Origin of the sequence: Pseudomonas sp. OTU5201 (genome assembly GCF_038440135.1) — a bacterium.
GTDB lineage: Bacteria > Pseudomonadota > Gammaproteobacteria > Pseudomonadales > Pseudomonadaceae > Metapseudomonas > Metapseudomonas resinovorans.
On the sequence record NZ_JASATC010000003.1, the window covers coordinates 167,778 to 221,485 of the forward strand.

General features: G+C 63.7%; 51 protein-coding genes and 2 tRNA genes (1 of these 53 only partly in view). 18 read left to right on the forward strand and 35 right to left on the reverse strand.

Annotated elements, in window-relative coordinates; genetic code table 11:
• Positions 1-127 carry the 5' end (the start) of a LysR family transcriptional regulator gene (locus AAHM40_RS03210; RefSeq protein WP_342243424.1) on the reverse strand. Its footprint begins 773 nt before the window's first position, so 127 of the gene's 900 nt are visible here — the first part of the coding sequence; the start codon lies at positions 125-127; its stop codon lies beyond the left edge, outside the window.
• A 105-nt stretch (positions 128-232) separates the two neighbouring features.
• Between AAHM40_RS03210 and AAHM40_RS03215 the strand changes: the two genes are divergently transcribed.
• The 5 genes from AAHM40_RS03215 (at position 233) to sstT (ending at position 6,614) form a co-directional block, all read left to right on the forward strand.
• Complete coding sequence (locus AAHM40_RS03215) at positions 233-1,471, forward strand: 3-hydroxyacyl-CoA dehydrogenase (protein WP_342243379.1); 1,239 nt, start codon at positions 233-235, stop codon at positions 1,469-1,471.
• Position 1,472: 1 nt separating this feature from the next.
• Positions 1,473-3,263 (forward strand): acyl-CoA dehydrogenase C-terminal domain-containing protein, encoded by a 1,791-nt coding sequence (locus AAHM40_RS03220; protein WP_342243380.1) that lies wholly within the window; start codon positions 1,473-1,475, stop codon positions 3,261-3,263.
• 60 nt (positions 3,264-3,323) lie between these two features.
• Positions 3,324-4,487: an iron-containing alcohol dehydrogenase gene (locus tag AAHM40_RS03225; RefSeq protein WP_342243381.1), complete on the forward strand. Its 1,164-nt coding sequence runs from the start codon at positions 3,324-3,326 to the stop codon at positions 4,485-4,487.
• Between the two features lie 93 nt (positions 4,488-4,580).
• On the forward strand, positions 4,581-5,018 hold the full coding sequence (locus AAHM40_RS03230) for an acyl-CoA thioesterase (RefSeq protein WP_342243382.1): 438 nt from the start codon (positions 4,581-4,583) through the stop codon (positions 5,016-5,018).
• Between the two features lie 351 nt (positions 5,019-5,369).
• Positions 5,370-6,614, forward strand: a complete 1,245-nt coding sequence (gene sstT / locus AAHM40_RS03235) for a serine/threonine transporter SstT (protein ID WP_342243383.1) — start codon at positions 5,370-5,372, stop codon at positions 6,612-6,614.
• A 59-nt stretch (positions 6,615-6,673) separates the two neighbouring features.
• Here the strand turns inward: sstT and AAHM40_RS03240 are convergent, their stop codons facing one another.
• From AAHM40_RS03240 to AAHM40_RS03260, 5 genes are all read right to left on the reverse strand, one after another.
• A complete protein-coding gene (locus AAHM40_RS03240; protein WP_028626779.1) occupies positions 6,674-7,072 on the reverse strand; it encodes a glycine zipper domain-containing protein in 399 nt (132 codons plus the stop codon).
• Between the two features lie 171 nt (positions 7,073-7,243).
• On the reverse strand, positions 7,244-7,732 hold the full coding sequence (locus tag AAHM40_RS03245; protein WP_342243384.1) for a hypothetical protein: 489 nt from the start codon (positions 7,730-7,732) through the stop codon (positions 7,244-7,246).
• A gap of 449 nt (positions 7,733-8,181) precedes the next feature.
• Complete coding sequence (locus AAHM40_RS03250; RefSeq protein WP_342243385.1) at positions 8,182-10,503, reverse strand: FdhF/YdeP family oxidoreductase; 2,322 nt, start codon at positions 10,501-10,503, stop codon at positions 8,182-8,184.
• Positions 10,500-11,345, reverse strand: coding sequence for a formate dehydrogenase accessory sulfurtransferase FdhD (gene fdhD / locus AAHM40_RS03255; protein ID WP_342243386.1), 846 nt, complete (start codon positions 11,343-11,345; stop codon positions 10,500-10,502). Before fdhD ends, AAHM40_RS03250 begins: the two co-directional genes overlap by 4 nt.
• 96 nt (positions 11,346-11,441) lie before the next feature.
• Entirely contained in the window at positions 11,442-12,338 is an 897-nt protein-coding gene (locus AAHM40_RS03260; RefSeq protein ID WP_028626775.1) for a LysR family transcriptional regulator, read from the reverse strand.
• Between the two features lie 129 nt (positions 12,339-12,467).
• Here AAHM40_RS03260 and lysM point away from each other — a divergent pair, with 129 nt between their 5' ends.
• Positions 12,468-12,908, forward strand: coding sequence for a peptidoglycan-binding protein LysM (lysM, locus tag AAHM40_RS03265; protein WP_028626774.1), 441 nt, complete (start codon positions 12,468-12,470; stop codon positions 12,906-12,908).
• Positions 12,909-12,930: 22 nt separating this feature from the next.
• Here lysM and yrfG read toward each other — a convergent pair whose 3' ends face one another.
• The gene (gene yrfG, locus AAHM40_RS03270) at positions 12,931-13,596 is read right to left on the reverse strand and encodes a GMP/IMP nucleotidase (protein WP_342243387.1); all 666 of its coding nucleotides are present in this window, start codon (positions 13,594-13,596) and stop codon (positions 12,931-12,933) included.
• A 129-nt stretch (positions 13,597-13,725) separates the two neighbouring features.
• Between yrfG and nudE the strand changes: the two genes are divergently transcribed.
• A complete protein-coding gene (gene nudE / locus AAHM40_RS03275; protein WP_342243388.1) occupies positions 13,726-14,292 on the forward strand; it encodes an ADP compounds hydrolase NudE in 567 nt (188 codons plus the stop codon).
• The gene (cysQ, locus tag AAHM40_RS03280) at positions 14,289-15,110 is read left to right on the forward strand and encodes a 3'(2'),5'-bisphosphate nucleotidase CysQ (protein ID WP_342243389.1); all 822 of its coding nucleotides are present in this window, start codon (positions 14,289-14,291) and stop codon (positions 15,108-15,110) included. The genes nudE and cysQ overlap by 4 nt, the downstream gene beginning before the upstream one ends.
• 237 nt (positions 15,111-15,347) lie before the next feature.
• On the opposite strand, the gene AAHM40_RS03285 is transcribed toward cysQ, so the two are convergent.
• The 24 genes from AAHM40_RS03285 to AAHM40_RS03400 all read right to left on the reverse strand — a co-directional run bounded on the left by AAHM40_RS03285 (position 15,348) and on the right by AAHM40_RS03400 (position 42,059).
• Complete coding sequence (locus AAHM40_RS03285; protein WP_342243390.1) at positions 15,348-17,255, reverse strand: beta-ketoacyl synthase; 1,908 nt, start codon at positions 17,253-17,255, stop codon at positions 15,348-15,350.
• A 357-nt stretch (positions 17,256-17,612) separates the two neighbouring features.
• Positions 17,613-18,545, reverse strand: coding sequence for a carbamate kinase (arcC, locus tag AAHM40_RS03290; protein WP_342243391.1), 933 nt, complete (start codon positions 18,543-18,545; stop codon positions 17,613-17,615).
• Positions 18,546-18,617: 72 nt separating this feature from the next.
• The gene (locus AAHM40_RS03295; protein ID WP_342243392.1) at positions 18,618-19,628 is read right to left on the reverse strand and encodes an ornithine carbamoyltransferase; all 1,011 of its coding nucleotides are present in this window, start codon (positions 19,626-19,628) and stop codon (positions 18,618-18,620) included.
• Between the two features lie 103 nt (positions 19,629-19,731).
• Positions 19,732-20,982, reverse strand: coding sequence for an arginine deiminase (gene arcA, locus AAHM40_RS03300; protein ID WP_028626767.1), 1,251 nt, complete (start codon positions 20,980-20,982; stop codon positions 19,732-19,734).
• Positions 20,983-21,001: 19 nt separating this feature from the next.
• The gene (gene arcD, locus AAHM40_RS03305; RefSeq protein ID WP_342243393.1) at positions 21,002-22,429 is read right to left on the reverse strand and encodes an arginine-ornithine antiporter; all 1,428 of its coding nucleotides are present in this window, start codon (positions 22,427-22,429) and stop codon (positions 21,002-21,004) included.
• Positions 22,430-23,308: 879 nt separating this feature from the next.
• A complete protein-coding gene (locus tag AAHM40_RS03310) occupies positions 23,309-24,682 on the reverse strand; it encodes a sigma-54-dependent transcriptional regulator (RefSeq protein WP_342243394.1) in 1,374 nt (457 codons plus the stop codon).
• The gene (locus tag AAHM40_RS03315; RefSeq protein ID WP_342243395.1) at positions 24,679-26,490 is read right to left on the reverse strand and encodes a sensor histidine kinase; all 1,812 of its coding nucleotides are present in this window, start codon (positions 26,488-26,490) and stop codon (positions 24,679-24,681) included. The genes AAHM40_RS03310 and AAHM40_RS03315 overlap by 4 nt, the downstream gene beginning before the upstream one ends.
• 137 nt (positions 26,491-26,627) lie before the next feature.
• Positions 26,628-27,491, reverse strand: coding sequence for a dTDP-4-dehydrorhamnose reductase (gene rfbD / locus AAHM40_RS03320; protein WP_342243396.1), 864 nt, complete (start codon positions 27,489-27,491; stop codon positions 26,628-26,630).
• Positions 27,488-28,033, reverse strand: a complete 546-nt coding sequence (gene rfbC, locus AAHM40_RS03325) for a dTDP-4-dehydrorhamnose 3,5-epimerase (RefSeq protein ID WP_342243397.1) — start codon at positions 28,031-28,033, stop codon at positions 27,488-27,490. The genes rfbD and rfbC overlap by 4 nt, the downstream gene beginning before the upstream one ends.
• The gene (gene rfbA, locus AAHM40_RS03330) at positions 28,030-28,902 is read right to left on the reverse strand and encodes a glucose-1-phosphate thymidylyltransferase RfbA (protein ID WP_342243398.1); all 873 of its coding nucleotides are present in this window, start codon (positions 28,900-28,902) and stop codon (positions 28,030-28,032) included. Before rfbA ends, rfbC begins: the two co-directional genes overlap by 4 nt.
• Positions 28,899-29,963 carry a dTDP-glucose 4,6-dehydratase gene (gene rfbB / locus AAHM40_RS03335; protein WP_342243399.1) on the reverse strand — a complete coding sequence of 355 codons (1,065 nt, stop codon included), beginning with the start codon at positions 29,961-29,963 and terminating at the stop codon, positions 28,899-28,901. Before rfbB ends, rfbA begins: the two co-directional genes overlap by 4 nt.
• 225 nt (positions 29,964-30,188) lie before the next feature.
• A tRNA-Thr gene (locus AAHM40_RS03340) sits at positions 30,189-30,264 on the reverse strand.
• Positions 30,265-30,556: 292 nt separating this feature from the next.
• A complete protein-coding gene (locus AAHM40_RS03345) occupies positions 30,557-31,771 on the reverse strand; it encodes a methyltransferase (RefSeq protein ID WP_342243400.1) in 1,215 nt (404 codons plus the stop codon).
• 87 nt (positions 31,772-31,858) lie between these two features.
• Positions 31,859-32,548, reverse strand: a complete 690-nt coding sequence (locus AAHM40_RS03350; protein ID WP_028629891.1) for an ABC transporter permease — start codon at positions 32,546-32,548, stop codon at positions 31,859-31,861.
• On the reverse strand, positions 32,545-33,240 hold the full coding sequence (locus AAHM40_RS03355) for an ABC transporter permease (RefSeq protein ID WP_342243401.1): 696 nt from the start codon (positions 33,238-33,240) through the stop codon (positions 32,545-32,547). The genes AAHM40_RS03350 and AAHM40_RS03355 overlap by 4 nt, the downstream gene beginning before the upstream one ends.
• 47 nt (positions 33,241-33,287) lie before the next feature.
• Complete coding sequence (locus AAHM40_RS03360; protein ID WP_028629889.1) at positions 33,288-34,040, reverse strand: ABC transporter substrate-binding protein; 753 nt, start codon at positions 34,038-34,040, stop codon at positions 33,288-33,290.
• A gap of 19 nt (positions 34,041-34,059) precedes the next feature.
• Positions 34,060-34,833, reverse strand: a complete 774-nt coding sequence (locus tag AAHM40_RS03365; protein WP_342243402.1) for an ABC transporter ATP-binding protein — start codon at positions 34,831-34,833, stop codon at positions 34,060-34,062.
• 245 nt (positions 34,834-35,078) lie between these two features.
• Positions 35,079-37,079, reverse strand: a complete 2,001-nt coding sequence (locus AAHM40_RS03370) for a putative bifunctional diguanylate cyclase/phosphodiesterase (RefSeq protein WP_342243403.1) — start codon at positions 37,077-37,079, stop codon at positions 35,079-35,081.
• Positions 37,080-37,085: 6 nt separating this feature from the next.
• A complete protein-coding gene (locus AAHM40_RS03375; RefSeq protein WP_342243404.1) occupies positions 37,086-37,637 on the reverse strand; it encodes a heme NO-binding domain-containing protein in 552 nt (183 codons plus the stop codon).
• Positions 37,638-37,798: 161 nt separating this feature from the next.
• Positions 37,799-37,874: transfer RNA gene (locus tag AAHM40_RS03380), tRNA-Phe, on the reverse strand.
• 76 nt (positions 37,875-37,950) lie between these two features.
• On the reverse strand, positions 37,951-38,223 hold the full coding sequence (locus AAHM40_RS03385) for an oxidative damage protection protein (RefSeq protein WP_342243405.1): 273 nt from the start codon (positions 38,221-38,223) through the stop codon (positions 37,951-37,953).
• A complete protein-coding gene (gene mutY / locus AAHM40_RS03390) occupies positions 38,220-39,287 on the reverse strand; it encodes an A/G-specific adenine glycosylase (protein WP_342243406.1) in 1,068 nt (355 codons plus the stop codon). The genes AAHM40_RS03385 and mutY overlap by 4 nt, the downstream gene beginning before the upstream one ends.
• Entirely contained in the window at positions 39,284-41,515 is a 2,232-nt protein-coding gene (locus AAHM40_RS03395; protein ID WP_342243407.1) for an AsmA family protein, read from the reverse strand. Before AAHM40_RS03395 ends, mutY begins: the two co-directional genes overlap by 4 nt.
• Before the next feature lie 145 nt (positions 41,516-41,660).
• Positions 41,661-42,059, reverse strand: coding sequence for an acetyl-CoA sensor PanZ family protein (locus AAHM40_RS03400; RefSeq protein WP_342243408.1), 399 nt, complete (start codon positions 42,057-42,059; stop codon positions 41,661-41,663).
• 129 nt (positions 42,060-42,188) lie between these two features.
• On the opposite strand from AAHM40_RS03400, the gene hisB reads away from it, so the two are divergent.
• The 7 genes from hisB (at position 42,189) to AAHM40_RS03435 (ending at position 47,054) form a co-directional block, all read left to right on the forward strand.
• A complete protein-coding gene (hisB, locus tag AAHM40_RS03405) occupies positions 42,189-42,782 on the forward strand; it encodes an imidazoleglycerol-phosphate dehydratase HisB (RefSeq protein ID WP_028629882.1) in 594 nt (197 codons plus the stop codon).
• Positions 42,782-43,420, forward strand: a complete 639-nt coding sequence (gene hisH, locus AAHM40_RS03410) for an imidazole glycerol phosphate synthase subunit HisH (protein ID WP_342243409.1) — start codon at positions 42,782-42,784, stop codon at positions 43,418-43,420. Before hisB ends, hisH begins: the two co-directional genes overlap by 1 nt.
• Before the next feature lie 4 nt (positions 43,421-43,424).
• Complete coding sequence (locus tag AAHM40_RS03415) at positions 43,425-43,682, forward strand: DUF2164 domain-containing protein (protein WP_342243410.1); 258 nt, start codon at positions 43,425-43,427, stop codon at positions 43,680-43,682.
• Positions 43,683-43,722: 40 nt separating this feature from the next.
• Complete coding sequence (hisA, locus tag AAHM40_RS03420; protein WP_342243411.1) at positions 43,723-44,460, forward strand: 1-(5-phosphoribosyl)-5-[(5-phosphoribosylamino)methylideneamino]imidazole-4-carboxamide isomerase; 738 nt, start codon at positions 43,723-43,725, stop codon at positions 44,458-44,460.
• A gap of 45 nt (positions 44,461-44,505) precedes the next feature.
• Positions 44,506-45,276 (forward strand): imidazole glycerol phosphate synthase subunit HisF, encoded by a 771-nt coding sequence (gene hisF / locus AAHM40_RS03425; RefSeq protein WP_028629879.1) that lies wholly within the window; start codon positions 44,506-44,508, stop codon positions 45,274-45,276.
• Positions 45,277-45,410: 134 nt separating this feature from the next.
• Complete coding sequence (locus AAHM40_RS03430; protein WP_342243412.1) at positions 45,411-46,166, forward strand: substrate-binding periplasmic protein; 756 nt, start codon at positions 45,411-45,413, stop codon at positions 46,164-46,166.
• Positions 46,167-46,298: 132 nt separating this feature from the next.
• Positions 46,299-47,054, forward strand: a complete 756-nt coding sequence (locus AAHM40_RS03435; protein WP_342243413.1) for a substrate-binding periplasmic protein — start codon at positions 46,299-46,301, stop codon at positions 47,052-47,054.
• 95 nt (positions 47,055-47,149) lie between these two features.
• Here AAHM40_RS03435 and AAHM40_RS03440 read toward each other — a convergent pair whose 3' ends face one another.
• From AAHM40_RS03440 to gpmI, 4 genes are all read right to left on the reverse strand, one after another.
• On the reverse strand, positions 47,150-47,914 hold the full coding sequence (locus AAHM40_RS03440) for a divergent polysaccharide deacetylase family protein (RefSeq protein ID WP_342243414.1): 765 nt from the start codon (positions 47,912-47,914) through the stop codon (positions 47,150-47,152).
• A 1-nt stretch (position 47,915) separates the two neighbouring features.
• Complete coding sequence (locus tag AAHM40_RS03445) at positions 47,916-49,229, reverse strand: S41 family peptidase (RefSeq protein ID WP_280285402.1); 1,314 nt, start codon at positions 49,227-49,229, stop codon at positions 47,916-47,918.
• Between the two features lie 26 nt (positions 49,230-49,255).
• Entirely contained in the window at positions 49,256-50,521 is a 1,266-nt protein-coding gene (locus AAHM40_RS03450) for a murein hydrolase activator EnvC family protein (protein WP_342243415.1), read from the reverse strand.
• Between the two features lie 148 nt (positions 50,522-50,669).
• Complete coding sequence (gpmI, locus tag AAHM40_RS03455) at positions 50,670-52,205, reverse strand: 2,3-bisphosphoglycerate-independent phosphoglycerate mutase (RefSeq protein WP_342243416.1); 1,536 nt, start codon at positions 52,203-52,205, stop codon at positions 50,670-50,672.
• 167 nt (positions 52,206-52,372) lie between these two features.
• On the opposite strand from gpmI, the gene AAHM40_RS03460 reads away from it, so the two are divergent.
• The 3 genes from AAHM40_RS03460 to secB are packed head-to-tail and all read left to right on the forward strand — an operon-like array spanning position 52,373 to position 53,548.
• Entirely contained in the window at positions 52,373-52,786 is a 414-nt protein-coding gene (locus tag AAHM40_RS03460) for a rhodanese-like domain-containing protein (RefSeq protein ID WP_280285405.1), read from the forward strand.
• Between the two features lies 1 nt (position 52,787).
• On the forward strand, positions 52,788-53,063 hold the full coding sequence (grxC, locus tag AAHM40_RS03465; protein ID WP_028629871.1) for a glutaredoxin 3: 276 nt from the start codon (positions 52,788-52,790) through the stop codon (positions 53,061-53,063).
• Between the two features lie 14 nt (positions 53,064-53,077).
• Complete coding sequence (gene secB / locus AAHM40_RS03470) at positions 53,078-53,548, forward strand: protein-export chaperone SecB (protein ID WP_342243417.1); 471 nt, start codon at positions 53,078-53,080, stop codon at positions 53,546-53,548.
• Positions 53,549-53,708: the final 160 nt, after the last annotated feature.

Here is a 53,708-nt window from a genome sequence, read left to right on the forward strand (position 1 = left end):
GGTTGAGTGCATTGCTCACCGCCGGCTGGCTGAGGGACAGGCGCTCCGCCGCGCGGGAGACGTTGCGCTCGCGCAGCAGGGCGTCCAGCACCCGCAGGAGGTTGAGATCGAAGTTGGAGATATTCACCAGGGGAATGCCACGTATCACAAGACTAAATTTCAAAAATAGTACCGGCTTCCTTAAGGTGATTGGCGATTTTGTCTCCCCATCAGAACAACAAGAGGGCCACCCATGACCCAGAGCGTATTCAACATCCAGCGGGCCGCCGTGATCGGCGCCGGCACCATGGGCCGCGGTATCGTCATGAGCCTGGCCAGCGCCGGCCTTGATGTCCGCTGGCTGGACAACAACCCGCAGATGCTCGAACAGGCACAAGGGGCGGTTGCCGACACCTACGCCCACAACGTACGCCAGGGGCGCATCAGCGAGGCCCAGGCTGCCGAGCGTGTGGCGCGCATCCAGGCGGTGGGCAGCTACGACGACCTGGCGGAGGTCGACCTGGTGATCGAGGCGGTGTTTGAAAACCTCGAACTCAAGCAAGCCATCTTCCGTGAGCTGGATGCCCGCCTGAAGCCGGACGCCATCCTCGCCAGCAACACCTCGGCCCTGGACATCGACGCCATTGCCGCCATCACCCAGCGCCCGCAACAGGTTCTCGGCCTGCACTTCTTCAGCCCGGCGCACATCATGAAGCTGCTGGAAATCGTCCGTGGCGCGCGCACCGCCCCAGACGTTCTCGACGCCGCCCAGGAACTGGGCAAGCGCATGGGCAAGGTCAGTGTGGTGGCGGGGAACTGCAAGGGTTTCATCGGCAACCGCATGCTTCACACCTATGTGCGCGAGGCGCGGATGCTGCTGCTGGAGGGTGCCTTCCCGCACCAGGTGGATAGCACCCTGCAAGGCTTCGGATTCGCCATGGGTCCGTTCCGCATGTACGACGTGGTGGGCATCGACCTGGAGTGGCGCGCCCGCGAATTGGCCGGCAAAGGCCAGGACGACCCGGCGGTACAGGTGGACAACCGCCTCTGCGGCCTCGGTCGCTTCGGCCAGAAGGCGCGCATGGGCTACTACCGCTACGCCGAAGGCAGCCGTCAGGCCGAACACGACCCTGAGGTTGATGCGCTGGTGCTGCAGGTTTCCGAGCAACTCGGCTTTTTGCGCCGCGATATCGGCCCGGAGGAAATCCTCGAGCGTTGCCTGCTGGCCCTGGTCAATGAAGGGGCGAAGATTCTCGAAGAAGGCATCGCCACTTCCAGCGCCGATATCGACACCGTTTACCTCAATGGCTACGGCTTCCCGGCGGACAAGGGCGGGCCAATGGCCTGGGCCGACAACCAGGGTCTGCCTGCCATTCGCGGGCGCCTGGATGCCCTGGCCGAACGCTTCGGCACCCACTGGCAACCGGCCAACTTGATCTGCCGGCTGGCTGAATCCGATGGCCGCTTTGCCGATTTCCAAGAGGAGGCCTGACATGGCTTACAAGGCACCCCTGCGTGATATGCGCTTTGTGCTTCACGAACTCTTCGATGTTTCCAGCCACTGCGAGCTGCTGGCCAACGGCCTGGACCGCGAGCTGATTGACGGCGTGCTGGAAGAGGGCGCGCGTTATGCCAGCGAAGTGGTTTCGCCGCTCAACCGTAACAGCGACGAGGAAGGCGTGACCCTGGCACAGGGCGCGGTGACCACACCTCGGGGCTTCCGCGAAGCCTATCGGCAGTATTGCGACAACGGCTGGGCGAGCATGACCGGGCCGCAGGAGTTTGGTGGCCAGGGATTCCCGCAGATGGTCGCCTGCAACTTCCACGAGATGCTGATGGGCGCCAGTCTGTCCTTCCGTGTCTATTCCGGCCTCACTGAAGGCGCTGTGGTAGCGCTGCACAAGCACGGCAGCGACGCACTCAAGCAGGCCTACCTGGAAAAACTGGTGAGCGGTCAGTGGGCCGGCACCATGTGCCTGACCGAGCCTCAGGCCGGCACCGACCTGGCCCTGCTGCGCACCCGCGCCGAGCCTCAGGCCGATGGCAGCTACAAGGTCAGCGGCAGCAAGATCTTCATCAGCGGCGGTGAGCAGGACCTTTCCGAGAACATCGTCCACCTGGTGCTGGCGCGCCTGCCGGATGCCCCTGCCGGAGTGAAGGGCATCAGCCTGCTGCTGGTGCCCAAGTTCATCGCCAACCCCGACGGTACGCCTGGGACGAAGAACGCCCTGGGTTGCGGCGCCATCGAGCACAAGATGGGCATCAAGGGCGCGGCCACCTGCGTCATGAACTTCGACGGTGCTACTGGCTGGCTGATCGGCGAAGCCAACCAGGGCCTGGCCTGCATGTTCACCATGATGAACGACGCGCGCTTCCAGGTTGGCCTGCAAGGGCTCGGCATTGGCGAGCAGGCCTTCCAGGGGGCTCTGGCCTATGCCCGTGAACGCCTGCAGTCACGCGCCCTCAGCGGCCCGGCGGCGCCGGACAAGCCCGCTGACCCGATCATCCACCACCCCGACGTGCGGCGCATGCTGCTGACCCAGAAGACCCTGGTGGAAGGCAGCCGCATGCTGGCCGCCTATTGCGGACGCCAACTGGACCTGGAGCACGGGCACCCGGACGTCGGCCAGCGCAAGACGGCCGGCCGCCGCGCGGCACTGCTGATCCCCATCGTCAAAGCCTTCCTCACCGACATGGGGCAGGAGGTGGCCAGTCTGGGTGTGCAGATCTATGGAGGTCACGGCTTCATCCGCGAGTGGGGCATGGAACAGCTGATGCGCGACAGCCGCATTACGCAAATCTACGAAGGCACCAACGGCATCCAGGCGCTCGACCTGATCCGCCGCAAGCTGATGGGTGATGGCGGTGCTGAACTGACCGCATTGCAGGATGAGTTCGCTGCCCTGGCCGATGCCCAGGCCAGCCGTGGGGAGCTGGCCGAGCTGGCCGGCGCGGTACTGGCACGCCTGCAGGAGTGGCGTGCCCTGACCGTCACCTTGCTGGATCGGGTACGGGAGGACCCGGAGGAAATCGGCGCCGCCTCGGTGGACTTCCTCCAATACTCCGCCTATGTGCTATTGGCAGGGTTCTGGTTGCAGGCTGCGGCCCGCGCCCAGGACGCACTGGGCGCGGGCACGTCGGACGTGGACTTCTACCAGGCCAAACTGCACAGCGCGCGCTTCTACATGCGCCGCGTGCTGCCGCGTGCCAGCGGTCACCGTGAAGCCCTGTTGGGTGGCGCGGATTGCCTGATGGCCTTGCCCGAGGCGCATTTCGCGTTCTGAGCCTGCCCACTCTGCGTGCCGCGCCATCGCGGCGCACACACAACAAAGGAGGACGCCAAGATGCAGCCCTTCAGTTTTGCCACCACCGCGCAGATTCTCTGCGAATCCGGTTCGGCCGTACGCCTGGCCGAGCTGTGCCGCGAGCGCGGCGCCCAGCGTGTGCTGCTGGTCACCGACCCGGGTATTACGCATTTCGGCCTGCTCGATGAGGTCCTTCCCGGCTTCGCCGCCGCCGGCCTGACCGTTGCCGTCTACGATCGCGTCCAGGCCGATCCGCCGGAAGCCATCGTGCTGGAGGCGGTGGCTCTGGCGCGGACCCTCGATGCGGAACTGGTGGTGGGCTTCGGCGGTGGCAGCTCCATGGATGTGGCCAAGCTGGTGGCCCTGCTGGCGCACCCGGATTGTCGCCAGGGGCTGGCGGATATTTATGGCGTGGGCAACGCGCGGGGTCGGCGCCTGCCGTTGATGCAAGTGCCGACCACTGCCGGAACCGGCTCCGAGGTAACCCCCATCGCCATCGTCACCACCGGCGAAACCACCAAGATGGGCGTGGTGTCGCCGCTGCTGTTGCCGGACCTGGCATTGCTGGACGCGGACCTGACGCTTGGGCTGCCGGCGGCGGTGACTGCGGCCACCGGTATCGACGCGATGGTTCATGCCATCGAGGCCTACACCAGCAAGTTGAAGAAGAACCCGCTGTCCGACCTGCTTGCCCGCGAGGCCCTGCGCCTGCTGGCCGGTAATCTCGATACGGTGGTACACAACGGTCGCAACCGCGAGGCTCGCCAGGCCATGTTGCTGGGTGCCTGTCTCGCCGGCCAGGCATTCGCCAACGCCCCGGTCGCGGCTGTGCATGCCCTGGCGTATCCCCTGGGCGGGCACTTCCATATTCCCCACGGGCTATCCAACGCGCTGGTGCTGCCCCATGTGCTGGGTTTCAACGCCGAGGCGGCCGCGCCTCTCTATGCGTCGCTGGCACCGCTGGTGCTTGGGAGCAAGCTCAAACCCGGTAGCGACACCCAACTCACCGAACAGTTGATCCTCGAACTGGCCGATTTCAGCGCCCGCAGTGGCCTGCCGACACGCTTGCGAGAAGCCGGCGTGCCGCAGGACATGCTGGGCAAGCTGGCCAGCGACGCCATGTTGCAACAGCGGCTGCTGGTGAATAATCCGCGCGAGGTCAGTGAGGCCCAGGCCCTGGCCATTTACCAGGCGGCCTACTGAGCCTCCTGTAGGCGCCTGCTTGCTGGCGAATGCATCCGTTCGCGAGCAAGCTCGCTCCTACATGAATCGATCCAACCGAATCCAGGGAACCCCATGAGCCAACCCCAGCACCTGCGTGGCGACTACCGCCACTTTCAGCCCATCACCACGCGCTGGCACGACAACGACATCTACGGCCATGTGAACAACGTGGTGTATTACGGCTACTTCGACAGCGCGGTGAACACCTATCTGATCGAGCAGGGCGGCCTGGATATTCACGACGGCAACGTGGTGGGCTTCGTGGTCAGTTCCTCTTGCGATTACTTCGCCTCCATTGCCTTTCCCGACCGCATCGAGGTCGGGCTAAGGGTGGGCAAGCTGGGCAACAGCTCGGTGCAATATGAACTGGCGATCTTCAAGCAGGACGAAGACGAAGCCTGCGCGGCCGGGCGCTTCGTGCATGTGTTCGTCGACCGCGAGAGCAATCGACCGGTGCCGATCCCCGAGCGACTGCGCAGGGCGCTGGCGGAGCTGGTGGTGGAGGGCTGATCCCGGTCACCCCGGGGAAGAGCAACTGCCCCTGGATAGGTTCAGGGGCAGACCTGCGGTTTGCATGGCGAATGAATTCACCCCTACAGCCAACTTTCACCCAGTCGACCCGAAACGGCTGAAATAGCGACATCCAGCTGCCCGACCGTCTGTCCGCTCTACCCATCCGCAGTGCGAATCCGCACAATGCGCGCCAAACTCGAAACGACCCGTCCGGCTGCGAGGTGATTCACCACGCGGCGCGGCGCTTTCTTTTTCGCTGATCTGCGGCAGTGAAGGCGAGGTCTCATCGGGGTTCAATGTCCACTCTGGGCCAGCCAGTGCACGGCCCGACGTTCAGCGGTACCTGCCATGACTCACGCAAACGGCTCCATCCTGCAACGCTTGAAACGCACCAGCCTGGTCACTCGGATCATCATCGGCCTGATCGCCGGCATCGCCCTCGCCCTGACTTCTCCCGAGTACGCCAGCGCCGTTGGCCTGCTGGGCACGCTCTTCGTGATGGCCCTGAAGGCTGTGGCGCCCGTGCTGGTGTTCATCCTGGTGACGGCAGCCATCGCCAACCACAAACCGGGTGAGCGCACCCATATCCGCCCGATTCTCGTGCTCTACCTGATCGGCACCTTCTCCGCTGCCGTGGTGGCGGTAATGGCCTCGAGCCTTTTTCCATCGACCATCACCCTGACCAGCGGGGCCGCTGACCTGGCCCCGCCCGGAAACATCTCCGAGGTGCTGTTGAGCCTGCTGTCCAGCGCTGTGGCCAACCCGGTCACGGCCCTGATGGAGGCCAACTTCATTGGCATCCTGGTTTGGGCCGTGGGTCTGGGAATTGCCATTCGCCAGGGCAGCGAAACCACCCGCAACGTGTTCAGCGACCTGTCCCACGGTGTGTCGTTGATCGTCCGTGTGGTGATCAGCTTGGCGCCGCTGGGGATTTTCGGTCTGGTGGCTTCGACCCTGGCGGAGAACGGTGTTGGCGTGCTGGCCGACTACGCTCACCTGCTGGCGGTGCTGCTGGGTTGCATGCTCTTTGTGGCCTTTGTGGTGAACCCGCTGATCGTGTTCGCGAAGATCCGCCGCAACCCCTACCCGCTGGTGCTGACCTGCCTGCGTGAAAGCGGCATCACCGCCTTCTTCACCCGCAGTTCGGCAGCCAACATTCCGGTGAACCTGCAGCTGGCGGAGAAGCTCGGACTGCACGAGGACACCTACTCGGTATCCATTCCGCTCGGCGCCACGATCAACATGGCAGGTGCGGCCATCACCATCACCGTGCTGACCTTGGCAGCGGTGACCACGCTCGGTATCCAGGTGGACATCCCCACCGCCATCCTGCTCAGCGTTGTGGCTTCCATCTGCGCCTGCGGCGCTTCAGGCGTTGCTGGCGGCTCGCTGCTGCTGATCCCGCTGGCGTGCAGCCTGTTCGGCATCCCCAGCGAAGTGGCGATGCAGGTGGTGGCTGTGGGCTTCATCATCGGCATCCTGCAGGACGCCGCCGAAACGGCACTGAACTCCTCCACTGACGTGCTCTTCACTGCGGCTGCCTGCATGACCAGCGGTGATGTGGACGAGGCGCGCGCCGAGCAGATCGGTTGATACCCGGCTGAAACGAAAAAGCCCGGCACGAGTGCCGGGCTTTTTCATGGGGGCATCGATCAGTGGCGATGCTTGCGGTGCTTGCGGTGACCGTCGTGATCGTCCTTGGTCAGTTCGGTGGCGATGGCACCGCCTGCCGCGCCGCCGAGGCCCGCGCCGATGGCGGAACCGGTGGAACCGCCCAGCGCGCGACCGGCTACCGAGCCGCCCGCTGCGCCCAAGCCGCCGCCGATGGCGGCTTCGGTCTTCTTGCCGCTCTTGGCGGTCATGGCGCTACCGGCTGCACCACCCAGGCCGGCGCCAATTGCCGCGCCGGTGCTGCCGCCGACGGCATTGCCGACAACGTTGCCCAGGGCGCCGCCGAGGCCGCCACCGATGGCGTTGTTGGTGGTCTCGCCGGCTACAACCACCTGGGTTGCCAATAGGCTGAGGGCGAGGGCGGTTACTGCTTTGCGCATCGTGCTGTTTCTCCGTTTCGAAAGGGGGTGTTCATGGTTCCGCGGCAACGCGGAGTACCTCATGACACAGGTCAGATTATGGATTCTGAAGGGGGCCGGTCGTCGCTCGACCAGGCCTCAGGTCAGGAAAAAAGCCCGCTGGAAGCGGGCTTTTTTGATTGCTGGTGTTGATCAGTCATCCCAGTCGCGGTGCTTGTGCTTGTGCTTGCGATGGCCCCAGGCGTGGCCACGACCAGGGTGATCGCGGTAGGCGCGGCGGTAATGGCGATGGTCATCATCGTAGTCGTCATCGTCGTAGCGGTTCCTGTCGCCGTATTCATTGCCCAGGGCGCCGCCAGCGCCGCCACCCAGGGCTGCGCCGATCAGGCCGCCGGTGGTTCCGCCCATCTGCCGGCCGACGACTTGACCACCGGCGGCGCCGAGGCCACCGCCAATGGCGGCTTCAGTACGGTTGCGGCGCGGGGCAGCGACTGCGCCACCCGCGGCACCACCTACGCCAGCGCCGATGGCTGCGCCGGTGCTGCCGCCCACGGCATTGCCGACCACGGAACCCAGGACCCCGCCCAGCGCACCACCAATACCGGCATCGGTATTGCCGCCTGCGAAGACGCTGCCGCTGGCCAGGCCAAGAGACAGGAGAAGGATCGAGGTGTACTTCATGGTGAGGATCGCCTCAGTGGTTTTGGTGAGGCGATATTTGCTGTGGGAATTAACTTACGCAAGTGCTGGACGACGAAAAGCACTAACTTTTCTTATTTTTTTAATTGCTTGATTTGCCGGTAGAACTTTTCCCGAGTCGGGCTGTCTGAGACCTATTCCCGCCCGCGCCATTCCTGCTTTTTACGCCATCTGCAATGCTGGCAAAGTGCCCAATAACATAAAGTTCCGTCGGGACTTTATATAGGCATTAATTCCCTATTTCAAATTGTTTCTACCGGAAACAAGTTAGAGAAACAAACTTCCCTTACTGCAGTTAAAGACTGGCTTGCGGCTCATTGTTGCGCGTCGGCAGGGTCGCGCGCGCGGAAATTTCGAGTGGATGCCTTGGTGAATATCGTGCGCCGGCCAGGGGCTCCGGAACCGGCAGGTGCCGATCCGGACCCGCATCCTCAGAGGATGCGGCCGCTGTCCCGGGAGGCTTCGAGGCGGATGGCCACAAACTTGGAGGTGGGGGTGTAGCTGCCCTCGCCGTAGCTTTCCAGCGGGACCAGTGGGTTGGTTTCCGGGTAGTAGGCGGCGGCCTGCCCGGTTGGAATGTCAAAAGCCAACAGGCTGAAGCCGGATACCCGGCGCTCCACGCCGTCGTCCCACAAGGTCACCATGTCCACCTTCTGCCCCGGCTCGAAGCCCAGGCGGCGGATGTCTGCCTCGTTGGCGAAGACCACCTCGCGTTGGCCACGTACGCCGCGGTAGCGGTCGTCCAGGCCGTAGATGGTGGTGTTGTACTGGTCGTGCGAGCGCAGGGTCTGGAGGATCAGGTGCGGCTTCTCGCCGGTGCTGCGTACCTTCTCATGGAGCAGGTCAGCCGGCAGTGGAGCGGCCCTGAAGTTGGCGCGGCCGTTCTGCGTGCTCCATTGCCGCGCATTGGCGGTGTTACCCAGATAGAAGCCGCCCGGGTGCTGCACGCGACGGTTGAAGTCCTCGAAGCCGGGAATCGTGTCGGCGATCAGCTCGCGGATGCGGTCGTAGTGGGCGACCAGGGCGTCCCAGTCCACCGGGTGGTTGCCTAGGGTGGCCTTGGCGATACCGGCGATGATGGCCGGTTCCGAGCGCATCTCGCGGGAGGAGGGCTCCAGTTGACCGTAGGACGCATGGATCATGCTGAAGGAGTCTTCCACCGTCACTGCTTGTGGGCCTTCGGCCTGCCGGTCGATATCGGTGCGACCGAGGCAGGGGAGGATCAGCGCTTCCTGGCCGACGGTCAGGTGGCTGCGGTTGAGCTTGGTGCTGATCTGCACCGTCAAATCGCATTTCTGCAGCGCGGCATGGGTGCGCGGGCTGTCCGGTGTGGCCTGGGCGAAGTTGCCGCCGAGGCCAATGAACACCTTTGCGTGGCCATCGAGCATGGCGTTGATCGCTTCCACCGTGTTGTGGCCATTGTCCCGAGGGACCTGGAAGCCGAAGCGTTTCTCCAGGGCATCGAGCAGCGCTGCCGGCGGCCGGTCGTTGATGCCCATGGTGCGGTCGCCCTGTACGTTGCTGTGGCCGCGCACCGGGCAGAGGCCAGCGCCGGGGCGGCCGACATTGCCGCGCAGCAGTTGCAGGTTGACGATTTCCTGGATGGTCGCCACCGAGTGGCGATGCTGGGTGATGCCCATGGCCCAGCAGATGATCACGCTGCCGGCGTCGCGATAGATGCGCGCGGCCATCTCGATCTCATCCAGGGTCAGGCCGGATTGTTGTTCGATCTGCGTCCAGGGCGTGGCGTCCAGCTCACTCAGGTAGGCGTCGACGCCGTCGGTGTGCTCGGTGATGAACGCGTGGTCAAACACCGGCGCCTCGCCGTTCGCCTGGGCCTCGCGTTCCCATTGCAGCAAGAACTTGGCGATACCGCGGATGGCCGCCATGTCGCCACCCAGTGCCGGACGGAAGAAGGCGGTGTTCAGCGGCCGTGAGCCGTTGCTGAGCATTTCCAGGGCGTGCTGCGGATGCTGGAAGCGCTCCAGGCCGCGCTCCTTGAGCGGGTTGAAGCAGACCACTTGGGCGCCGCGCTTCACCGCTTCGCGCAGCGGTTCGAGCATGCGCGGGTGGTTGGTGCCCGGATTCTGGCCAAGCACGAAGATGGCGTCGGCATGTTCGAAGTCGTGAAAGGTCACGCTGCCCTTGCCCACGCCAACGCTCTGGCCCAAGGCTACGCCACTGGCCTCGTGGCACATGTTCGAGCAGTCGGGGAAGTTGTTGGTGCCGAAGGCGCGGACGAACAGCTGGTAGAGGTAGGCTGCCTCGTTGCTGGCGCGGCCGGAGGTATAGAACTCGGCCTGGTGCGGGCTTTCCAGGTTGCGCAGGTGCCGGGCGACGAGGGCGAAGGCGTGCTCCCAGCTGACCGGCACATAGTGGTCGGTCTGGCGGTCGTAGCGCATGGGTTGGGTCAGGCGGCCCTGGTACTCGAGCCAGTAGTCGCTCTGCTCGCGCAACTGGCTGACGCTGTAGCGCGCAAAGAAGGCGGCATCCACCCGGCGCTTGGTGGCTTCCCAGTTGACGGCCTTGGCACCGTTCTCACAGAACTTGATGCGACCGTCCTCGGGGGAGTCGCCCCAGGCGCAGCCGGGGCAGTCGAAGCCGCCGCTCTGGTTGGTCTTGAGCAAGGCGCGCAGGTTCTTGAACGGCTGTTTGCTGTCCAGCCAGAAGCGAGTGACGCTCTTCAGCGCACCCCAGCCGGCCGCGGCGCCCTTGTAGGGTTTGTAGCGGGGTTGTACGGGTTGCAGGCTCATTCTTTCGGGGCTTTCGCTTCTGGCGCCGGGCTGTAGACCCGTGGGGCGCTATGGTGGGGCAGGTGGATGAGGTTGAGGTGGTGCCGGCGTGCCCATTCCACGGTCAGGCTGGTGGGCGCGGAGAGGCTGACCAGGGTGGACAGGCCTGCGCGCACCGCCTTGTGGATAAGTTCCAGGCTGCAGCGGCTGGTGACCACGGCGAAACCCGCGCGTGGGTCCAGGCCTTGGCGCAGCAGGGCGCCGATGAGTTTGTCGAGGGCGTTGTGGCGGCCGATGTCTTCACGGCACAGGCGCAGCTCCCCGCTGGCATCGACGAACAGCGCGGCGTGCAGGGCGCCACTGCGCCGGGCCAACTCCTGCGCCTCGTTGATGCGCCGGCGCAGGTCGCGGAAGTGTTCGGCTGGCGGCAGGGGGGCCGGGTCCAGCGAGCGCAGCTCAGGCAGCGCCTGTTCCAGCGCTTCCACGCCGCAGAGGCCACAGCCGGTGGTGCCGGCCAGGTTGCGGCGCTGTTCCTTGAGCGACCAGAAGGCGCGATTGCCAATGTCCACTTCGGCGTGCAGGGCGATACCTTCGCCTTCGATCTGGATGTCATAGATGTCGTCGATGGATTGCACCACCGCGCTGCTCAGGCTGAAGCCCGCGACGAAGTCTTCCAAGGCACTCGGGGAAACCATCATGACGGCGTAGCTGATGCCGTTGTAGGAAATCGCCAGGGCGCATTCTTCCGCCAGGTCGGCATCCTCTACGCGTGCGACGGTGTCCAGCTCGGCATATTGGTAACCGGTGGGTGCGGGTGGGTTATCCACAGCGGTGAGATGGCGCTTGGCGTCTGGGTTTGGCATCGAATTGCCCCCTGCGACGGATTGACTCAGCCATCCTAGGCCCCTCTGGCAAGGGCGTCTAATCGCTATTCCCGATTCACTGATCGAGCGCGTTTATCAAGAAGCGGAATCGAGCCCCAGCAAAGTCCGCGCTTCGGAGAAGCAGGCGTCCGCCAGAGCCGAGCGGGGGGCGCCACGGCGCAGGATCAGGCCCAGCGGGGCGAGAGTGCGGGCATCTTCGATGGGGGTCAGCGCCAGGTGTTCAGTGAAGTCGTCGAGGCCGCTGTCCAGCGGCATGATGGCGCAGCACAGGCCGGCACTGACGGCTTGCAGCAGTTGGTGGACGGCGTCGGTCTCCAGCCTGGGCTGAGGCGAGAGGCCACGGCTGCGAAAACCATGGTCGATGGACTGGCGGAAGTGCATGCCGCCGAAGAGCAGCCCCAGGGGCAGGTCCACCAGGCTTTCCCAGGGCAGTGCGGGGATGTCGAAGCTGAAGTGACGGCGGTCGTGCAACAGGCCCATGCGAGTCTGGGCCAGTTCCAGGCTTTCGAAGTGCTCGCGGTCCAGGCGGTCGAGGTAGGAAAGGCCCAGGTCCAGCTGGTTGCGCGCCAGGCCTTCGAGAATCTGTTCGGAGCTCAGGGAGAACAGTTGGAAGCGCAGGCTCGGGTGCGGGCCGGAGAAGGCTTGCACCAGGCGCATGGGGTCGAAGCCGGCCAGCGGCACCATGCCCAGGCGCAGGGTGCCGACGAGTTGGCCGCGGCAGGCTGCCGCCTCGGCATAGAGACCATCGTGGGCCGCCAGCAGCGTGCGCGCCCAGGCCAGTACGCGCAGGCCGGCGTCCGTGAAGCCCTCGAAGCGCTGGCTACGGACAACCAATTCCAGACCCAGTTCTTCTTCGAGGCTGCGCAGGCGCATCGACAGCGTCGGTTGGGTGACGTGGCAACGCGCGGCGGCCTGGCCGAAGTGCCGGGTCTCTTCCAGGGCGATGAGGAACTTCAGTTGCTTGATGTCCATGCCGGCTCCTTGATCAGGGCATGGATTCTAGCCTGTCGTCGCCGTGTGGAGGTTGAACTGGAACGGCCGTCTAGACTTGCACCTCCCAGGCGCCGGGCGCGCCATCCCTATGGAATGAGAGGATCTGTCATGGGCATCTTCGACTTTGTCAAAGAAGCGGGTGTGAAACTGTGGGAAACCCTGGTAGGACAGGAGGCGCAGGCCGCCGAGACGTTGAAGGAGCACGTGGCCAAGGTGGGGCTGGGCAATCCGGCCATCGAGCTGACGGTGGAGGGTGACAAGGTGATCGCCCGCGGTGAAGTGGCGACCCAGGAAGAGAAGGAGAAGATCCTGCTGGCCCTGGGCAACGTCGAAGGTGTGGCTCAGGTCGAGGATCAGATCAGCGTCAGTGCACCCGCCGTGGCGCCGGCGCGCTTCGTCACGGTGAAGAAGGGCGACACCCTGAGCGCCATTGCCAAGACTGAGTACGGCAATGCCAATGCCTACATGAAGATCTTCGAGGCCAACAAACCGATGCTCTCGCATCCGGACAAGATCTATCCGGGGCAGGTACTGCGCATCCCGGAGTGAAGAGCGCGAGATCCTTCGCAGTCTATTGGAGGCCTTCCACGAGGCTCCGGTAGTTCTCCACCGCCGCGAATTCCTCGGTGTCCTTCGGGCCCTTGCGGCTATCTGGCTCGCGTACCGCCAGCAGGTGGGCGATGCCGGACTGTCGCGCACTGCGCAGGATCGGCAGGCTGTCGTCGATGAACAGGCTGCGCGCCGCATCGAAGCCGAAGTCCTGTTGCAGGGCGTGCCAGAACTGCTGGTCTTCCTTGGGATAGCCGTAGTCGTGGGAGCTGATCAGGCGGTCGAACCAGGGGGCGAGCTGGACTCGCTCCATCTTCAGAGACAGGGAGTCGCGGTGGGCATTGGTGATCAGTGCCACGCGCTTGCCTGAGCGTCGCAGGGCGGCGAGGAAGACGTCGGCATCCGGGCGCAGGGCGATCAGGTGCGCCACCTCGCGCTTGAGTTCGCGGATCGACAGGCGCAACTCGCGGCTCCAGAAGTCCGTGCAGTACCAGTTCAGTTGCCCGGCGTTGTCGCGAAACAGCGGCAGCAGCTCGGCGTCGGCCAGCTCTCGGCTGATGCCATGGTGCTCGGCATAGCGCTGCGGCAGGTACTCCATCCAGAAGTAGTTATCGAAGTGGAGGTCGAGCAGGGTACCGTCCATGTCGAGCAGGACGGTGTCGATGTCGTTCCAGGGCAGTGATGGCATGGGGGCTGTCGGTCGTTCCGGTGGGCTGTCGCCGTTACGTCGCTGGCCGTCGCTGGCACGCAATCTCCAGCGGGGACATTGGGCAAAGGCGGGGTATGATAACCCGCCGGTCATGCCAAGGAGTCCGTTATGCGTCAGAAGCCCACGGTGCTCGCTCGCGAGATAGTCGCCAGCAGCCGCCTGTTCCGTGTCGAGGAGCTGCAATTGCGCTTCGCCAATGGCGTCGAACGCACATACGAACGCCTGGTCGGCAAAGGCGCCGGCTACGGCGCCGTGATGGTGGTGGCCATGGCCGATGCCGAACACGTGCTGCTGGTGGAGGAGTACTGCGCCGGCACCGACGACTACCAGCTGTCCCTGCCCAAGGGCTTGATCGAGCCAGGCGAGGACGTGCTCGCCGCCGCCAATCGTGAGCTCAAGGAAGAGGCCGGATTTGGCGCGCGCCAGTTGGAGCACCTCACCGAACTGTCCCTCTCCCCTGGCTATATGAGCCAGAAGATCCAGGTGGTCCTGGCTCGTGATCTCTTCGAGGAGAGCCTGCCGGGCGACGAGCCCGAACCGCTGCGAGTCGACCGCATCAGCCTGCGCGAACTGTCCAGCCTCGCCCAGCACCAACAATTCAGCGAGGGTCGCGCCCTGGCCGCGCTCTACCTGACCCGAGACATCCTGACCCAACGTGGGGAGTACCAACCTTGAACCATCCCTTGCTTCCCGCCGTAATCGAACTGGTGCGCCAGGCTGGTGACGCCATCCTGCCTTTCTGGCGCGGCGAACTGGCCATTACCGAGAAGGACGACGCATCTCCTGTTACCGCTGCTGATCTCGCGGCTCACAAAGTGCTGGATGCAGGCCTCGTGGCTCTGGATCCAAGTATTCCGGTGCTTTCCGAAGAGGCGGCGAACATCCCCCTGGCCGAGCGTGCCAGCTGGCAGCGTTGGTGGCTGGTGGACCCTCTGGATGGCACCAAGGAATTCATCGCTGGCAGCGAAGAGTTCACCGTCAACGTGGCGCTGATCGAAGGCGGCCGGGTGGTATTCGGTGTGGTCGGCATGCCGGTCACCGGACGCTGCTACTACGGCGGTGCCGGCCTTGGCGCCTGGAGTCAGGATGAGGAGTTCGAAGCCGACGAAATCGCCGTACGCATCGCGCCGGACGAAGCCTTCACCGTGGTCGCCAGCAAGCGTCATTCGAGCCCCGCCCAGGAGCGTCTGTTAGCGTGGCTGTGTGAGCGCTTCGGTGATCTGCAACTGGCCAATATTGGCAGCTCGCTGAAGTTCTGCCTGCTGGCCGAAGGTTCAGCGGACTGCTACCCGCGCCTGGCCCCCACTTCCCAGTGGGACACGGCCGCCGCTCAGGGTGTGCTCGAAGGCGCTGGCGGCGAGGTGCTGGATCTTTCCGGCAAGCCGCTTACCTATGAAGCTCGCGAGGGTTTCCTCAATCCGTCCTTCCTGGCGTTGCCGGTAGCCGCCGAATGGCGGGCGGAGCTGATTCAGCTGGCGCGTGCGCTGGACTGAAAACACCGGAAACGAGAAAGGGCCCCGAGGGGCCCTTTTTCATGCTCAGTCTTTTTGGGGGACCGCTGCGCGGTCCTTGGCGAATTCATTGGCTACGTGTTGTATAGGAGCTGGCTTGCCAGCGAATGGCCCCGTTTCGCTGGCAAGCCAGCTCCTACAAGGCTCTTGGCCTCTCGCAACAGCTAACGCAGACATAGCGAATTCATTCGCCAAGCAGGCCGGGGGCCTGCCTTTGGATCAGTCGAGCATATCCGCGAAGCGCTCGTCCTTCCGGTAGCGCAGCGTCTGGGCGAAGCCGGGCACCTGGATGCCCTCAGGACTTAGTTCGATTTGCTGCTCGTCGATCAGGTCGTTGCCGAAGTTGTAGATGATGTCGAACTCGCCCAGGCGAGCGCGGCGGTCGTATTCCTCGGCGTTGGCGCGGGTCTGCTCGCGTTTGGCCACGTAGGCGGCAAAGGCGGTTTCGCCGTAGCGTTTCTTCAGCATCTTCTCGGCCAGGCGCGGGGAGATGACCACACCGGTGGCGTTGTTTCCGCCGAAGCCCTTGGAGTTGATGAAGCAGACGTCCAGCTGACGATCGCCCAGGACACGGTCACGGGTTTCGATGGACAGGTGCTGGCGGTGCACGTCGTCGGCCACCCGGTCGATGGTCTTGATGCCCGGGAGGATGCCGTACTTGAACGTGCCCAGGGCGGCGATCACCTGGTCGCCGCTGGCGGTGGCCAGGGAGTGGCCGAGGTAGGCCTTCACGGCGGCGACCGGCCATTCATCGATGCCAAAAGCGCCGGCAACGCGGTCCAGCAGCTCGGATTCGGTCACGCGGTTGGCCGGGGTGCTGGAGCCGTGGGCGTGGACGAAGCTGCGTTCGCGCACACCGTCCGGGCCAATCAGTTGGGTGGCGGCGGCCACGGCCTTGGCCAGGGTCAGGTAGTTGCCTGGGCCGGGGGCGGAGATGGACTTCTTGAAGCCGTCGGCGTTGATGAAGACATCGGTCACTGCGCCGTGGATGTCGGCGCCCAGTTCCAGCGCCAGTTCGTCATCCATCAGCACCACGTACTGGCTGGATTCGGCCAGGGTGAAGCCGCAGTTCTCGCCGAACGGGCGGCTGGCGCGGCGGAAGTCCACGTCTTCGCGGCCGCCCACCTGGCGCAGGCCCTCTTCGGTAGCCAGAGCGCCCATGGCGCCGTAACCGTCGATGCATTCCTGGTTGATCGGTGCCTCGGCGTTGCCCACCAGGACCACGCGGGAGCGGCCGGAGGTGATGAGCTCGATGCCCTTCTGCAGGTTGTAGAGGAAGGTGGCGCAGGCGCCGGTGACGCTGCCAGTGGTACCGACACTGCCCAACACGTAGGCATTGATGAAGTCGGCGGGCATGGTGTTCAGGCCCAGCGGCAGCTGCTTGGCGCTGACGCGGCTGCCCTTGAGGCGCGATTGCATCAGGCCTCCGAAGCCGTTCTCGTCCAGCTGGCTCATGATGCTGCCGGAGAACACGGCGATCTCGTCCGGCTGCACGCGGTCGACGATGCTCTTCCACGCCAGGCCGATGGAGCGGATGGCATCGGTAGCGGCAACTACCGACATCTGCAGCCCGCGTGGGTGGAAGCGCGAGTTGTACAGCTCGCCCGGCTCGAAGCCGGTGGGCAGTTGGCCGGCGGACTTCACCGGCAATTCGCGGTAGCTGTCCACCTTGAAGTCGCAGGTGCCCTGGAGGGTCACCCGGACTTCACCGTTATCCAGGGCTTCCACGTGCCAATTGGTGGGCAGCGGTTCGGGCAGTTGCTTGCGCGATGTGGTGAAGCTGAGGGCCTGGTTGTCACCGACTTGGGCCGTGAGGCTCTTGTGCCAGTGGGCGGCGTCCACGTCCAGGTGCTGCTTGCCGATGCGGCGTACCAGGGTGGAGTCGAGGATCTCGGCGGTGTAGCGGGTCTCGATCTCGGCCAGGGTCAGGACCTGGCCGTCGGCATCAACGTACTGGCCGTCAGTCACGGAAACCAGCTTCATCATCACGGCGAGGCCAGCCAGGGTCTCCTGGCGGGCCTGAGCGTCCAGCGTCTCGATCACGATGCGACGGAAACCGTGGTGAAACGAGCTTCGTCCGGCCGCGTTGTAGCCGCCAAAACCCACAATCACTGGAAGTCGGGACATCTCTCGGAAACTCCTCAAAAAGACCATCTCATGCCGGCCGGCAGGCTTGGCCGCGGGGCGCCGCGCTCAGGTGGCGGCAATTTGCGGCTTCAAGCATCACGGGCCAGGTGGCATGAGCCAGGTGGCAGCTCGAATGAATGGGATGTCTACCTGACGCGGGGTGTGACTATCAAGTCACGCCGATGGTCATTCGGCGGGAGATTGAGAGCTATGCGGAGGGGGTGGAAAAACCTGTAGGGGCGAATTCATTCGCCAAGGGCAGCGCAGCTACCCCGGTATATTCGGCTTGCAGGCCTGCGGCCTGCCTGGCGATTGAAATCGCCCCTACAAGGGCATGGCCAAAGCCATGCCAGCGGATCAGCGGTACTCGATACCGGCCTTGCTGGTGCTGACGCGGGTACCGGACTTGCCTTGGGTGATCGCGACGATATTTTCCAGGGAGCCAATCACCGCGTCCTTGCCGGTGTTGCGAGCGAATTCCATCGCTGCCTGGACCTTCGGTCCCATGGAGCCAGCGGCGAAGCCGAGGCGTTCCAGTTCGTCGGGGTGGGCCTGGGCGATGGCTTTCTGGGTCGGCTTGCCCCAGTCGATATAGGCGGCATCGACGTCGGTGGCGATGATCAGGACGTCGGCGTCCAGTTCCTCGGCCAGCAACGAGGAGCAGAGGTCTTTATCGATCACCGCTTCGACGCCGGAGAGCTTCTTGCCGGATTCGTCATACATGGTCGGGATGCCGCCACCACCGGCGCAGATGACGATGGTGCCTTTCTCCAGCAGCCACTTGATCGGGCGAATCTCGAAGATGCGCTTGGGACGCGGGCTGGCGACCACGCGGCGGAACTTGTCGCCGTCGGGCGCGATACTCCAACCCTTCTCCTTGGCCAGGGCCTCGGCCTCTTCCTTGGAGTAGACCGGGCCGATCGGCTTGGTCGGGTTCTGGAAGGCCGGGTCCTTGGCGTCGACTTCGACCTGGGTGAGGAGGGTGGCGAATGGCACTTCGAATGGCAGCAGGTTGCCCATTTCCTGTTCGATCATGTAGCCGATCATGCCTTCGGTCTCGGCACCGAGAACGTCCAGCGGGTAGGGCGTGACCTTGTCATACGACGCGCCCTGCAAGGCCAGCAGGCCGACTTGGGGGCCGTTGCCGTGGGCGATCACCAGTTCGTTGCCGGGCGCGACCTTGGCGATCTGCTCGGCGGCAATCTTCACGTTGGCGCGCTGGTTGTCGGCAGTCATGGGCTCGCCACGACGCAGCAGGGCGTTACCGCCCAATGCGACGACGATACGCATAGTGATTTCCTCCTGAGGGTGAAAATGCGTCCCGGACCGGCGAGCGCGTCGCGGTCCGGGGCGTATCGGGACTTACATGTCGGCGAGGGTCGAAACGAGGATCGCCTTGATGGTGTGCATGCGGTTTTCCGCCTGCTCGAAGGCGATGTTGTACGGGGACTCGAAGACGTCTTCGGTGACTTCAATGCCGTTCTTCAGGTTCGGGTACTTGGCAGCGATTTCCTTGCCGACCTTGGTTTCGCTGTTGTGGAACGCCGGCAGGCAGTGCATGAACTTCACGCGCGGATTGCCGGCCGCTTTCATCATGTCCATGTTGACCTGGTAGGGCAGCAACTCCTGGATGCGTTCGCCCCAGGCTTCCACCGGCTCGCCCATGGACACCCAGACGTCGGTGTGGATGAAGTCCACGCCCTTGACCGCTGCTTTCGGGTCTTCGGTGATGGTGATGCGGGCGCCGCTTTCTTCAGCGAACTTCTTGCAGGCGGCGACGTGCTCGTCGGTCGGCCACAGTTCCTTCGGCGCGGCGATGCGTACATCCATGCCGAGCTTGGCGCCGATCAGCAGCAGGGAGTTGCCCATGTTGTTGCGGGCGTCGCCCAGGTAGGCATAGGAGATTTCGTGCAAGGGCTTGTCGCTGTGCTCGCGCATGGTCAGTACGTCGGCGAGCATCTGGGTTGGGTGGTATTCGTCGGTCAGGCCGTTGAACACCGGCACGCCCGCGTAGGTGGCCAGTTCTTCGACGATCTCCTGTTTGAAACCGCGGTATTCAATGGCGTCGTACATGCGGCCTAGCACGCGGGCGGTGTCCTTCATGCTCTCTTTGTGGCCGATCTGCGAAGAGTTCGGGTCGATGTAGGTGACGTTGGCACCCTGGTCATAGGCGGCCACTTCAAAGGCGCAGCGGGTACGGGTGGAGGTCTTCTCGAAAATCAGCGCGATGTTGTTGCCTTTGAGGTGCTGTTGCTCGGTACCGGTGTACTTGGCACGTTTCAGGTCGCGGGACAGGTCCAGCAGATAACGCAGCTCGCGAGTGCTGTGGTGCATCAGGCTGAGCAGGTTACGGTTGTGCATGTTGAAAGCCATGGTTCTTTCTCCTTGTGGGCAGCTTGAAACCTGGCCCCGTCAGAACAGCTCGTGGCTGGCAGGGCGGGCGGCTCCAGATTGAGAGCCGCCGTGGAATATCAACTCAGTAGTCGATCGGGTCGCGCAGGATCGGGCAGGTCATGCAGTGACCACCGCCACGGCCGCGGCCGAGTTCGCTGGCGCTGATGGTGACCACCTCGACACCGGCCTTGCGCAGCAGGGTGTTGGTGTAGGTGTTGCGGTCATAGCCGACCACCACGCCGGGCTCCAGGCAGACCACGTTGTTGCCGTCGTCCCACTGCTCGCGCTCGGCCTCGAAGGCGTCGCCGCCAGTCTGCACCACGCGCAGTTTCTTGAGGTTGAGGGATTCGGCCACCACCGAGATGAAGTCCTTGTCTTCGCGGCGGATGTCGATGCCGTAGGGGCGGCTTTCATCCGGGCGCAGGACGAAGGGCACGATTTCCTTGACCACTTCCGGGAAGACCGTGACCAGGTCGCGGTCGCAGAAGGTGAAGACGGTGTCCAGGTGCATGGCGGCGCGGGATTTGGGCAGGCCGGCGACGACGACTTTCTGCGCGGCGCCTTTGGCGAACAGCGATTGAGCCAACTGGCCGATGGCCTGGCGCGAGGTCCGCTCGCCCATCCCGACCAGCACTACGCCGTTGCCGATGGGCATTACGTCGCCACCTTCCAGGGTGGACATGCCATGGTCCTTGTCAGGATCGCCGTACCAGACTTCGAACTCGGCCTCGGTGAAGGTCGGGTGGAACTTGTAGATGGCCGTGGTCAGCAGGGTCTCCTGGCGACGGGCCGGCCAGTACATTGGGTTGAGGGTCACGCCGCCGTAGATCCAGCAGGTGGTGTCGCGGGTGAACTGGGTGTTGGGCAGCGGCGGCAGGATGAAGCTGGAATGGCCCAGGTAGTCGCGGTACATCTTGATGGCGCTGACGCCTTCGCTTTCCGGCAGGTCGGAGCCGGCGACACCGCCGATGAGGAATTCTGCGATCTTGCGCGGCTCCAGGCCTTCGATCCAGGAGCGCACTTCGTTGGTGAGGCCGACACCCACCTGGTCAGCGGTGATCTTGCGATCGAGGATCCACTTCAGAGCTTCCTTGTTCTGCACGATGTCGGTGAGCAGGTTGTGCATTTCCAGAACGTCGATGCCGCGCTCACGCATCTTGGTGACGAAGTCGAAGTGGTCGCGCTTGGCCTGGTTAACCCAGATCACGTCATCGAACAGCAGCTCGTCGCAGTTGTTGGGGGTCAGGCGCATATGTGCGAGCCCCGGCGAGCAGACCATTACCTTATGCAGTTTGCCGGCTTCCGAATGAACGCCGAGTTTGACTTTGGACATGGCAGGGTCTCCTTACGGGTTACAGGGTCAGGAAGCCGTCGTAGAGCCCGTAGGCGGCCACGAGCGCGCCGATTACCACGGCGGCGAAGATCAGCTTCTCGACATTGGTGAATACCGGTTGGCCAACTTCCCGTTTGGCCTTGGCGAACAGAATCACGCCTGGTGCGTAAAGCAGGGCGGAGAGCAGCAGGTACTTCACACCACCGGCGTACAGCAGCCAGACGGCGTAAATCAGCGCGATGGCCGCGATGATCAGGTCTTTGTTCCGGTCCGAGGCGTCCTGTTCGTAGCCTTCGCCACGCAGGGGAAGCAGAAACGCGTAGGCGGCGGACCAGAGGTAGGGCACCAGGATCATGGAGGTGGCCAGGTAGATCAGCGACAGGTAGGTGCTGGCGCTGAACAGCGTGATGATCAGGAAAATCTGCACCATCGCGTTGGTCAGCCACAGGGCGTTGGCCGGGACCTGGTTGGCGTTCTCCTTGCGGATGAAGGCCGGCATGGTGTGGTCCTTGGCTGCGGCGAAGAGGATCTCGGCGCAGAGCAGCACCCAGGAAAGCAGGGCGCCGACCAGGGAGATGACCAGGCCGACGCTGATCAGCACCGCGCCCCAGTCGCCGACCACGTGCTTGAGCACAGCCGCCATCGAGGGGTTCTGCAGCTTGGCCAGTTCAGGCTGGGTCATGATGCCGAGGGACAGCACGTTCACCAGTACCAGCAGCAACAGCACGATGATGAAGCCCAGCACGGTGGCTTTGCCCACATCGCTGCGCTTCTCGGCGCGAGCGGAGAAGATGCTCGCGCCCTCGATGCCGATGAACACCCAGACGGTGACCAGCATCATGTTGCGCACCTGGTTCATCACGCTGCCCAGCTCGATGTTCTTCGAACCCCAGATGTCAGCGGTGAAGATGTCCAGCTTGAAGGCGAACAGGCAGATGAGGATGAACAGGAACAGCGGCACCACCTTGGCGATGGTGGTCACCAGGTTGATGAAGGCCGCTTCTTTGATCCCGCGCAGCACCAGGAAATGCACGGCCCAGAGGACGATGGAGGCGCCGATGATGGCCGCCAGCGTGTTGCCCTCGCCGAAGATCGGGAAGAAGTACCCGAGGGTACTGAACAACAGCACGAAGTAACCGACGTTGCCCAGCCAGGCACTGATCCAGTAGCCCCAGGCCGAGGAGAAACCCATGTAGTCGCCGAAGCCCGCCTTGGCGTAGGCGTACACCCCGCCGTCGAGGTCTGGTTTGCGGTTGGCCAGGGTCTGGAAGACGAATGCCAGGGTGAGCATGCCCACCGCAGTAATGCCCCAGCCGATGAGGATGGCGCCGACATCGGCACTGGCTGCCATATTCTGCGGCAAGGAGAAAATACCCCCGCCCACCATTGAGCCGACAACAAGGGCCACTAAGGCGCCTAGTTTAAGTTTGTCGGACGATTCTGACATTTTGCACCTCCATCCTGAGTAGGAACTGTGCTCATTGAGCGCGCAGTCTTTTGACTGCGTTCTGATCCAGATCAATAGCTGGCTAATGTGTCATTCTGACAATTTCCTTACTGTCGTGGAGGGAAGGTGATTACTGCGGATTGCGGCTCAGGACTAGCAATCTAGAGGGTTTGGCAGGCCATCCCAGGCGGCGCCTAATACAAACTAGTCGGTTTTTAGGGCCCTTCAAGTTGCAACTTGCATGGCATTGATTTCTACGGGAAAGCACCATTTTTCTTGTAGGAAAATGGTGAGTTCAACCCGTCTATTTCGCTATAAGTGGTGATTTTTTAATTAGGAAAGCCGTGAAATTTCGGCAAGAGAAATTACTTCCAGGTGCGGGCACATTGCCATCGATCGAGCGTCTGTTAGGCGAGGTCAGGATTATGAAATGGCGTTGAATTACGAACTTGAGAGACGCGAAACGCGTCAGTTCGTGAACTTAGAAGTGCATGGGCAAAATGCCGGGAAGTCGGTGCGCGACCGGCCGTAGACTGCGGCTGAGTATCAGCGACCGCCCGTTCGGGTGTTTTGCTCCGGCTCATCGCCCCGCGTCTTGCGCGCATGAAAAAGCCCGGCGCAGGGCCGGGCTCGTTCGGACACCCGGCGGGTAGCCAGGTGTTGCCGCGGGTCAGTACCCGACGGCGATCATGAGAGGACCCCGTGGCTGGCTTGTGGCCAGGTCGGAGAGAGGTCAGACACTTGCGAGCCCAGCCTCCTGCCCCTGCACCAGGCAGGGATTGTTTCTCGAAGCGCAAGCCTTGTGCCATTGCGGCGAAACCGCTCTGTTTCGGGCTTTCGCGCCAGCTCGGATGTACCGGCTGAGCGGATTATTGCCGATCAATCCTGCTCATCGGCGGGATTTCCGCCACTGAAGCTGAGGTTGTGCTTGCGCAGCTTGTCGGAGAGGGTCTTGCGCGGCAGGCCAAGGGCTTCGGCCACGCTGCGCAGCGAGCCGTGGGGGCGGGTCAGCTCGGCGGCGATCAGTGCGCGCTCGAAGGCTTCCACCTGTTCGCTGAGGCCACCTTCCACTTTCGGCAGGTCCATCGGCGTGTTGTCCAGGGCCAGGTCCAGGCCGAGGGCAAAGCGTTCCGCGGCGTTCTGCAGCTCGCGCACGTTGCCCGGCCAGGCGTGGGTCAGGAGCAGTGCACGCTGGCTGCTGTCGAGGCTGCGCAGGGCCATCCCATGACGGCCACGCGCTGCGTCGGCGAAGTGCTGGAACAACGTCAAGGCGTCCTCACCGCGTTCGCGCAGTGGCGGAATGCGCAGGCTTGCGACGTTCAGGCGGTAATAAAGGTCGGCGCGGAAGCGGCCCTGGTCGGCGGCCTGGCGCAGGTCTTCCTTGGTGGCGGCGATCACGCGGATATCCAGGGGGATCAGCTGGTTGGCGCCCAGGCGCTCCACCACGCGTTCCTGCAGCATGCGCAGCAGTTTGACCTGGACGTCCAGGCTCATGCTCTCGATTTCGTCGAGGAATACGGTGCCGCCATTGGCGAACTCGAACTTCCCAATGCGGCGTTTCTGCGCACCGGTGAACGCCCCCTGCTCGTGGCCGAACAGCTCGCTCTCCACCACTGACTCGGCCAGGGCGCCGGCGTTGATGGCGACAAAGGGGCCATCACGGCGTGCCGACAGGTCGTGCAGGGCGCGCGCCACGACCTCCTTGCCGGCGCCGGTTTCGCCGAGGATGAGCACGTCCGCGTTGGTGGCGGCCAGGGCGCCGATCTGTTCACGCAGGCGTTGCATTGCCGGTGATTGCCCGACCAGGCGGCCGCTGAGCTGTTGGCGATCGGACAGGGCCAGGCGCAGGCTACGGTTCTCCAGCACCAGGCGGCGCAGATCCAGCGCGCGGCGCACGCTGTCCAACAACTGATCGCTGGGGAAGGGCTTTTCCAGGAAGTCGTAGGCGCCGGCACGCATGGCCTGCACCGCCAGCGGCACGTCGCCGTGGCCGGTGATCAGCAGGACCGGCAGGTCAGGGTCGCGCTCGCGCAGCTGGCGCAGCAACTCCAGGCCATCGATGCCGGGCATGCGGATATCGGTGACCACCACGCCGGGCCAGTCTTTTTCGATCTTCTCCGCCACACCTTGGGCGTCGCCCAGGGCCTGCACCTTGAGGCCGGCCAGGTCTAGGGTCTGGCTAAGGGCCTGGCGCAGGTGCGGGTCGTCATCGATCAGCAACACCTGGGTGCGGGCGTCTAGGGCGTTGGTCATGCAGAGAGGTCCTCGGGGGGCTGTGGGATGACGCCCGGAGCGGCGTTGCGCAGGCGTAGGGTCAGCAAGGCGCCGCCGTCGGGGTGGTTGGCGAGCAGCAACTCGCCGCCGAGGGCGCGCATCAGGCTATCGCAGATGGCCAGGCCCAGGCCAAGGCCCTGAGCGCTGGTCTTGGTCGTGAAGAAAGGCTCGCGAGCATGGCGCAAGGCGTCTTCGGAGAATCCGGGGCCGTTGTCGCGCAAGTACAGGTTGACCCCCTCCGCCGTGGTTTCGGCGCTGAGCCAGATGCGCCGTGGCTGGGGCTTTTCCTTCAAGGCGTCGAGGGCATTGGCGAGCAGGTTGCCGAGCACCTGGCGCAGGCGGGTTTCGCCAGCCTGGACCCAGAGCGGTGCGTCAGGCAGGTCGCGGATCAGTTCCACGTCCATGGCGCGGCGGCGTTTGGCCAGCAGGGCCAAGGCGTCGTCCAGGGCGGGTTGCAGCGCGACGCTCTCCGGCGCGTGCCGGTCGCGACGGGCGAAGGCGCGCAGGTGGGCGATGATCGAGGCCATCCGGCCAGTCAGCTCGCTGATCTGGCGCAGATTGCCGCGGGCGTCGTCGAAGCGCTCGTGGTCCAGCAGGACGCCGGCGTTGTCGGCGTAGCTGCGGATGGCCGCCAGGGGCTGGTTCAGCTCGTGGCTGATGCTCGCCGACATGGTGCCGAGCGCGGAGAGCTTGCTGGCCTGCACCAGCTCGTCCTGGGCGCGCACCAGCTCTTGCTGGGCCTGTTCACGTTCCAGCACTTCGTCCTTCAGCCGGCTGTTCAAGGCTTCGAGGTCCTGGGTGCGTTCCTGCACGCGCATCTCCAGTTCGTGGCGGGCGCGGGCGTCGAGGGCGATACGGTCGAGGTAGTGGCGGCGGCGTTGCATCATCAGGCCGAGCAGCAACAGCAGGGTCAGCAGGGTGGCGCCGCCGATGGCGACCGTGGTCGTCACCTGGCGATCCACCAGTTGGCGCGGGGCGAGGATGCTGGCGGTCAGGCCGGTTTCCTGCAGCTCTCGGCTCTGGGTCATCCAGGCGCTGTCATCGAGCTTGAGCGGCGGCGGTGATTGCGTCGGATAGGGTTGGTTGGCGGCAATGGCAGCGCGCTCGGCATTGTCCAGCGATCGCGTGGCGTGGAAGCGCCAGTCGCTGCGTGAGGAGATGATCACCACGCCGTTGGCGTCAGTCACCATGAGCTGCTCCGGGGTATTGCCCCACAGCGTCTCGGCATCGTCCAGGTCCACCTTCACCACCAGGATGCCGATGATCCGTGCCCCATCGCGCACCGGACTGGCGAAGAAGTAGCCGCGCTTGCGCGAGGTGGTTCCCAGGCCGAAGAAGCGACCCTGCTTGCCGGACAAGGCTTCGCGGAAGTAGGGGCGGAAGGTGAAGTTGCGGCCGACGAAGCTGTCGGACTGATCCCAGTTGGAGGAGCTCAGGGTGAGGCCTGCGGGGCTCATCAGGTAGATCACGTCGGCGCCCGTGTCCTGACGGACCTCGGCCAGCACGCGATTGGCTTCAGCCTGCAGGGCCGCGCTGTCCGGTGCCGCCAGCAGATCGCGCAGCGGCGGCAGGTCGGCCAGGATGGGCGGCAGTACCTCGTAACGGTGCAGAGTGCCCAGCAGGTTGGCGACGTAGAGGTCCAGGGTCTGGCGATTCTGCTCAGCCAGGGACTCGCTGTAGTAGCGCTCGCTGAAGTGCTGCAGCGGCCACAACAGTGGCGCCAACAGCAGCGCCAGCAGCACCAGGCTGCGCCAACGTGGGCGGTGGGGAGTGGGGATGGCTGTCATGCGGTCACTGTGCGCCGGTCGATGAGGCGCATTATGGCACCGCGGCAGCGGGCTGTTGCCAGGAAAGTCCCGCGCGGAGAAGAGTGGGAGCGCGCTTGCTGCGAAGATTCGCGAGCAAGCTCGCTCCTACGTTGGCGTCAGCTTCGGCGGAGGCATTCCGCCAGGGCGACGCGCCAGTCTGGCAGGGCTACCTGCCAGTCCCGCTGCAGCTTGCTGCCGTCGAGTCGCGAATTTAGCGGGCGCTTCGCCGGCGTTGGGTACTCGCTGGAGGGGATAGCCACCAGGCGTGCGCAGGGCTTGCCGGCGGCCTTCAACTGCTCGGCGATGGCGCTGGCAAAACCGAACCAGGAGGTCTCGCCCTGATTGGTCAGGTGGTAGACGCCCCAGTGCTGGTTGCCCGCCTGCCACTGCTCGATCAGTTGAACGGTTGCCTGGGCAATGCTGCCTGCCCAAGTCGGCGCGCCAACCTGGTCGTCCACCACGCGCAGCTCTTCGCGCTCTTGCAGCAGGCGCTGCATGGTGAGCAGGAAGTTGCGTCCGTGCAGGGAGTAAACCCAGCTGGTGCGCAGGATCAGGTGCTGGCCGCCGACCGCCTGGATTGCCTGTTCGCCGGCCAGTTTGCTGCTGCCATAGACACCCAGTGGATGGGTCGCGTCGTCCTCGGTATACAGGCCGTCCTTGTCGCCGTCATAGACGTAGTCGGTGGAGTAATGAATCAGCGGAATGCCTAGAGCGGCTGCCTCTACAGCAAGCACGCCGGGGGCCGTTGCATTTATGGCAAAGGCCGCTTCCGAATCGTTCTCGGCCTGGTCAACCGCGGTATAGGCCGCAGCATTGATCAGCAGGTCGGGCGCCTGGGCACGCACGTACTGGCGAACTCGCTCGGGATTGGCCAGGTCGAGCTGCTCGCGCCCAAGGGCAATGACTTCTGCCTTGCCGGCCAGGGCGAGCTGGAGCTCCTGAGCCACCTGGCCGTTGTTGCCTGTAATGAGGATCTTCATTCGAACAGGTCCGCGTCCTTGAAGTTGACTCCAGCCTTGTCCTTGGCGGACAGCTGTGGCGCTTCGGCGAGCGGCCAGTCGATCGCCAGGTCCGGGTCATCCCAGCGGATGCAACGCTCGTGTTCGGGAGCGTAGTAGTCCGTGGTCTTGTAGAGGAATTCGGCGTACTCGCTCAGGACCACGAAGCCGTGGGCGAAGCCTTCCGGAACCCAGAGTTGACGCTTGTTCTCCGCGGAGAGATGCACGCCGACCCAGCGACCGAAGGTCGGGGAGCTACGGCGGATGTCTACCGTGACGTCGAACACTTCGCCATCGACCACTCGCACCAGCTTCCCTTGGGCCTGTTGCAGCTGATAGTGGAGGCCGCGAAGGACGCCGCGCTGGGAACGCGAATGGTTGTCCTGCACGAAGTCGCGCTCTACACCGGTCGCTTCGGCGAAGGTGCGGGCGTTGAAGCTTTCATAGAAGAAGCCGCGCTCGTCGCCGAAGACTTTGGGTTCGAGGATGAGGACTTCAGGGATGGCGGTTGGAATCGCTCTCACGCTTTCTCTCCCGCGATATCGAACAGGTACTGGCCGTAGCCGGTCTTGCCGAACGCCTTGGCACGGACCAGCAATTGCGCCTTGTCGATCCAGCGGTTCTGGTAGGCGATCTCTTCCAGGCATGCAACCTTCAAACCTTGGCGGTGCTCGATGGTCTGGACGTACTGGGAGGCTTCCAGGAGGCTGTCGTGGGTTCCGGTATCCAACCAGGCAAAGCCACGGCCAAAGCGCTCCACGCGCAAATCACCCCGACGCAAGTAGGCGTTGTTTACGTCCGTGATTTCGAGCTCGCCGCGCAGGGAGGGCTTCACCGCCTTGGCGACGCGGATCACGTCGTTGTCGTAGAAATACAGGCCGGTGACGGCATAACTCGATTTCGGCTTGGCGGGTTTCTCTTCGATCGAGACCGCATGACCGTACTCATCGAACTCCACAACGCCAAAGCGTTCAGGATCCTTTACCCAATAACCGAAGACCGTGGCTCCGTTGGAGGACTGGGCTGCACGCTTGAGCTTCTCGGTGAAGTGCTGGCCGTGGAAGATGTTGTCGCCCAGGATCAGGCAGACCGAATCCCTGCCGATGAATTCTTCGCCGATCAGGAAGGCCTGGGCCAGGCCATCCGGAGAGGGTTGTTCGGCATAACTGAATTGCACGCCGAACTGGCTGCCGTCGCCCAGCAGATTGCGGTATTGGGGTAAGTCCTGGGGCGTGGAAATGATCAGAATCTCGCGGATACCGGCAAGCATCAGTACCGAGAGCGGGTAGTAGATCATCGGCTTGTCGTAGATCGGCAGCAGCTGCTTGGAAACGCCCAGGGTAATAGGGTGCAGGCGAGTGCCCGAGCCTCCGGCGAGGACTATCCCTTTCATGCGGATGCTCCCAGTCGTTCGCGTTGGTAACTGCCATCCTGGACACGACGGCTCCACTCCATATTGTCGAGGTACCAACGGACGGTTTTGCGCAGACCGGTCTCGAAGGTTTCCTGGGGCGTCCAGCCAAGCTCACGCTCGATCTTGCTGGCGTCGATGGCGTAACGCACGTCGTGACCGGGGCGGTCCTTGACGTAGGTGATCAGCTCTTCGAAGTGGGTGATTCCCGCCGGCTTCTGCGGCGCCAACTCTTCCAGCAGGGCACAGATGGCACGGACCACATCGAGGTTCTTCTGCTCGTTGTGTCCGCCGATGTTGTAGGTCTCGCCCACTTCGCCGCGGGAGACGACTTCGAGCAGGGCTCGAGCGTGGTCCTCGACGAACAGCCAGTCACGGATCTGCTGGCCATTGCCGTAAACCGGCAGCGGCTTACCCTCAAGGGCGTTGAGGATCATCAACGGGATCAGCTTCTCGGGGAAATGATAGGGGCCGTAGTTGTTCGAGCAATTGGTCAGCAGTACCGGCAGCCCGTAGGTGCGGTGCCAGGCGCGAACCAGATGGTCGGACGCGGCCTTGCTGGCCGAGTAGGGCGAGCTGGGTGCATAGGGCGTGGTTTCGGTGAACAGGTCGTCCACACCGTGCAGGTCGCCATACACCTCGTCGGTGGAAATGTGATGGAAGCGGAAGGCCGCTTTACGTTCTGCGTCCAGACCAAGCCAATAGGCGCGTACGCTCTCCAGCAGGCTGTAGGTTCCGACGATGTTGGTCTGGATGAAAGCCGCCGGCCCGTCGATGGAGCGGTCGACGTGAGATTCGGCGGCCAGGTGCATCACGGCATCGGGCTGGAAGCGAGCAAGCGCTTCGCCGATCGCCTGGTTATCAGCAATGTCTGCCTGGAGGAACTGGTAGCGCGGATTATCCGAGACCGAAGTCAGGGATTCGAGGTTGCCGGCGTAGGTGAGTTTGTCGAGGTTCAGTACCTCGTGCTGGGTCTCGGTCAGTAAGTGGCGAATGAGAGCTGAGCCAATGAAGCCGGCTCCACCGGTGACCAGGATGCGCATATTCCATGTCCTGAAGATTTCGAATGGCGCATAGCTTGTTGGCAGTGGCGGGCTGATGCAAGTCCACCGGACAGAAATGCAACGTCGTTGCGCCGATTGGCTCGTGGAGCGCAGTGCTGACAACAGGATGGATTGAAGTGGGTTGGAACGCCGCTTTGCTTCTAGCCAGGCGGTGTGGTCCTGCAAACAAAAAGGCCTCGCATCGCTGCGAGGCCTTCTTTTATATGGTGCCGGCACCAGGAATCGAACCCGGGACCTACTGATTACAAGTCAGTTGCTCTACCAGCTGAGCTATACCGGCCAGGAGGGCGGCCATTATAGCGATTGGGCGCCGCGAGTAAACCTCTGTAAGCGAGCTTCAAGCAGCTTTGAGCATCAGCATGGCGTGGCTTATTCACAAAGATGATCTTTCTTGCGCGGTTGTGCTTGAAATTTGTGCGCTACATCTCGGATTTCGTCAAGTGGTTGTTTTTATTGGCGCTTTATCTGTTGTCCAGAAAATGCTCAACGCTTGCTGGTTGCGCAGGGTGGGGCCTTACAGTGAGTTGCCCAGATTTCATCAACAAAGTTATCCACAGGTTCTGTGGGTAAGCTCAGCGTTCTGCCAAAAGCAGGACGTTCCGTGGGGTGAGTTGGGATGAGCAGAAGCTGCCGAGCTTCACTTGGTAGCCTTGTTCTTCGAGAAACAGGGCTCGGTCCAGCAGCAGCCAGATTTCCATGGGGCGGCGGAACAGGCTACGGGAGAGTTCCAGGTTGCGTACCACGGCAAGGCGTTGCCAACCCGCGGCCTCCAGCGTGTTCCAGTCCCGTGGCTGCGGTTGCGGGAGGCCCTTGAGCGCGCAGAGGTCCCGGCAGTACAAGGCGAACGGCTTAGCCAACCAACTCGTGGCGAGGGAGGGTGTCGGCAGGTACTGATCTTCGCCGCGCAGTTCGCGCTGTAAGAGGTCGAAGGCCAGGCGGCGGGCCATGGATTGGTCGCGTTGGCGCCGCACGCGGGCGCCAGCGGTGACGGTCTCGCTCATTGGCAGGCGCAGGTCGGCGTGGCTGAGGCGCAGTGCGGAGGCTGATGCTGTCGTGGACAGTGGCTGATAGTCCGGTGTTTGAATGCGGTTGTAGCAGCAGGGTGCTATGGCCAGTTGCCGGCAGCCGGCCGCGTTGGCCAGTTGCAGCAGGCGTACGTGCAGGTCGCCGCAGGCGTGAAGGGCTACCACTGTGTGCTCGGGCGCGAGGTGCTGTACGGCGTCATCGGCCAAGGCATCCTGCTGGTGATGATTGGCGACAAGCCCCAGGCGCTGGCTGAGTTGCTGGCCGCTGGCAACCAGTTGCGGGTCGAGCTCGATGCAGGTCAGCGATGTGCCGTCATGGGCCAGGCGGCGTCCCAGGTGCCCCTTGCCGGAGCACCAGTCCAGCCAGTGGCCTGGTGCCTGGTCAAACCGCAGGCGGCTGGCGAAGGCGTCGATCTGCTGCCATTTGCGCCCGGGAACGTCCACCGTGAAGCTGTTGGGCACTGCGGCTATCTGCGCTGCGGGCAGCTCGCCGATGCAACTGAGGTCGGCGCACCGCGCTGCAAGCTGTGGATAAGGCGCCGGCGCCTGCAACTGTTCCGGGTTGTTATGAATGGCTTCTGCTTCGGCCAGGGTGCGGCCGCGCAGCCATGCGGCCAGTTCGGGATGCTGGCGTTCCCAGGGCAGTTCCAGCTCGGTGAAGGGCACGGGACGCCAGATGTCCTGTTGCGCGAGGAGTAAGTCGTCCAGGGCGGCGAAGCGTTCCCGCAGGTGCGGGCCTTGGAGGGGCGCAGGATTGGTCATGCTGGCGAGGCGATGGGGGATCAGGGGTGGCGATTATAGCGTCGCCGACAACGCTCCTCTCCCGGGGGGCGAGGAGCGGTCGTGGGCTCAGCGGCCCTGCAGGGCATCCACCCGCAGTTTGCGTTCGAGCAGGCGGAAGGCTCGCACCAGCACGTAGGCAATCAGCAGGTAGAAAAGGCCGGCGGCGAAGAAGATCTCCACCGGCAGGTAGGTGCGGGCGATGATGGTGCGCGCCATGCCGGTGAGTTCCAGCAGGGTGACGGTGCTGGCCAGGGCGCTCGCCTTGACCATCAGGATCACTTCGTTGCTGTAGGCCGGTAGGCCGATGCGCGCCGCACGCGGCAGGATGATGTACACCAATGCCTGGAAGCGTGACATGCCCAGTGCCCGTGCCGCCTCGATTTCGCCCGGCGGTACGGCCTGGATGGCACCACGCAGGATCTCGGCGATGTAGGCCGCGGTGTGCAGCGTCATGGTGATTACAGCGCACCAGAACGGGTCGCGCAGGTACGGCCAGAGCGGGCCCTTGCGCACGGCATCGAACTGGGCCAGGCCGTAGTAGACCAGGAACAGCTGCACCAGCAAGGGCGTGCCGCGGAAGAAGAAGATGTAGCCGTAGGGCAGGGCGCGCACGTACCAATGGCGGGACGCGCGGGCAATGCCCATGGGCAGCGCCAGGATCAGGCCGGCGATCACTGCGATGGCCACCAGCTCCAGGGTGAGGATGGCGCCTTGGGCCAGCTGTGGCAGGTATTTGAGGATGACTTCCCAGTTCATGCTGCGCTCCGCTTGAAGCCACGGCCTGCGCGCTTCTCCAGCCAATGCATGCCGATCATCGCGAGGATGGTCAGGCCCAGGTAGATGAAGGCGGCCACCAGGAAGAAGGTGAAGGGCTCCTTGCTTGAGGTCACGGCGATTTGCGAGCGACGCATGATTTCCTCAAGGCCGATCACGGAAACCAGTGCGGTGTCCTTCATCAGGATCATGAACAGGTTGCCCAGGCCCGGCAGGGCGATACGCCACATTTGCGGCAGGATCACGCGCCAGAGAATGCGGCTCTTGGACAGCCCCAGCGCCATGCCGGCTTCGCGGTGCCCCTTGGGAATGGCCAGGATGGCGCCGCGGAAGACTTCGGTGGCATAGGAGCCGAAGCACAGGCCCAGGGCGATGGTGCCCGCGGCGAAGGCGTTCAGTTCCAGTTCGGGGTAGCCGATCCATTCACCCAGGGCGCGCATCAGGTTGACCGTGCCGAAATAGATCAGCAGCACCCAGAGCAGCTCGGGGACGCCGCGCACAAGTGTGGAGTAGGTGCCGCCCAGCCACTGCAGTGGCTTGAGGGGGGAAGTCCTTGCCAGCGCGCCGAGCAGGCCGAGCACCAGGCCCACCGCAAGCGCAGACAGCGCCAGCTTGATGGTCATGAGGGTGCCCGCGGCCAGGGCCGGGCCGAATCCGTAGAGGTCTAGGGTCATGGGAGCTCAGGCGCCGGTGCCGCGCTGGGCGGCACCGGACGTGCAGGTCAGTAGATGCTGAAGGGGAAGTACTTGTCGTTGATCTTCTTGTAGGTGCCGTCGGCAACGATTTCCTTCAGCGCGGCGTTCAACTTCTCGCGCAGCGGGTCGCCCTTGCGTACGGCGATGGCGATCTTGTCGTTGTCGAACACCGGGTCACCCTTGAACTCGAAGTCCTTGCCGGAGTCGCTCTTCAGCCATTCCCAGTTGACGAACTTGTCGGCCAGTACGCCGTCGAGGCGGCCGGAAGACAGGTCGAGGTAGGCGTTTTCCTGGGTGTCATAGAGTTTGATGTCGACCACGTCAGCCATGTTGTCTTCCAGCCAGGTGCCGGCGATGGTGGCACGCTGTGCGCCGATTACCTTGCCTTTCAGGCTGGCCTTGTCGGTCTTGAAGTCAGAGCTTTTCGGGGCAATGAATTGCAGTTTGTTGGTGTAGTAGGGGTCCGTGAAGTCGACGGCCTGCTTGCGTTCTTCGGTGATGGACATGGAGGCGGCGAGGAAGTCGAACTTCTTGGCGTTCAGGGCGGGAATGATGCCGTCCCAGTCGGAGGTCACCACTTCGCACTCGGCCTTCATCTTGGCGCAGAGGGCCTGGGCGATCTCGACGTCGAAACCGCCGGCCTGGCCGCTGGCGTCGATCAGGTTGAAGGGCGGGTAGGCGCCTTCGGTACCGATCTTCAGCTTGTCGGCGGCGACGGCGCTGGTGCCGAAAGCTAGGGTGGCGGCCGCAGCCAGCAGAATCTTCTTGTAGTTCTTCATTGCGCTCTTGCTCCGTGTTTTAGCGATTGCTGGACATGAATTGTTTACAGCGCGCCGATAGCGGGTTGTCAAATACCTGCTGTGGCGGTCCCTGCTCTTCTACCAGCCCCTGATGCAGGAAAACCACTTCGCTGGAGACATTCCGGGCGAAGTTCATTTCATGGGTGACCAGCAGCATGGTGCGGCCTTCCTCGGCCAGCGCGCGGATCACATTAAGCACTTCTTGTACCATTTCCGGGTCAAGCGCCGAGGTGGGTTCATCGAACAAGATCACCTTCGGTTGCATGGCCAGGGTGCGGGCGATGGCAGCGCGTTGCTGCTGGCCGCCGGAGAGTTGGGTTGGATACACGTGGCGTTTGTCAGCGATGCCGACCTTGGCCAGCAGGGCCTCGGCGATTTCGGTGGCTTCGGCCTTGCTCTGGCCGAGCACGCGACGCGGCGCCTCGATGATGTTGTCGAGCACCGTCATGTGCGGCCAGAGGTTGAAGTTCTGGAAGACGAAGCCGATTTCGCTGCGCATGCGATTGATCTGCTTGCTGTCGGCGGCGACCAGTTCGCCGGTGCGGCTCTGCTTGAGCTTGAGTTCTTCTCCGGCCACCAGGATCTGGCCCTGGTGCGGGTTCTCAAGCAGGTTGATGCAGCGCAGGAAGGTGGACTTGCCGGAGCCAGAGGAGCCGAGGATGGAGATCACGTCACCGTCGTTGGCGGTGAGGGATATGCCCTTGAGCACTTCGAGATCGCCGTAGCGTTTGTGCAAGTTACGGATTTCAAGCGCTGGCGTGGCTTGGGCCATGGGGGGTCCTCTTATTGTTCGGGGGCACTCTGGCGGTGGGGCAGCCTTCCTGGCGAGGGGCAACCTAGCATAGCGCTTTGCCAGGCGAAAGCCGACGGAGAGCCCCTGGATGGTTCTGTGGGCGAGTTTGTCGCATCGCTGCAGTTGCTTGTCGCGGTAGCAGAAACTTGCGGCGCTCGTGCCGAAATGCCCGGATATCGAGCCTTTGCGCCGATCCTTTGTCTTTTTCCTTTGTGATCAACTGGTTACTCGGCTGGCGTGACGAAAGCGCCATTATCGGTCGCGGTTTGTCCATCCGGCTGCGGTCTATCTCTAAGCAGTTTGGTAAGGCTGGGCTCGGGCAGTGGCCGGGCGAAGTAGTAACCCTGGCCAAAGTCGCAGCCCAGGGACTTGAGAATCATCAGGTGCCGTTCGGTTTCGACACCCTCGGCGACCACTTCGAGCCCCAGGTTGCGAGCCAGGTTGAGAATCGTATGCACGATCTGCAAGCTCTCCTCACACTGGTCGAGCTGGGTCAGGAAGGAGCGGTCGATCTTCAGGGCGTCCAGGTGGAAACGGTGCAGGTAGCTCAGGGAGGAGTAACCCGTACCGAAGTCATCGATGCTGATGCGTACCCCCAGCTCATGAAGCTGCTGCAGCACGGTAATGGTCCGCTCGGAGTCGGCCATGGATGCGCTCTCGGTGATTTCCAGGCGTACGCACTCCGGGCGGATGCCGGTCTCGGCGATGATGGCGCCCACTTGGGCGACCAGGTCGTGCTGGGCGAACTGTCGGGCAGAGAGGTTGATGCTTACCGTCAGTGGGGTCGGGCTTGGGAACGCCTGGTGCCAGCGGGCCATGCTGCGGCAGGCTTCGCGCAGCACCCACAAGCCGAGGGGCAGGATAAGGCCGGTGTCTTCGGCGACCTGGATGAAGTCGCCTGGGTAGATCAGCGCTCCCCTTGGTTCCTGCCAGCGTACCAGGGCTTCCACGCCCACCAGCTGTCCGCTGGCCAGGCTCACGATGGGTTGGTAGTGGAGAACGAACTCGCCATTCTGCAGGGCATTGCGCAGGCGCGTTTCCAGGGTCAGGCGACCCACCGCCAAGTCGTGCAGGCTGTGGTCGAACATCTCGTAACGGTGCTTGCCCAGCGTCTTCGCACGGTACATGGCGAGGTCGGCATGGCGCAGGATCTCTTCGGCCGATTCGTAACCCAGGTCGCTGGGGGCGATGCCGATGCTGGCGCTGATGTAGAGCTGCTCGCCGTTGATGAGGAAGGGCGGTTCCAGGGCGTCCAGGATGCGTTCGGCGACCCTTGTTGGTGCGTCGGGGTTGCCGATGCAGTCCAGCAGGATGGTGAACTCGTCGCCCCCCATGCGCGCCAGGGTGTCGGTCTGCCGCAGACAACTTCCCAGGCGCGTGGCGACCTGGATGATCAGCAGGTCGCCGGCCAGGTGTCCGAGGCTGTCGTTCACCAGCTTGAAGCGGTCGAGGTCGATGAACAGCACCGCGAAGGCCGCTTCGCGATGGCGGTTGCAGCGGGCGACGGCGCGGGACAGGCGATCGGAGAAGAGGGCGCGGTTGGGCAGGCCGGTGAGTGGATCGTGGAAGGCGTCGACCAGTTGCTCTTCGGCGCGCTTGCGTTCCACTACCCGGCCCATCTGCACGCCAATCTGTGCCATCAGGTGTAGCAGCCTTTCATCGGGCTCCAGCACGCTGCTGGCAAAGAACTCCAGCACGCCGACTACTTCGCTGCCCACGAGTACCGGAAATGCGGCCGCCGCCCTGAGGCCTGCTTGCCCAGCGGCGTATAAGCGGCAGAAATCCGGGGTCTGGCTGATGTCGGAGATCCATGCCGGCTCGCCGCTGCTGAGCACTCGCCCCGGCAGGCCGTAGCCCGGCGCGAACTCCAGGGACTCGGTTACCTGGCGGAAATCGCGGAAGTGTTGCTCGTCGGCGAAGTGCCAGATGGCGGCTGAACGCAGTCGCGCTTCGCCTTCGACATGCTCGGTCAGGTAGGCGTGGCCGATCTGCCAGCCGGTGTACTGGCAGACGCTGGACACTGTGAAACTGAGGCCGTCGGCTACTGACGCGGCACCGTTGGCGGCGTCTGCGATGGATTCCAGCAACTGCAATTGCTGCTTTTTCTCATAGAGCTCGCGCAGGCCGTGTTCGGCGATCTGCTCTGCTTCCAGGCGTGCCTGGTGTTCACGCTGCAGGCGACGGCGCAGTTTGTCGGCTTCCGGATTGCGCGGTGCGCCGTCCATGGCCGTTCAGCCCCGGCGCTTGCCGTGGAAGGTGATACGGCAGCGGCATTCGACGTCGCCCCGGTGCATGCAGGTGAGGTGGTCGACGCCGAGGGACTCGCCAAAATGCACCGCCGCACCCTCGATGAAGCCATGGGCCAGTGCGCAGAGGCGACGTGGCGAGCGGTAGGTCATCATCAAGGTGCCCTCGGGCTCGTCGCGAAAACCGAAGGTGGGTACATCCGCTCCCGGATAGATCATGCGGACTTCGGGGTGGATGATCTGGTTGACGCTGAGAATGAAGGGATGCGTCGAGCTGTGGGCATCGAAGTAGGCTGGGTAGCGATTGGCCAGAGACGGCATGGCCTCGCGGCCGAACCAGCGCAGCACCTCGAAGGGCGCCATGGCGAGCGTGTCGGCGGCGGCTGCCACCAGGCGGTAGATGTGTTCGTCGGGATAGCTGCCGAGGGCTGTGTAAACGCCGCTCAGGCCGGTGCTGTCCAGCAGGGCGTCCCAGGCATCCTCACCCTGGTGCCGGGTAACCACTTCTTCGAACAGGTTGAAGACGATTCCCTTCATGCTTTCCCCCCGGTGTCCTCGTGTTGGGCTCCCTTGCAGGCCGCCTCGAGGTGCTTCGCAGTGAGGTTAGCAGCGCCGTTCGCATCGTGCGCGGCAGCGGTGTGAGGGGGGCTGAAAACAAAAAGCCCCAGCACATGGCTGGGGCTTTTTGACGGTATTAGTGGTGCCCAGGGACGGAATCGAACCGCCGACACGGGGATTTTCAATCCCCTGCTCTACCGACTGAGCTACCTGGGCAACGGGGCGCTATTAAACGGATTAAGCGGCCCCTCGTCAACACCCTTCTGAAAAAAATTTTAGTTATTACGGGCGCTTACGCACTCGGGGGGACATAACCCTCGGCTTGGGCGTAGTCCTCGCCCGAGAAAAACTTGTCCATTTCGGCCTGGAGGAACTTGCGGTCCTCAGCGTTCATCATGTTCAGGCGGCGCTCGTTGATCAGCATGGTCTGATGCGCCTGCCACTCGTCCCAGGCCTTCTTCGAGATGTTGTTGAAGATGTCCTCGCCCTTGGCGCCCGGATATGGCGGACGCTCCAGGCCCGGCAGTTCCTCTTTGTACTTGCGGCACATCACGGTGCGGGTCATCGCGGTTCTCCTGCATTCAATACATCGGCCGCGCGCTTGAGCAGCTTTTTCACCGGGGCGGCGAGCCCCAGGCGCGGCGGGGTGGCGAGGTTATACCAGAGCCAGTCGCCCTCGGCCACGACGGGGACGCTGCCCTCCACGGCCACCAGCCAGGGTTCGATGGCCAGTTGGAAATGACTGAAGGTGTGGGTCAGGCCGGGCAGTTCGCGGCGCGCGCCGAGCTGCAACGAATGCTGGTTGGCCAGCGGGGCGAGTGCGTCGAGATCGTCCAGCTCCGGAAGACTCCAGAGCCCGCCCCAGAGCCCGCTCGACGGCCGACGGTAGAGCAGGATGGCACCGTCACCATTGGCCAGCAGGGGCATCAGGGTACGCTTCTGGGGCAGCGCCTTGCGCGGTTTAGGGGCGGGGTAAGCCTTTTCCCTGCCTAGCTGGTGCGCACGGCAACCGCTCTGCAATGGGCAGAGCAGGCAGCTTGGTTTGCTGCGCGTACAGAGGGTGGCGCCGAGGTCCATCATCGCCTGGGTGTAGTTGTTCACTCGCTGGTACGGGGTGAAGCGCTCGGCCACTTCCCAGAGTTGCCTGGCGACCTTCGGCTCACCCGGATAGCCGTCCTGCGCAACATAGCGGGCCAGGACGCGCTTGACGTTGCCGTCGAGGATTGGTGCACGCAGGCCCATGGACAGGCTGGCGATGGCGCCGGCGGTGGAGCGACCGATGCCAGGCAACTCCGCCAGTTGATCGACGTCGCAGGGGAAATGGCCGTCGTAATCGGCCACCACCTGCTTCGCGGTCTTCTGCAGGTTGCGGGCGCGAGTGTAGTAGCCGAGGCCCGTCCAGAGGTGCAGTACTTCGTCTTCCGGTGCGGCTGCCAGCGCCTGCACGGTAGGCAAAGCCTCCATGAAGCGATCGAAGTAGCCCAGGACGGTGCTGACCTGGGTTTGCTGCAGCATGATTTCGGACACCCAGACGCGGTAGGGGGTGATGCCCTGCTGCCAGGGCAAGTCCTTACGGCCGTGGCTGTCGTACCAGTTGAGCACGGCGCCGGAGAACTGCTCGGGGGTCATTGCTTGAACAACCCCTTGAGCGCGTCTTTCAGCTCCGGGCTGACCTTGTCGCCCAGCTTCTCTTCGAGTTTCTCGCTGAGTTTGTCGCCGGCCAGCCTGGCGGCCACCTTGCCCATACCGTCCTTGTCCAGGCGGCAGGCTTTGGCGCCCAGTTCCAGCGGACCACGGCAGCGCAGTGGCCACTCGATGCCGACGTAGCGTTCGTTGACCTGGCAGGCCGGGTCCGGCATCGCGCTCTTGTCACCTTCGATGACTACACCGATTCGGTAATCCAGACCGAGCACGCGCAGGTCGACGGTGCCATCACCTTTGACGTTGAGGCCGGGGATGCTGGCGCGCAGGTCGGGGTTGTTGGCCACGCCATTGTTGAAGGTGAGCGAGCCTTTGAGTTCGCGGAAGGGGGTCTCGCTGCCGCTGCGCGTGCTGCTGAGCGTTTTGCGGTTGAGGGTGGCGATGCCCTGGCAGAGTTGCTGTTCGAGGTTGGAGTCAAGCAGTGCGCCGTCGTTCAGGGCGAAGTTGGCGGTGCCATTGAGGCCGTCAATCCAGGCCTTCTGGCTATTGCCGCTGCTGGTGATGTCAGCGGTCATGTCCAGCAGGCCGCGCACCGGTGGCTTCTGCTCCTGGGCCTGGAGGAGCTTCTCCACCGGCACGTTGCTGATGCGTTTATGGGCCTTGAGCAGCGGTACTGCCGGACGCGCGTCGATTTGCGCGTTGGCCTGGAAGCTGCCGCCGAGCAGGCCGCCACGCAGGTCTTCAAGGATTAGCAGGCCTCCCTTGCCGTTGGCCTTGAGGCTGACGTCATCCAGAGGCAGTTTGTCGACGATGAACTGGCCGAAGTTCAGCGTGGCTTGCAGATCGACCTTGCGCAGCTGGTCCACCGGCAGTACCGGCGCTTCGCTCCAGGCAGCCTGGGTTGGCGCGTTTGGTAGCGGCGTGGTGCCCTGGCTCGCGGCGGCTACAGCAGGCTTTACTTCGGCCTGGCGGGCGGTCTGGGCATCCTGCTTGGCCTTGGTTTTGGGCGGCAGGTAGCGGTCGAGGTCGAGCTTGTCGCCCTTGAGCTGGATGCGCACGGCTTTTTGGGCGAAGTCGGCCACGGCCAGGCGGCCACTGAAGCTGCTGTCGTCCAGTTTCAGGTTGAGGCCTTCGAGGGCGAGGCTGTTGGGGCTGCCGCCCAGTTTGGTGACCAGCTCGAATTTCTGCAGCGTGGTGGCGTCGCTCATCGGCGGTAGTTCGACGCCGATGCCGGTCAGGAACTCCCGCAGGTTGAGCGGCGCGATGGACAGGCCGCCCTCCAGGCGTGCGCCCTTGTCCAGGTCATGCACCTTGAGTTCACCGAGTGCGCGCAGCTGGTTGGCGGAAAGTTTGAGGCTGTTCCACTCGGCGACATTGGCGGCGAGATCGGCCAGCAACTGGCCCTGGGCGTTGAAGGTCAGGGTCTTGCCTTTGAGGGGTTCGCCGGACGCTTCGCCGTTCAGCTTCAGGTCCTCGAGCTGGTAGCGTTTGAGCGCGCGCTCGAAGCGCAGGTTGGTAGTGAGTTCGGTCTTGGCGCGCAGCACCGGCTGGTTGGTGCCAAAGAAGGCACTGAGTCTGACCGGAATGCTGGCTCCCTCGCGGATGGCGCCAGTGATCAGTTCGATGCCTTCGGCGTTGAATTGCTGGCCGCTCTTGGCATCGGTGTAGTTAATGCGCGCGTTGCGCACGGTCAGGCTGTCGATATCCAGCTTGATCGGGCGCGCCGGTGCTTCGGCAGCGGGCGCCTGCTGGGCGCCGTCGGCCGGAGCGGGGCTGGTCGGCGTGCCGGCTTGGGCAGTTTCCGGAGCCTTCGCCGGGCGGCCGATATCCTCCCAATTGCCGTGGCCCTTGTCGTCGCGCTGTAGATCGAGGTTGAGGCCTTCGACGCGGATGTCGCTCATCTGCACCTCGCGGCGCAGAAGCGGCAGCACGCGCACCGACAGGCCGATCATGTCGAGGTTGGCGAAGGGCTTTTCCGGGCTGGCGGCGCTGGCCAGGGTCGCCTGGTGCAGTTCGAGTCCGAGCCAGGGGAACAGGCTCCAACCGATGTCGCCGTTGAGGGTCAGCTCCAGGTTGGCCTTGTCGCGGGCCAGTTGTTGAATCTCGTCCTTGTAGTCGTTCGGGTCGAACAGGTGGGTCAGGGCGAAGCCCAGAGCCACTATGATCAGCAACAGCCCGAGGAAGATGAGGCCCAGGATTTTGCCGAAGGCTTTCATTGGCCAGTCCTTGTGATGGATCGCGTGAATTGAAGGTGCCGAGTATAGCGCCGGGCCATCAGTCATGGTGTGCCGTGGCGCTGGGCTTCGGCGCCCTGGTCAGGGACTTTTGATGGTGAATTGCGCTGTCGGTTCAGCTCAGGTGTCAGCGCTTTTCCAGCGGCAGGTGCAGGCGCGCAGCGAGGGCCTGGCTTTCCAGATGGCCCTCTGGGGCGGCCAGTTTCAGCGATCTGCCTGCCTCCCGCGCCAGGCGAGCGCTTTCCTCAATCAGGCGACGGGCGACGCCGCGATGGCGGGTGACCTTGCGTACGCAGAGGTGGGACAACCGCCAGTACTCCTCCCCGCGCTCGATCAGCGCTGCGCCGAGCAGGCGATCATTGAAACGCCCGGCCACCAGCAGGCCGTCGGCCAGGCCGCGTTCTACCAGTTCCGCCGCATTGGCGTAGGGAGCCAGCAGCCAGTCCGGAGCATCGGCGTAAATTTTCGCCAGGTCGCCGCAATCCTGCTCGGACGGGCAATTCAGGGTCTCGACGATCACGGGCATGGTGGTTCCTGGCGGGCATTGCGGACGCGGCTCGGCAGTGTAAACCCCGCCGACCGTCGTCGGTAGCCGCGCCAGCGGCCGACGGCCTATAATGGCGCTCTTTTTTGTGAGCCTTTTGTGGAGCTGGTGATGGCCGAACGTACGGCATCCGTCGAACGCAATACCCTGGAAACCCAGATCAAGGTCTCGATCAACCTGGATGGCACTGGCAAGGCGCGCTTCGATATCGGCGTACCTTTCCTTGAGCACATGCTCGACCAGATTGCCCGTCATGGCCTGATCGACCTGGACATCGAGTGCAAGGGCGATCTGCATATCGACGATCACCACACCGTGGAAGACGTCGGTATCACCCTCGGCCAGGCATTCACCCAGGCCATTGGCGACAAGAAGGGCATAGTTCGCTATGGCCATTCCTATGTGCCGCTGGATGAAGCCCTGTCCCGCGTGGTCATCGACTTCTCCGGTCGTCCCGGCCTGCAGATGCATGTGCCCTTCACCCGCGCCGTGGTCGGTGGCTTCGATGTTGACCTGTTTCAGGAGTTCTTCCAGGGTTTCGTCAACCACGCCCTGGTGAGCCTGCACATCGACAACTTGCGTGGCCATAACACCCACCACCAGATCGAAACCGTGTTCAAAGCCTTCGGCCGCGCCCTGCGCATGGCCGTCGAGCGGGACCCGCGCATGGCTGGCCAGATGCCCTCCACCAAGGGCGTGCTCTGATGCAGACGGTCGCAGTCATCGACTACGGCATGGGCAACCTGCACTCGGTTGCCAAGGCCCTGGAACACGTCGGCGCCGGCCGGGTGCTGGTCAGCAGTGATGCCAGCGTGATCCGCGAAGCCGACCGGGTAGTGTTTCCTGGCGTCGGTGCCATCCGCGATTGCATGGCGGAGATCCGTCGCCTGGGCTTCGACGAGCTGGTGCGCGAAGTCAGTCGCGATCGTCCGTTCCTCGGCATCTGCGTCGGCATGCAGGCGCTGCTGGAGCGCAGCGAGGAGAACGACGGGGTCGACTGCATCGGCCTGTTCCCCGGCCAGGTGCGCTTCTTCGGCAAGGACCTGATGGAAGATGGCGAGCACCTGAAAGTGCCGCACATGGGGTGGAACGAGGTCGAGCAGAGTGTCGCCCACCCGCTCTGGCACAACATCCCTGACCGGGCGCGCTTCTACTTCGTGCACAGCTACTATATCGAGGCCGGCAACCCTGCCCAGGTAGTCGGTCGCGGTCACTACGGCAAGGACTTCGCCGCCGCGCTGGCCGAAGGCTCGCGCTTCGCTGTGCAGTTCCACCCGGAAAAGAGCCATACCCACGGCCTGCAGTTACTGCAGAACTTCGCCGCCTGGGATGGTCGCTGGTAAACCGATGAGCCGCGCGAAGAAGCCCCCGAGCCTTCAACTCGACGCCGCCCAGGCCCAGGACGCGGTGCTGGCGATCAAACGTTTCATGGCTGATCGCTTCGAGCTGGAGCTGGGTTCCTTCGAGGCCGAGGAAGTGCTCGACTTCTTCGCCCGGGAATTCGCGCCACATTTCTACAACAAGGCGATCTCCGATGTGCAAGCGCACCTGAAAGACAGGTTCGAAAGCATCGAGAGTGACTTGTGGGCGCTTGAGAAAAGCTGAGCGCCAAGCCGATTCCACTGACTTCGAACAGGTTGAACCGATGCTGATTATCCCCGCTATCGATCTGAAGGACGGCGCCTGCGTGCGTCTGCGCCAGGGCCGCATGGAAGACTCCACCGTGTTTTCCGACGACCCGGTGAGCATGGCCGCCAAGTGGGTAGAGGGCGGCTGCCGTCGCCTGCACCTGGTGGACCTGAACGGCGCTTTCGAAGGCAGACCGGTGAACGGTGAAGTGGTCACCGCCATCGCCAAGCGCTACCCGAACCTGCCGATCCAGATCGGCGGCGGCATTCGCTCCCTGGAAACCATCGAGCACTACGTCAAGGCCGGCGTCAGCTACGTGATCATTGGCACAAAGGCAGTGAAAGAGCCCGAATTCGTTACCGAGGCCTGCAAAGCCTTCCCCGGCAAGGTCATCGTGGGCCTGGACGCCAAGGACGGATTCGTCGCCACCGACGGTTGGGCCGAGGTCAGCAGCGTGCAGGCCGTGGATCTGGCCAGGCGCTTCGAGGCCGATGGCGTCTCCGCCATCGTCTACACCGACATCGCCAAGGACGGGATGATGCAGGGCTGCAACGTCGAGGCCACTGCGGCCCTGGCCGCCGCCAGCCGCATCCCGGTGATCGCGTCGGGCGGTATCCACAACCTCGGCGACATCGAGAAGCTGCTGGTTGCCAAGGCCCCCGGCATCATCGGCGCCATTACTGGACGTGCCATCTACGAGGGCACCCTGGACGTGGCCGAGGCGCAGGCGTTCTGCGACAGCTACAAGGGTTAATCGACGGCTAACGGTGCGCGCGGCGCACCCTACGGGAACACTGTTATGGCTCTCGCAAAACGCATCATCCCTTGCCTCGACGTGGACAACGGCCGCGTGGTCAAGGGCGTCAAGTTCGAGAACATCCGCGACGCCGGCGACCCGGTGGAAATCGCCCGTCGCTACGATGAACAGGGCGCCGACGAGATCACCTTCCTCGACATCACCGCCAGCGTCGACGGCCGCGACACCACCTTGCACACGGTGGAGCGCATGGCCAGCCAGGTGTTTATCCCGCTGACCGTGGGAGGCGGCGTGCGCACCGTGCAGGACATCCGCAACCTGCTCAATGCCGGCGCCGACAAGGTGTCGATCAACACCGCCGCCGTCTTCACACCGGAGTTCGTCGGCGAGGCCGCCTCCCGTTTCGGCTCCCAGTGCATCGTGGTTGCCATCGACGCCAAGAAAGTCTCCGGCCCCGGGGAAACACCGCGCTGGGAAATTTTCACCCATGGCGGGCGCAAACCCACCGGCCTCGACGCTGTGGCCTGGGCGAAGAAAATGGAAGACCTGGGGGCCGGTGAGATCCTCCTCACCAGCATGGACCAGGACGGCGTGAAGAGCGGTTACGACCTGGGCGTCACTCGTGCCATCAGCGAAACCGTCGGCATTCCGGTGATTGCCTCCGGAGGCGTCGGCAATCTTGAGCATCTGGCTGCTGGCATCCTCGAGGGCAAGGCCGACGCCGTTCTAGCGGCGAGCATCTTCCACTTCGGTGAATACACCGTGCCCGAGGCCAAGGCTTATCTCGCCAGCCGCGGAATCCTGGTGCGCTGAGCACGATTCTTGCCTAGCATTCGCCCAGGCTGCTCGCGTGACGGACTTCGCAGCCTGGGCTGCTGATGCCCGAGCCCCGTTTCAACGGGGTTAAGCTCAGCGCATTTCCCATCTCTCCTGGAAGGTAATCGCTAATGTCGAAACGCCTGCTGCTGGCGCTGGCCGGCACCCTCATGGTGTTTGCCGGTGCAGCTCGTGCCGAAGTGGATGAGAACTACAGCGTCGTACTCCTGACCGAAAACTTTCCGCCCTACAACATGTCGATCAACGGGAAGAACTTCGCCCAGGAAGACAATATCGATGGCATCGCCGTCGACATCGTCCGTGAAATGTTCAAGCGTGCCGGGGTCAAGTACAGCCTGACCCTTCGCTTCCCCTGGGATCGCATCTACAAGCTGGCGCTGGAGAAGCCGGGCTATGGCGTCTTCGTCACTGCGCGCCTGCCTGAGCGCGAGCAGTCGTTCAAATGGGTCGGTCCGATCGGTCCCGACGACTGGATCATGCTGGCTCGCACCGACAGCTCGATCGCCCTGGGTAGCCTGGAAGACGCGCGCAAGTACAAGGTGGGTGCCTACAAGGGTGACGCCATCGCCGAATACCTGACCCAGCAGAAGCTCGATCCCATCACCGCCCTGCGCGACCAGGAAAACGCCAAGAAACTCGAGAAAGGCCAGATCGACCTCTGGGCCACCGGTGATCCGGCTGGCCGCTACCTGGCCAAACAGGAAGGCGTGAGCGGCCTGAAGACCGTGCTGCGCTTCAACCAGGCCGAACTCTTCCTGGCGCTGAACAAGGACGTCCCCGACGAAGTGGTGCACAAGCTCCAGGCCGCACTGGACCAGATGCGCGCCGAGGGCTTCGTCGACGAGATCCTCAACAGCTACCTCTAGAAAGACACGAACGACCGGCCACGAGCCGGTCGTTTGCCATTGCCATGGAAGGCAGGACAGATGTCCGTGGGTGGGGAGCCCACGCAAGGAAGCCGCTTAGCCACAACCACAACTCAAGCGAGCGGTATGACAATGCAGAAGCTGATTCAACGCGCCCTGACCCTGGGCCTGATGTTCCTCTCCTTCACGGTGCGCGCCGATTTGCCGGCGGACTACAAGGTGGTGTTGCTCACCGAGAACTTCCCGCCTTTCAACATGGCGGTGGATGACAAGAACTTCGCACGCGACGACGGCATCGATGGCATCAGCACCGATATCGTCCGCGAGATGTTCAAGCGCGCCGATATCAACTACAGCCTGACCTTGCGCTTCCCCTGGGATCGCCTGTATCGCCTGACCCTGGACAAGCCCAGCTATGGCCTGTTCTCCACTACCTTCACCGCTGAACGCCAGCCGCTGTTCAAATGGGTCGGCCCAATTGCCAAGACCGAGTGGGTGCTGCTCGCCGCGCCGGGTAACAACCTGAGCGTCAAGGACCTGAAGAGTGCCTCCCAGTACCGCATCGGCGCGTACAAGAACGATGCCGTGAGCCAGCACCTGGAAAGCCAGGGCATGGCGCCGCAGAACGCCCTGCGTGACCAGGAGAACGTGAAGAAACTGCTCAAGGGCCAGATCGACCTCTGGGCCACTACTGATCCCGTTGGCCGCTACCTGGCCAAGCAGGAAGGCGTGACCGGCCTGCAGACCGTGCTGCGCTTCAACAGCGCCGAACTCTACCTGGCCTTCAACAAGGACACCCCGGACGAGGTCATCGAGCGTCTGCAAAAGGCACTGGACCAGATGCGCAGTGACGGCTACGTCGACGAGATCACTCAGAACTACCTGTAATGATTGGCAGGCCCGGCGCGGCCTACTTCTGAATGCTCTTCTGTAGGGGCGAATGAATTCGCCCCTACAAGGCGTCCTAGGCGCCGCTTGAGCATCTACCGGTAAACCCCCGCCTTGCCATGGGCCGCCATGGCCCGGTTGCCGCGCAAGGCGATCAGCATTTCCACATCGATCAGCTCGAAGCCCCGCTCCCGCAGGCGCGGCAGTTCGCGCTCCAGCAGCGCCAGGGTGGCCGGGTGCGGGTGGCCGATCATCAAGGCCGAGCCCTGCCTGCGCGCCAGCTTCAGCGCGGCGTCGAACTGCGCGGCCACCGCTGCCGGGCTCTGGTCGTCATCGAGAAATACATCCCGCGACAGGCTGGCCAGTCCCGCCTTCTGCGCCTCGGCGGCCGCCACGGTGGCGGCGCTGGTGCGGCTGTCGATGAAGAACCTGTGCTCCTGCTGCAGCCGTTGCATCAACAGGGCCATGGCCGGCCGTTGGGCCGTCATGCGGCTGCCCATGTGATTGTTCAAGCCGCGGGCATGGGGCACACGGTGGAGGGCGGCATCGAGGCGCTTCTCCAGCTCGGCTGTGGATAGCTCGGGTCGCCAGGCATAGGGGCCGGCGGCCGGGTCCATGGGCAGGTGCAGCATCACCGTCTTGCCGGCGGCATGGGCGGCTTCGGCGAGTTCACGGGAGTGAGGGGCATCCGGAAGGATGGAAAGCGCCACCGGGCCGTGGAGGGCGAGAACACGGCGGTCGCGGGCGGGGGTTTGGCCCAGGTCGTCGATCACCAGGGCCAGTCGCGCCGTTGGCGCGGCCCAGGCACCGGTTGCCGTTGCGCCCAACCACAACGCTAGCAACCAGGCGCCCCACCTCATGTCACTTTCCGCGAGTGACGTTCAGGCCTTTCAGCAGATTGAGGGCCTGGCTCAGTTGGAAGTCGTCATCCTGCGGGCGGGGCTCCGCCGATTTCTTGCTCGAACTCGGGCGGTCGGCACCGCCATTGCCATTGCCCAGGTGGCCGGCGAGATCGGCTTCCTTGAAGGATTCGCCGTCCTGCTCGCGGGTGACCTTGGCTCGCGCCACTTCAATGTCCGGAACGATGCCCTGGGCCTGGATCGAGCGGCCATTGGGGGTGTAGTAGAGCGCGGTAGTGAGTTTCAGGGCGCGGTCGTTGTTCAGCGGCAGCACAGTCTGCACCGAGCCCTTGCCGAAGCTGTCGGTGCCCATCAGCACGCCACGCTTGTGGTCCTGCAGGGCACCGGCGACGATTTCGGCCGCCGAGGCGCTGCCGCCGTTGATCAGCACCACCAGGGGTACGCCTTCGCTGGCGTCGGCCGGGTCGGCGGAGAAGCGCAGCTCGGAGTTGGCGATACGGCCCTTGGTGTAGACGATCAGGCCTTTCTTCAGGAAGTGGTCGGAAACTTCCACCGCCGCCTGCAGCACGCCGCCGGGGTTGTTGCGCAGGTCCAGGACCAGTCCGCTCAAGCGGCCGCCGTTGTCCTTGCGCATCTTGGCCAGGGCTTTGCCGACTTCTTCGCCGGTGTTGACCTGGAACTGGGTGATGCGCAAATAGCCGTAGCTCTTGTCCAGCAATTGGCTCTTCACGCTCTTGACCTTGATTGCCGCGCGCACCAGTTCCACGTCGAAGGGCTGGCCGCCATCGCGTACCAGGGTAAGGGTGATCTTGCTGCCGGCCTTGCCGCGCATCTTGTCCACCGCTTCCATCAGCGAGATGCCCTTGGTCGGCTGGCCGTCGATCTTGACGATCAGGTCGCCCGGCTGGATGCCAGCCTTGGAGGCCGGGGTGTCGTCGATCGGGGAGACCACTTTGACGAAGCCATCCTCGGCGCCGACCTCGATGCCGAGGCCGCCGAACTCGCCGCTGGTGCTTTCCTGCAGCTCCTGGAAGTCTTCCGGCTCCAGGTAGGCCGAGTGTGGGTCGAGGTTGCTGAGCATGCCCTTGATGGCGTTCTCCAGCAGAGTCTTGTCGTCCACCGGCTCGACGTAGGCGGACTTGATGCGATCCAGCACCTCGGCGAAGGTGCGCAGCTCGTCCAGCGGCAGCGGCGCCTTGCCGTTCACCGCCGTGGCGGGGAGATTTGCCGGCTCCTCGGCGGCCAGCAGCTGCGGGGCGCCGCCAAGCAGCGCCAGTGCCATGGCCAGGGAGGTGAGGCGGGACAGATGCGGCATGCGAACTAACTCCTGCTAGATGAGGCCTATCCTTGCGCGCGGCACCACTGTGCCGGGTCGGTCGGACGGCCTTGCTGGCGTATGGCGAAGTACAGTGCGGGCGTGTCCTGCCCGCCACTGGTGCCGACGGTGGCGATGGATTCGCCTGCTTTGACGATATCGCCGGCATTTTTCAACAGGCGCTGATTGTGGCCGTAGAGGCTCAGATAACCGTTGCCATGGTCGAGAATGACCAGAAGCCCGGCGCCGCGCAACCAATCCGCGAAAACCACACGGCCGCCATGCACAGCGCGTACGGAGCTGCCTTCAGGGGCGCCGATCAGCACGCCGTCCCACTTGGCGCGGGAGTCGCCGCCACGGGCCGAACCGAAGCGGGCGACCAGGCGGCCGTCCACCGGCCAGGGCAGTTGGCCTCGGGCTTTGACGAAGGGGCCGCCGAAAGTGCCGCCGGTGCTGGAAACCATCGGGCCGTTGCTGGCCTTGGCGGGGCTGCCGGCTGGGTGTTCGCGTAGCTCGCGCTGCTGTTCGGCGAGTGCGCGCTTGCGGGCTTCTTCGGCCTCGCGGGCCTCACGCTCCTGGCGGGCCAGGGTTTCTTCGATGGTCTTGAGGACCTTGCCCAGTTCGGCCTGGTCCTGCTGGCGGGCCTTTAGCTTCTTGTCCCGGTCGCTGACGTCCCGGTTGAGCTTGGCCAGAGCCTGCTGGCGCTCCTTGCGCGTCGATGCGAGTTGCTCGCGACGGCCATCGAGGGCGGCCTTCTGCTCGTTGAGCTGGTTTTGCTGGGTGTTGATTTCCTGCTCGATATTCGCCAGCTGGCGCAGGGTCTCGTTGAACGCGGCAAGCTGGTCCAGGCGGGCCTTGCTCAGATAGTCATAGTAGGTGAGGGTGCGGGCGAACTTCTCGGGGTGCTGCTGGTTCAGCAGCAGCTTGAGGTATTCCTGCTGACCGCTTTGGTAGGCGGCGCGCGCCTGGATGCCGATCAGACGTTGTTGTTCAGTGCGCGCGCCCTGGAGTTTTTTTTTCTCTTCGTCCAGGCGCTGGATCTCGCCTTGGCTCTTCTCGAGTTCCTGTTGAAGCTCTTTGACCTGCTGCTCCAGGCTGCCCATTTCGGTTTCGGTTTTCTTCAGGTCGGCCTGGACGCCGGATTTCTCCTGCTGCAGTTGCTGCAGGAGTTTCTTCAGTTCGGTGACATCCTTTGCGGCCCGGTCCAGCTGCTGCTGGGTTTCGGCGCGCTGGTCGGCCATGACCGGGGTGATCAGGCTGGCAAGGATTGCGAGGGCGAGGGCGCGAAACATGGAGGTGGGGCACCAGGGGAAAGGACCGGCCTAGTATGCCCGTGGCGCGGGGCAAAAAAAACGCCCGGAACCGGTGGTTCGGGGCGTTTCCTGATAAGGCGCGCAGATATTCACGCCTGGGCCGCGCCGGGGCGACGGCCCGCGTCGATCATTGCAGTTCGACGATGGTCTTGCCGGTCATCTCGGCCGGCACCGGCAGGCCCATCAGGGTCAGCAGGGTCGGGGCCACATCGGCCAGCACGCCGCCTTCGCGGATCGTTGCCGGACGCTTGCCGACGTAGATGAAGGGCACCGGCTCGCAGGTGTGCGCGGTGTGTGCCTGGCCGGTCACTTCGTCTTCCATTTGCTCGACGTTGCCGTGATCGGCGGTGATCAGCGCTTCGCCGCCAACCTTGTCCAGGGCTTCGACGATACGGCCGACGCAGCTGTCCAGGCACTCCACGGCCTTGACCGCGGCTTCGAACACGCCGGTGTGGCCAACCATGTCGCCGTTGGCGTAGTTCACCACGATCACGTCGTAGCGCTGGTTTTCGATGGCGTCGACGATCTTGTCGGTGACCTCGGGGGCGCTCATTTCCGGCTGTAGGTCATAGGTGGCGACCTTGGGCGACGGAATCAGGATGCGCTCTTCACCTTCGAAGGGCTCTTCGCGGCCGCCGGAGAAGAAGAAGGTCACGTGGGCGTACTTCTCAGTCTCGGCGATGCGCAGTTGGGTTTTGCCGTTCTTTGCCAGGTACTCGCCCAGCACGTTGTTCAGCGATTCCGGCTTGAAGGCACTGGGAGCGGGGATGCTGGCCGCGTACTGGGTCAGCATCACGTAGCCGGCCAGGTTCAATTCACGCTGGCGGGGGAACTCCTTGAAGCCCGGCTCGACGAAGGCGCGGGACAGTTCACGGGCGCGGTCGGCACGGAAGTTCATGAAGATCACGGCATCGCCGTCTTCCACCTTCACCGGCTCGCCGATACAGGTGGCCTTGACGAACTCGTCGCTCTCGCCGCGCTCGTAGGCGGCGGCGAGGCCCTCGACGGCGCTGGCGGCGGAGAATTCAGCCTGGCCTTCGGTGATCAGGTTGTAGGCGGCTTCGACGCGGTCCCAGCGGTTGTCGCGGTCCATGGCGAAGTAGCGGCCGATCAGGCTGGCGATGCGGCCCTTGCCGAGGCGGGCGAAGGTTTCGTCCAGCAGCTTGATGGAGGGCTCGGCGCTCTTCGGTGGGGTGTCACGGCCATCGAGGAAGGCGTGCAGGTAGATTTTCTCGGCACCGCGCTGGGCGGCCAGTTCGGCCATGGCGACCAGGTGGTCCTGGTGGCTATGCACGCCGCCGTCGGAGAGCAGGCCCATGAAGTGCACGGCCTTACCGGCGGCCACGGCCTTGTTCACCGCTGTGGTGATTTCCGGATTGCTGAAGAAGTCGCCGTCACGGATCGCCTTGGTCACACGGGTGAAGTCCTGGTACACCACGCGGCCGGCGCCCAGGTTCATGTGGCCAACCTCGGAGTTGCCCATCTGGCCGTCTGGCAGGCCGACGTCCATGCCGCTGCCCGAGATCAGGCCATGGGGCTGGGTGGCGCGCAGACGATCGTAGACCGGTGTCTTGGCGGCATGAATGGCGTTGTATTCGGGGCTGTCACTGTGACCGAAACCGTCCAGGATGATCAGGACCAGGGGTTTGGGCATGGCTGTCATAGTGTCGGACTCGTCTGCGGCAATGGGTGGAAAGTTGCGGGCAAGGCCCCGGAAAAAAGAGGCGGCATTCTACGGTCTGGTTCCGTCGGCGTCACCGCCAGACGGGTTTTGGCCGACCTGTGGGCCTGTGTATACTGGCCGGCATTTTACCGTCCCGGAAGCTGACGATGCTCGCTAAGCTGATTGAATTTGCCACTAACCACTATGTACTGAGTGGATCGTTCGTGGTGCTGCTGGCCCTGCTGCTGGCCCATGAACTGCGCCGCAGTGGCCGCGCCATTTCCTCCCGCGAGCTGACCTCGATGGTCAACGGCGGCCAGGCCGTAGTCCTGGACGTGCGCGCCACCAAGGATTTCTCCGGCGGCCACATCGTTGACGCCCTGAACATCCCCTACGAGAAGCTCGCCAGCCGCATCGCCGAACTGGAGAAGCACAAGGACAAGGCGATCATCGTGGTCGACGCGATGGGCCAGCATGCCGGCACCGTCTGCCGTGACCTGAAAAAGGCGGGTTTCAACGCCATCAAGCTGTCTGGCGGCATCGGCACCTGGCGTGGCGACAACCTGCCGCTGGTGAAGTGAGATGGCCGAAATCGTCGTCTATTCGAGCGCCTGGTGCCCCTTCTGCGTCCGCGCCAAACACCTGCTGGACAGCAAGGGCGTGCGCTACGAAGAGATAAGTGTCGACGGCAACCCCGCAATTCGCGCCGAGATGACCCGCAAGGCCGGGCGCACCTCGGTGCCGCAGATCTGGATCGGCCAGACCCATGTTGGCGGCTGTGACGACCTGTATGCGCTGGAGCGCGCCGGCAAGCTCGATGCGCTGCTCCAAGCCCGCCCGCAAACGGAAACGCACTAGAACAAGGCAGAATCATGACCGAACAAGCAAGCAACGCCGAAAACCAGAACCCCCAGTTTTCCCTGCAGCGTATCTACGTACGCGATCTGTCTTTCGAAGCGCCGAAGAGCCCCGAGATCTTCCGTCAGGAGTGGGCGCCGAACGTTTCCCTGGACCTGAACACCCGTCAGAAGCAGCTGGATGGCGACTTCCATGAAGTGGTGTTGACCCTGTCCGTGACCGTGAAGAACGGTGACGAAACCGCCTTCATCGCCGAAGTGCAGCAGGCTGGTATCTTCCTGATCAAGGGGCTGGACGCGGCCTCCATGAGTCACACCCTCGGCGCCTTCTGCCCGAACATCCTGTTCCCCTACGCCCGTGAAACCCTGGACAGCCTGGTTGTCCGCGGCTCCTTCCCGGCGCTGATGCTCTCCCCGGTGAACTTCGACGCCCTGTATGCGCAAGAACTGGCGCGTCTGCAGGCCGCCGGCGAAGCCCAGGCCTGAGTTATCCGGCCATACAAAAAAGCGCCCTTCGGGGCGCTTTTTCTTTGTCCGCAGAAAATGGTCGATGCAGGTCTTGTAGGGGCGAATGACTTGGCTAAGTCTGCGTGAGCTGTTGCGAGCGATTTACCCTCCGGCCAAGAGCCTTGTAGGAGCTGGCTTG

Bases quoted from the DNA above. Each gene is read 5' to 3' on its own strand.
- AAHM40_RS03250 (WP_342243385.1), bottom strand. From the start codon at position 10,503: ATGAGCCTGCAACCCGTACAACCCCGCTACAAACCCTACAAGGGCGCC.
- lysM (WP_028626774.1), top strand. From the start codon at position 12,468: ATGGGCATCTTCGACTTTGTCAAAGAAGCGGGTGTGAAACTGTGGGAA.
- AAHM40_RS03395 (WP_342243407.1), bottom strand. From the start codon at position 41,515: ATGAAAGCCTTCGGCAAAATCCTGGGCCTCATCTTCCTCGGGCTGTTG.
- AAHM40_RS03435 (WP_342243413.1), top strand. From the start codon at position 46,299: ATGCAGAAGCTGATTCAACGCGCCCTGACCCTGGGCCTGATGTTCCTC.
- AAHM40_RS03295 (WP_342243392.1), bottom strand. From the start codon at position 19,628: ATGGCTTTCAACATGCACAACCGTAACCTGCTCAGCCTGATGCACCAC.
- AAHM40_RS03400 (WP_342243408.1), bottom strand. From the start codon at position 42,059: ATGCCCGTGATCGTCGAGACCCTGAATTGCCCGTCCGAGCAGGATTGC.
- arcC (WP_342243391.1), bottom strand. From the start codon at position 18,545: ATGCGTATCGTCGTCGCATTGGGCGGTAACGCCCTGCTGCGTCGTGGC.
- AAHM40_RS03355 (WP_342243401.1), bottom strand. From the start codon at position 33,240: ATGACCCTAGACCTCTACGGATTCGGCCCGGCCCTGGCCGCGGGCACC.
- yrfG (WP_342243387.1), bottom strand. From the start codon at position 13,596: ATGCCATCACTGCCCTGGAACGACATCGACACCGTCCTGCTCGACATG.
- AAHM40_RS03360 (WP_028629889.1), bottom strand. From the start codon at position 34,040: ATGAAGAACTACAAGAAGATTCTGCTGGCTGCGGCCGCCACCCTAGCT.
- AAHM40_RS03240 (WP_028626779.1), bottom strand. From the start codon at position 7,072: ATGCGCAAAGCAGTAACCGCCCTCGCCCTCAGCCTATTGGCAACCCAG.
- AAHM40_RS03415 (WP_342243410.1), top strand. From the start codon at position 43,425: ATGAGCCGCGCGAAGAAGCCCCCGAGCCTTCAACTCGACGCCGCCCAG.
- AAHM40_RS03245 (WP_342243384.1), bottom strand. From the start codon at position 7,732: ATGAAGTACACCTCGATCCTTCTCCTGTCTCTTGGCCTGGCCAGCGGC.
- AAHM40_RS03460 (WP_280285405.1), top strand. From the start codon at position 52,373: ATGCTCGCTAAGCTGATTGAATTTGCCACTAACCACTATGTACTGAGT.
- nudE (WP_342243388.1), top strand. From the start codon at position 13,726: ATGCGTCAGAAGCCCACGGTGCTCGCTCGCGAGATAGTCGCCAGCAGC.
- AAHM40_RS03445 (WP_280285402.1), bottom strand. From the start codon at position 49,229: ATGCCGCATCTGTCCCGCCTCACCTCCCTGGCCATGGCACTGGCGCTG.
- AAHM40_RS03230 (WP_342243382.1), top strand. From the start codon at position 4,581: ATGAGCCAACCCCAGCACCTGCGTGGCGACTACCGCCACTTTCAGCCC.
- grxC (WP_028629871.1), top strand. From the start codon at position 52,788: ATGGCCGAAATCGTCGTCTATTCGAGCGCCTGGTGCCCCTTCTGCGTC.
- AAHM40_RS03315 (WP_342243395.1), bottom strand. From the start codon at position 26,490: ATGACAGCCATCCCCACTCCCCACCGCCCACGTTGGCGCAGCCTGGTG.
- gpmI (WP_342243416.1), bottom strand. From the start codon at position 52,205: ATGACAGCCATGCCCAAACCCCTGGTCCTGATCATCCTGGACGGTTTC.
- rfbD (WP_342243396.1), bottom strand. From the start codon at position 27,491: ATGAAGATCCTCATTACAGGCAACAACGGCCAGGTGGCTCAGGAGCTC.
- AAHM40_RS03365 (WP_342243402.1), bottom strand. From the start codon at position 34,833: ATGGCCCAAGCCACGCCAGCGCTTGAAATCCGTAACTTGCACAAACGC.
- AAHM40_RS03370 (WP_342243403.1), bottom strand. From the start codon at position 37,079: ATGGACGGCGCACCGCGCAATCCGGAAGCCGACAAACTGCGCCGTCGC.
- mutY (WP_342243406.1), bottom strand. From the start codon at position 39,287: ATGACCCCCGAGCAGTTCTCCGGCGCCGTGCTCAACTGGTACGACAGC.
- AAHM40_RS03220 (WP_342243380.1), top strand. From the start codon at position 1,473: ATGGCTTACAAGGCACCCCTGCGTGATATGCGCTTTGTGCTTCACGAA.
- sstT (WP_342243383.1), top strand. From the start codon at position 5,370: ATGACTCACGCAAACGGCTCCATCCTGCAACGCTTGAAACGCACCAGC.
- hisH (WP_342243409.1), top strand. From the start codon at position 42,782: ATGCAGACGGTCGCAGTCATCGACTACGGCATGGGCAACCTGCACTCG.
- hisB (WP_028629882.1), top strand. From the start codon at position 42,189: ATGGCCGAACGTACGGCATCCGTCGAACGCAATACCCTGGAAACCCAG.
- arcA (WP_028626767.1), bottom strand. From the start codon at position 20,982: ATGTCCAAAGTCAAACTCGGCGTTCATTCGGAAGCCGGCAAACTGCAT.
- AAHM40_RS03215 (WP_342243379.1), top strand. From the start codon at position 233: ATGACCCAGAGCGTATTCAACATCCAGCGGGCCGCCGTGATCGGCGCC.
- arcD (WP_342243393.1), bottom strand. From the start codon at position 22,429: ATGTCAGAATCGTCCGACAAACTTAAACTAGGCGCCTTAGTGGCCCTT.
- AAHM40_RS03375 (WP_342243404.1), bottom strand. From the start codon at position 37,637: ATGAAGGGAATCGTCTTCAACCTGTTCGAAGAAGTGGTTACCCGGCAC.
- AAHM40_RS03450 (WP_342243415.1), bottom strand. From the start codon at position 50,521: ATGTTTCGCGCCCTCGCCCTCGCAATCCTTGCCAGCCTGATCACCCCG.
- AAHM40_RS03440 (WP_342243414.1), bottom strand. From the start codon at position 47,914: ATGAGGTGGGGCGCCTGGTTGCTAGCGTTGTGGTTGGGCGCAACGGCA.
- AAHM40_RS03350 (WP_028629891.1), bottom strand. From the start codon at position 32,548: ATGAACTGGGAAGTCATCCTCAAATACCTGCCACAGCTGGCCCAAGGC.
- AAHM40_RS03285 (WP_342243390.1), bottom strand. From the start codon at position 17,255: ATGTCCCGACTTCCAGTGATTGTGGGTTTTGGCGGCTACAACGCGGCC.
- fdhD (WP_342243386.1), bottom strand. From the start codon at position 11,345: ATGCCAAACCCAGACGCCAAGCGCCATCTCACCGCTGTGGATAACCCA.
- AAHM40_RS03310 (WP_342243394.1), bottom strand. From the start codon at position 24,682: ATGACCAACGCCCTAGACGCCCGCACCCAGGTGTTGCTGATCGATGAC.
- rfbA (WP_342243398.1), bottom strand. From the start codon at position 28,902: ATGAAAGGGATAGTCCTCGCCGGAGGCTCGGGCACTCGCCTGCACCCT.
- rfbB (WP_342243399.1), bottom strand. From the start codon at position 29,963: ATGCGCATCCTGGTCACCGGTGGAGCCGGCTTCATTGGCTCAGCTCTC.
- hisA (WP_342243411.1), top strand. From the start codon at position 43,723: ATGCTGATTATCCCCGCTATCGATCTGAAGGACGGCGCCTGCGTGCGT.
- AAHM40_RS03345 (WP_342243400.1), bottom strand. From the start codon at position 31,771: ATGACCAATCCTGCGCCCCTCCAAGGCCCGCACCTGCGGGAACGCTTC.
- secB (WP_342243417.1), top strand. From the start codon at position 53,078: ATGACCGAACAAGCAAGCAACGCCGAAAACCAGAACCCCCAGTTTTCC.
- AAHM40_RS03385 (WP_342243405.1), bottom strand. From the start codon at position 38,223: ATGACCCGCACCGTGATGTGCCGCAAGTACAAAGAGGAACTGCCGGGC.
- AAHM40_RS03430 (WP_342243412.1), top strand. From the start codon at position 45,411: ATGTCGAAACGCCTGCTGCTGGCGCTGGCCGGCACCCTCATGGTGTTT.
- AAHM40_RS03260 (WP_028626775.1), bottom strand. From the start codon at position 12,338: ATGGACATCAAGCAACTGAAGTTCCTCATCGCCCTGGAAGAGACCCGG.
- hisF (WP_028629879.1), top strand. From the start codon at position 44,506: ATGGCTCTCGCAAAACGCATCATCCCTTGCCTCGACGTGGACAACGGC.
- AAHM40_RS03225 (WP_342243381.1), top strand. From the start codon at position 3,324: ATGCAGCCCTTCAGTTTTGCCACCACCGCGCAGATTCTCTGCGAATCC.